Annotated in this window: 58 protein-coding genes and 1 tRNA gene (2 of these 59 running past the window's edge); 52 read left to right on the top strand and 7 right to left on the bottom strand. The window is 55.9% G+C overall.

Annotation, left to right across the window (positions count from 1 at the left end; translation table 11 throughout):
* From GYN08_RS14920 to dnaB, 28 genes are all read left to right on the top strand, one after another.
* Positions 1-507 carry the 3' portion of a YidC/Oxa1 family membrane protein insertase gene (locus tag GYN08_RS14920; RefSeq protein ID WP_166275539.1) on the top strand. It extends 387 nt beyond the left edge of the window, so only the last 507 of its 894 coding nucleotides appear in the window; its start codon lies off the left edge, out of view; its stop codon occupies positions 505-507.
* Positions 508-589: 82 nt separating this feature from the next.
* A complete protein-coding gene (jag, locus tag GYN08_RS14915; protein WP_166275537.1) occupies positions 590-1,486 on the top strand; it encodes an RNA-binding cell elongation regulator Jag/EloR in 897 nt (298 codons plus the stop codon).
* Between the two features lie 191 nt (positions 1,487-1,677).
* Positions 1,678-3,054 (top strand): tRNA uridine-5-carboxymethylaminomethyl(34) synthesis GTPase MnmE, encoded by a 1,377-nt coding sequence (mnmE, locus tag GYN08_RS14910; RefSeq protein ID WP_166275535.1) that lies wholly within the window; start codon positions 1,678-1,680, stop codon positions 3,052-3,054.
* Between the two features lie 355 nt (positions 3,055-3,409).
* Entirely contained in the window at positions 3,410-5,296 is a 1,887-nt protein-coding gene (gene mnmG / locus GYN08_RS14905; RefSeq protein WP_166275533.1) for a tRNA uridine-5-carboxymethylaminomethyl(34) synthesis enzyme MnmG, read from the top strand.
* A gap of 2 nt (positions 5,297-5,298) precedes the next feature.
* Positions 5,299-6,021: a 16S rRNA (guanine(527)-N(7))-methyltransferase RsmG gene (gene rsmG / locus GYN08_RS14900; RefSeq protein ID WP_166275531.1), complete on the top strand. Its 723-nt coding sequence runs from the start codon at positions 5,299-5,301 to the stop codon at positions 6,019-6,021.
* 422 nt (positions 6,022-6,443) lie between these two features.
* Positions 6,444-7,262: a nucleoid occlusion protein gene (gene noc / locus GYN08_RS14895; RefSeq protein ID WP_166275529.1), complete on the top strand. Its 819-nt coding sequence runs from the start codon at positions 6,444-6,446 to the stop codon at positions 7,260-7,262.
* A gap of 34 nt (positions 7,263-7,296) precedes the next feature.
* Positions 7,297-8,058 carry a ParA family protein gene (locus GYN08_RS14890; RefSeq protein ID WP_166275527.1) on the top strand — a complete coding sequence of 254 codons (762 nt, stop codon included), beginning with the start codon at positions 7,297-7,299 and terminating at the stop codon, positions 8,056-8,058.
* A gap of 4 nt (positions 8,059-8,062) precedes the next feature.
* A complete protein-coding gene (locus tag GYN08_RS14885; RefSeq protein WP_166275655.1) occupies positions 8,063-8,905 on the top strand; it encodes a ParB/RepB/Spo0J family partition protein in 843 nt (280 codons plus the stop codon).
* A 98-nt stretch (positions 8,906-9,003) separates the two neighbouring features.
* Entirely contained in the window at positions 9,004-10,173 is a 1,170-nt protein-coding gene (locus GYN08_RS14880) for an aminotransferase class V-fold PLP-dependent enzyme (RefSeq protein ID WP_166275525.1), read from the top strand.
* 205 nt (positions 10,174-10,378) lie between these two features.
* Positions 10,379-10,885 carry a DUF4446 family protein gene (locus GYN08_RS14875; protein WP_166275523.1) on the top strand — a complete coding sequence of 169 codons (507 nt, stop codon included), beginning with the start codon at positions 10,379-10,381 and terminating at the stop codon, positions 10,883-10,885.
* Entirely contained in the window at positions 10,882-11,127 is a 246-nt protein-coding gene (locus GYN08_RS14870) for a DUF3343 domain-containing protein (RefSeq protein WP_166275521.1), read from the top strand. The genes GYN08_RS14875 and GYN08_RS14870 overlap by 4 nt, the downstream gene beginning before the upstream one ends.
* Positions 11,128-11,217: 90 nt before the next feature.
* The gene (locus GYN08_RS14865; RefSeq protein ID WP_166275519.1) at positions 11,218-12,285 is read left to right on the top strand and encodes a mechanosensitive ion channel family protein; all 1,068 of its coding nucleotides are present in this window, start codon (positions 11,218-11,220) and stop codon (positions 12,283-12,285) included.
* Positions 12,286-12,304: 19 nt separating this feature from the next.
* Positions 12,305-12,517, top strand: a complete 213-nt coding sequence (locus tag GYN08_RS14860; protein ID WP_166275517.1) for a DUF951 domain-containing protein — start codon at positions 12,305-12,307, stop codon at positions 12,515-12,517.
* 166 nt (positions 12,518-12,683) lie between these two features.
* Positions 12,684-12,774: transfer RNA gene (locus GYN08_RS14855), tRNA-Ser, on the top strand.
* A gap of 167 nt (positions 12,775-12,941) precedes the next feature.
* Complete coding sequence (gene rpsF / locus GYN08_RS14850; protein WP_166275515.1) at positions 12,942-13,232, top strand: 30S ribosomal protein S6; 291 nt, start codon at positions 12,942-12,944, stop codon at positions 13,230-13,232.
* A 33-nt stretch (positions 13,233-13,265) separates the two neighbouring features.
* Positions 13,266-13,817: a single-stranded DNA-binding protein gene (gene ssb / locus GYN08_RS14845; protein ID WP_166275513.1), complete on the top strand. Its 552-nt coding sequence runs from the start codon at positions 13,266-13,268 to the stop codon at positions 13,815-13,817.
* 21 nt (positions 13,818-13,838) lie between these two features.
* Positions 13,839-14,114 carry a 30S ribosomal protein S18 gene (gene rpsR / locus GYN08_RS14840; RefSeq protein ID WP_018976953.1) on the top strand — a complete coding sequence of 92 codons (276 nt, stop codon included), beginning with the start codon at positions 13,839-13,841 and terminating at the stop codon, positions 14,112-14,114.
* Positions 14,115-14,801: 687 nt separating this feature from the next.
* Positions 14,802-16,574, top strand: a complete 1,773-nt coding sequence (locus GYN08_RS14835; protein WP_166275511.1) for an ABC transporter substrate-binding protein — start codon at positions 14,802-14,804, stop codon at positions 16,572-16,574.
* A gap of 88 nt (positions 16,575-16,662) precedes the next feature.
* Positions 16,663-17,625, top strand: a complete 963-nt coding sequence (locus GYN08_RS14830; RefSeq protein ID WP_166275509.1) for an ABC transporter permease — start codon at positions 16,663-16,665, stop codon at positions 17,623-17,625.
* A 43-nt stretch (positions 17,626-17,668) separates the two neighbouring features.
* On the top strand, positions 17,669-18,568 hold the full coding sequence (gene opp4C, locus GYN08_RS14825; protein ID WP_166275653.1) for an oligopeptide ABC transporter permease: 900 nt from the start codon (positions 17,669-17,671) through the stop codon (positions 18,566-18,568).
* A 43-nt stretch (positions 18,569-18,611) separates the two neighbouring features.
* Positions 18,612-19,598, top strand: a complete 987-nt coding sequence (locus tag GYN08_RS14820; RefSeq protein ID WP_166275507.1) for an ABC transporter ATP-binding protein — start codon at positions 18,612-18,614, stop codon at positions 19,596-19,598.
* Positions 19,595-20,605 (top strand): ABC transporter ATP-binding protein, encoded by a 1,011-nt coding sequence (locus tag GYN08_RS14815; protein WP_166275505.1) that lies wholly within the window; start codon positions 19,595-19,597, stop codon positions 20,603-20,605. The genes GYN08_RS14820 and GYN08_RS14815 overlap by 4 nt, the downstream gene beginning before the upstream one ends.
* Before the next feature lie 170 nt (positions 20,606-20,775).
* A complete protein-coding gene (locus GYN08_RS14810) occupies positions 20,776-21,717 on the top strand; it encodes a D-alanyl-D-alanine carboxypeptidase family protein (RefSeq protein ID WP_166275503.1) in 942 nt (313 codons plus the stop codon).
* A gap of 171 nt (positions 21,718-21,888) precedes the next feature.
* On the top strand, positions 21,889-22,320 hold the full coding sequence (locus tag GYN08_RS14805; RefSeq protein ID WP_166275501.1) for a CBS domain-containing protein: 432 nt from the start codon (positions 21,889-21,891) through the stop codon (positions 22,318-22,320).
* Between the two features lie 84 nt (positions 22,321-22,404).
* On the top strand, positions 22,405-23,331 hold the full coding sequence (locus tag GYN08_RS14800; protein ID WP_166275499.1) for a DUF2232 domain-containing protein: 927 nt from the start codon (positions 22,405-22,407) through the stop codon (positions 23,329-23,331).
* A gap of 12 nt (positions 23,332-23,343) precedes the next feature.
* Positions 23,344-25,335, top strand: coding sequence for a DHH family phosphoesterase (locus tag GYN08_RS14795; protein WP_166275497.1), 1,992 nt, complete (start codon positions 23,344-23,346; stop codon positions 25,333-25,335).
* On the top strand, positions 25,332-25,775 hold the full coding sequence (gene rplI / locus GYN08_RS14790) for a 50S ribosomal protein L9 (protein WP_166275495.1): 444 nt from the start codon (positions 25,332-25,334) through the stop codon (positions 25,773-25,775). The genes GYN08_RS14795 and rplI overlap by 4 nt, the downstream gene beginning before the upstream one ends.
* Position 25,776: 1 nt before the next feature.
* A complete protein-coding gene (dnaB, locus tag GYN08_RS14785; RefSeq protein ID WP_166275493.1) occupies positions 25,777-27,141 on the top strand; it encodes a replicative DNA helicase in 1,365 nt (454 codons plus the stop codon).
* A gap of 137 nt (positions 27,142-27,278) precedes the next feature.
* Here the strand turns inward: dnaB and GYN08_RS14780 are convergent, their stop codons facing one another.
* Positions 27,279-27,656, bottom strand: coding sequence for a DUF2512 family protein (locus tag GYN08_RS14780; RefSeq protein ID WP_166275491.1), 378 nt, complete (start codon positions 27,654-27,656; stop codon positions 27,279-27,281).
* 496 nt (positions 27,657-28,152) lie between these two features.
* Here GYN08_RS14780 and GYN08_RS14775 point away from each other — a divergent pair, with 496 nt between their 5' ends.
* The 11 genes from GYN08_RS14775 to greA all read left to right on the top strand — a co-directional run bounded on the left by GYN08_RS14775 (position 28,153) and on the right by greA (position 40,401).
* Positions 28,153-29,439, top strand: coding sequence for an adenylosuccinate synthase (locus GYN08_RS14775; protein WP_166275489.1), 1,287 nt, complete (start codon positions 28,153-28,155; stop codon positions 29,437-29,439).
* A 194-nt stretch (positions 29,440-29,633) separates the two neighbouring features.
* Positions 29,634-31,295 (top strand): M23 family metallopeptidase, encoded by a 1,662-nt coding sequence (locus GYN08_RS14770; RefSeq protein ID WP_166275487.1) that lies wholly within the window; start codon positions 29,634-29,636, stop codon positions 31,293-31,295.
* 191 nt (positions 31,296-31,486) lie between these two features.
* The gene (gene yycF / locus GYN08_RS14765) at positions 31,487-32,215 is read left to right on the top strand and encodes a response regulator YycF (RefSeq protein ID WP_166275485.1); all 729 of its coding nucleotides are present in this window, start codon (positions 31,487-31,489) and stop codon (positions 32,213-32,215) included.
* A gap of 3 nt (positions 32,216-32,218) precedes the next feature.
* Positions 32,219-34,084 carry a cell wall metabolism sensor histidine kinase WalK gene (gene walK / locus GYN08_RS14760; RefSeq protein ID WP_408015070.1) on the top strand — a complete coding sequence of 622 codons (1,866 nt, stop codon included), beginning with the start codon at positions 32,219-32,221 and terminating at the stop codon, positions 34,082-34,084.
* Positions 34,081-35,382 carry a YycH family regulatory protein gene (locus GYN08_RS14755; RefSeq protein ID WP_166275483.1) on the top strand — a complete coding sequence of 434 codons (1,302 nt, stop codon included), beginning with the start codon at positions 34,081-34,083 and terminating at the stop codon, positions 35,380-35,382. Before walK ends, GYN08_RS14755 begins: the two co-directional genes overlap by 4 nt.
* A gap of 45 nt (positions 35,383-35,427) precedes the next feature.
* Positions 35,428-36,168, top strand: coding sequence for a two-component system regulatory protein YycI (yycI, locus tag GYN08_RS14750; protein ID WP_166275481.1), 741 nt, complete (start codon positions 35,428-35,430; stop codon positions 36,166-36,168).
* 32 nt (positions 36,169-36,200) lie between these two features.
* Positions 36,201-37,016, top strand: coding sequence for an MBL fold metallo-hydrolase (locus GYN08_RS14745; RefSeq protein ID WP_166275649.1), 816 nt, complete (start codon positions 36,201-36,203; stop codon positions 37,014-37,016).
* Positions 37,017-37,215: 199 nt separating this feature from the next.
* Positions 37,216-38,454: a S1C family serine protease gene (locus GYN08_RS14740; protein ID WP_166275479.1), complete on the top strand. Its 1,239-nt coding sequence runs from the start codon at positions 37,216-37,218 to the stop codon at positions 38,452-38,454.
* A 24-nt stretch (positions 38,455-38,478) separates the two neighbouring features.
* Positions 38,479-38,646 carry a CxxH/CxxC protein gene (locus GYN08_RS14735; RefSeq protein WP_166275477.1) on the top strand — a complete coding sequence of 56 codons (168 nt, stop codon included), beginning with the start codon at positions 38,479-38,481 and terminating at the stop codon, positions 38,644-38,646.
* Positions 38,647-38,765: 119 nt separating this feature from the next.
* Complete coding sequence (locus GYN08_RS14730) at positions 38,766-39,845, top strand: YdcF family protein (RefSeq protein ID WP_166275475.1); 1,080 nt, start codon at positions 38,766-38,768, stop codon at positions 39,843-39,845.
* 76 nt (positions 39,846-39,921) lie between these two features.
* Positions 39,922-40,401: a transcription elongation factor GreA gene (gene greA, locus GYN08_RS14725; protein WP_166275473.1), complete on the top strand. Its 480-nt coding sequence runs from the start codon at positions 39,922-39,924 to the stop codon at positions 40,399-40,401.
* A gap of 97 nt (positions 40,402-40,498) precedes the next feature.
* On the opposite strand, the gene GYN08_RS14720 is transcribed toward greA, so the two are convergent.
* A complete protein-coding gene (locus tag GYN08_RS14720) occupies positions 40,499-41,110 on the bottom strand; it encodes an isochorismatase family protein (protein ID WP_166275471.1) in 612 nt (203 codons plus the stop codon).
* 132 nt (positions 41,111-41,242) lie between these two features.
* On the opposite strand from GYN08_RS14720, the gene GYN08_RS14715 reads away from it, so the two are divergent.
* Entirely contained in the window at positions 41,243-42,082 is an 840-nt protein-coding gene (locus tag GYN08_RS14715; RefSeq protein WP_166275469.1) for a helix-turn-helix transcriptional regulator, read from the top strand.
* Between the two features lie 120 nt (positions 42,083-42,202).
* On the opposite strand, the gene GYN08_RS14710 is transcribed toward GYN08_RS14715, so the two are convergent.
* Entirely contained in the window at positions 42,203-43,387 is a 1,185-nt protein-coding gene (locus GYN08_RS14710; RefSeq protein WP_166275467.1) for a hypothetical protein, read from the bottom strand.
* Between the two features lie 162 nt (positions 43,388-43,549).
* Between GYN08_RS14710 and rlmH the strand changes: the two genes are divergently transcribed.
* From rlmH to csaA, 6 genes are all read left to right on the top strand, one after another.
* Positions 43,550-44,029: a 23S rRNA (pseudouridine(1915)-N(3))-methyltransferase RlmH gene (gene rlmH, locus GYN08_RS14705; RefSeq protein WP_166275465.1), complete on the top strand. Its 480-nt coding sequence runs from the start codon at positions 43,550-43,552 to the stop codon at positions 44,027-44,029.
* 254 nt (positions 44,030-44,283) lie between these two features.
* Complete coding sequence (locus GYN08_RS14700) at positions 44,284-44,859, top strand: TetR/AcrR family transcriptional regulator (RefSeq protein WP_166275463.1); 576 nt, start codon at positions 44,284-44,286, stop codon at positions 44,857-44,859.
* A 335-nt stretch (positions 44,860-45,194) separates the two neighbouring features.
* The gene (locus GYN08_RS14695; protein WP_166275461.1) at positions 45,195-46,046 is read left to right on the top strand and encodes an SDR family oxidoreductase; all 852 of its coding nucleotides are present in this window, start codon (positions 45,195-45,197) and stop codon (positions 46,044-46,046) included.
* 11 nt (positions 46,047-46,057) lie between these two features.
* A complete protein-coding gene (locus tag GYN08_RS14690) occupies positions 46,058-47,158 on the top strand; it encodes an FAD-dependent monooxygenase (protein ID WP_166275459.1) in 1,101 nt (366 codons plus the stop codon).
* Positions 47,159-47,182: 24 nt separating this feature from the next.
* Positions 47,183-47,506: a putative quinol monooxygenase gene (locus GYN08_RS14685; RefSeq protein ID WP_166275457.1), complete on the top strand. Its 324-nt coding sequence runs from the start codon at positions 47,183-47,185 to the stop codon at positions 47,504-47,506.
* A 95-nt stretch (positions 47,507-47,601) separates the two neighbouring features.
* Positions 47,602-47,934 (top strand): chaperone CsaA, encoded by a 333-nt coding sequence (gene csaA, locus GYN08_RS14680; protein ID WP_166275455.1) that lies wholly within the window; start codon positions 47,602-47,604, stop codon positions 47,932-47,934.
* Between the two features lie 774 nt (positions 47,935-48,708).
* On the opposite strand, the gene GYN08_RS14675 is transcribed toward csaA, so the two are convergent.
* The 3 genes from GYN08_RS14675 to GYN08_RS14665 all read right to left on the bottom strand — a co-directional run bounded on the left by GYN08_RS14675 (position 48,709) and on the right by GYN08_RS14665 (position 51,419).
* Positions 48,709-49,536, bottom strand: coding sequence for a CPBP family intramembrane glutamic endopeptidase (locus tag GYN08_RS14675; protein WP_166275453.1), 828 nt, complete (start codon positions 49,534-49,536; stop codon positions 48,709-48,711).
* Positions 49,537-49,624: 88 nt separating this feature from the next.
* Positions 49,625-50,278 (bottom strand): response regulator transcription factor, encoded by a 654-nt coding sequence (locus GYN08_RS14670; RefSeq protein WP_166275451.1) that lies wholly within the window; start codon positions 50,276-50,278, stop codon positions 49,625-49,627.
* Complete coding sequence (locus GYN08_RS14665; RefSeq protein ID WP_235946260.1) at positions 50,265-51,419, bottom strand: sensor histidine kinase; 1,155 nt, start codon at positions 51,417-51,419, stop codon at positions 50,265-50,267. Before GYN08_RS14665 ends, GYN08_RS14670 begins: the two co-directional genes overlap by 14 nt.
* Positions 51,420-51,561: 142 nt before the next feature.
* On the opposite strand from GYN08_RS14665, the gene GYN08_RS14660 reads away from it, so the two are divergent.
* Positions 51,562-51,990, top strand: a complete 429-nt coding sequence (locus GYN08_RS14660; RefSeq protein WP_166275447.1) for a MerR family transcriptional regulator — start codon at positions 51,562-51,564, stop codon at positions 51,988-51,990.
* Positions 51,987-52,343 carry a DUF4260 domain-containing protein gene (locus tag GYN08_RS14655; RefSeq protein ID WP_166275445.1) on the top strand — a complete coding sequence of 119 codons (357 nt, stop codon included), beginning with the start codon at positions 51,987-51,989 and terminating at the stop codon, positions 52,341-52,343. The genes GYN08_RS14660 and GYN08_RS14655 overlap by 4 nt, the downstream gene beginning before the upstream one ends.
* A 194-nt stretch (positions 52,344-52,537) precedes the next feature.
* Here GYN08_RS14655 and GYN08_RS14650 read toward each other — a convergent pair whose 3' ends face one another.
* Positions 52,538-53,449, bottom strand: a complete 912-nt coding sequence (locus GYN08_RS14650) for a helix-turn-helix transcriptional regulator (RefSeq protein ID WP_166275443.1) — start codon at positions 53,447-53,449, stop codon at positions 52,538-52,540.
* A 98-nt stretch (positions 53,450-53,547) separates the two neighbouring features.
* On the opposite strand from GYN08_RS14650, the gene GYN08_RS14645 reads away from it, so the two are divergent.
* The 4 genes from GYN08_RS14645 to GYN08_RS14630 form a co-directional block, all read left to right on the top strand.
* Positions 53,548-54,012 (top strand): VOC family protein, encoded by a 465-nt coding sequence (locus tag GYN08_RS14645; protein WP_166275441.1) that lies wholly within the window; start codon positions 53,548-53,550, stop codon positions 54,010-54,012.
* Positions 54,013-54,077: 65 nt separating this feature from the next.
* Positions 54,078-55,247 carry an MFS transporter gene (locus GYN08_RS14640; protein WP_166275439.1) on the top strand — a complete coding sequence of 390 codons (1,170 nt, stop codon included), beginning with the start codon at positions 54,078-54,080 and terminating at the stop codon, positions 55,245-55,247.
* A 112-nt stretch (positions 55,248-55,359) separates the two neighbouring features.
* On the top strand, positions 55,360-56,445 hold the full coding sequence (locus GYN08_RS14635) for a 5-methyltetrahydropteroyltriglutamate--homocysteine S-methyltransferase (RefSeq protein WP_166275437.1): 1,086 nt from the start codon (positions 55,360-55,362) through the stop codon (positions 56,443-56,445).
* Positions 56,446-56,474: 29 nt separating this feature from the next.
* Positions 56,475-57,671 carry the 5' portion of an aldehyde dehydrogenase family protein gene (locus GYN08_RS14630; protein ID WP_166275435.1) on the top strand. It continues 294 nt past the right edge of the window, so only the first 1,197 of its 1,491 coding nucleotides appear in the window; the start codon lies at positions 56,475-56,477; the stop codon falls past the right edge of the window.

The following is a 57,671-nucleotide window of genomic DNA, read 5'->3' as shown; positions in this document are numbered from 1 at the left end:
GAAAACAAAGTCAATCCGGCAGCAGGCTGTCTGCCTCTTATCGTTCAGATGCCGATTTTCATCGCGCTTTATAACGCTATCATCTATAACAGCGAACTGGCGCAGCATTCCTTCCTGTGGATGCAGCTCGGGAAGCCGGACATTCCGCTTACGCTGTTCGCGGCGGCGACCACGTTCCTGCAGACCTGGTTGATGATGCGCCAGAACCCGGCGCAGCAGCAGGGCCCGATGCAGTTCATGCTGTTCGTGTATCCGATCCTGATCTTCTTCATGGGTTATCAGTTCCCATCCGCCCTCCCGCTGTACTGGGCAATGAGTAACGTCTACACGATCGTGCAGAACTTCTTCCTGTACCGCAACAATGACACGAAAGCCGCGGCTGCGGTTATCGCCCAGCAGGGCGGAACGAAGCCGGCAGGCAAAAACGGCACTTCCGGCGGCGGCGTAAGCCTGGCGAAGGGCGCAGGCCCGGTCGCGAGCCGCAAAAAGAAAAAGAAAAAGCGTTGATGTTGAAATAAAGATCCAAGGGATAGCTGAATAACGAGCATGTGCAAAAGACGAAGCGTGAACACAAGGGGGCGCGGATCCGATGACGAGCAAAGTGACGGCTGTGGGAAAGACGGTGGACGAAGCGATAGCGCAGGGACTGGCGCAGCTTGGCGTGACCAGGGACCGTGTCGAGGTCAATGTGCTGGAGCATCCTTCGAAAGGGTTTCTCGGCCTGTTCGGCAGCCGGAAAGCCAAAGTCGAACTCACGCTGATCCGATCGAGCCGGATCCCGGACGCGCCTGTCCCGCCTTCCGCCGAAAGTGAAGAAGCGGGAGTACCGATAGCGGTTCCCTCGGAGGCCGAGTTCGAAGACCAGCCGCCGAGGAGAGAACGTCCGAACCCGGCGGCGCCTGCTCCGTCCGCTCCGAAATCTGCGGGCGGGGAGAACGCGCCTCGCCGAGAACGGCCCAACCCGGCCGCTCCCGCTCCGATGGAAGCGGAGCCTTCGGAGACGGCGGAAGTTTCGCCTGAATCTTCCGGTATCCGTCCGGACGAACGCTATCGCGAAGCGGCGGACTTTATCCGCGACGTTGCCGCAGCGATGGGGCTCGAAGTCGAGGTCGATATTCGCAAAAACCGCGACGGCGGGCTGCTCGACATTTCCGGGCCCGAGCTCGGCATGCTGATCGGCCGCCGGGGTCAGACGCTCGACGCGCTGCAGCTGCTCGCCGGCGTCGTCGCCAACCGGGATTCGGACAAATTCGTTCGCCTGACGCTGGATGCGGAGAACTTCCGCCGGCGCCGCGCGAAGACGCTGGAAGAATTGGCCGACAGGCTGGCCGAGCGCGTCGTCCGTACGCGCAAGGAAGTCGTGCTGGAGCCCATGCCTCCGCAGGAGCGGAAAGTCATTCATGCCCGGCTTCAGAATCATCCCAAAGTCGAGACGGGCAGCCGGGGCGAAGAGCCCAACCGGCGCGTCGTCATCACGCTCAAATAAGCCGAAAGCTTTCGGCAGGCGAGCGCCCTCTTTGCCCATGCGGCGAAGGGGGCCTCTGCCGTTTGCGGAGCCGGCAGAACATCGAATTCGAAGGAAACGGGCACCGGTCGGGCTGAAGCCCCCGGTGCTGCCGTTTCTTCTTGTATATAGGAACGCAAATCCGCGCTCCGAGGAAAGCGAGGAAGAACTTCATGATTAGCGATACGATTGCGGCCATTTCCACGGCCGTGGGCGAAGGCGGTATTGCCGTTATTCGCGTCAGCGGCCCCGAAGCCGTCACCGAAGTAAGCCGGTTGTTCCGCAGCGGGACTCCGCTGACCGAAGCGGCGACCCATACGGTGCATTACGGATTCATTGTCGATCCCGATACAGCGGAAAAGCTTGAAGAGGTGTTGGTAACCTTGATGCGCGCGCCGAAGTCGTTTACGACGGAAGACGTCGTGGAAATCAGCGCCCACGGCGGCGTCGTATCGGTGCGGCGCATCATGGAGCTGCTGCTGAAGCAGCGCATTCGTCTGGCCGAGCCGGGCGAGTTCACGAAACGCGCCTTCCTGAACGGCCGGATCGATCTGTCTCAGGCGGAAGGAGTCATCGACTTGATCCGTTCCAAGTCGGACAAAGCGTTCTCCGTCGCGTTCAAACAGGTCGAAGGCGACCTGTCCAAGCGCATCGGGCAGCTGCGGCAGACGCTGATCGAGACGCTGGCGCATATCGAGGTCAATATCGACTACCCCGAGCATGACGTGGAATCGCTGACTTCGCTGTTCATTCAGGAAAAATGCGGCGCCGTGCTCGAGGAAGTCGAGCGTCTGCTGAAGACGTCGAACCAGGGCAAAATCCTGCGCGAAGGCATCACCACGGCGATCGTCGGCCGTCCGAACGTGGGCAAGTCGTCGCTGCTCAATGCTTTGTCCGGCCAGAACCGGGCAATCGTCACCGATATTCCGGGCACGACCCGCGACGTGATCGAAGAATTCATTACGATCAACAATATTCCGCTGAAGCTGCTCGATACCGCAGGTATCCGCGAGACGCTCGACGTGGTCGAAAAGATCGGAGTCGAGCGTTCCCGCACCGCGCTGAACGAAGCGGACCTGATTCTGCTCGTATTGAACGGCGGCGAAGAACTGAACGAAGAAGAACTGCAGCTGATGGAGCAGATCCGCGGTAGACAATCGATCGTCATTATGAATAAAATGGACCTGCCGCAAAAAATCGAGTCGGAAAAAGTGCGGCAGTTCTACAAAGAAGAGCTGATCGTGCCGATGACCGTTAAAGAGGGCGAAGGCGTCGACCGGCTCGAAGCGGCGATCTCGTCGCTGTTCTTCGAAGGCAAGCTCGAAAGCGCCGACTTGACCTACGTGTCGAACGTGCGCCACATCGCGCTGCTGCATCAGACGAAGCGCTCGCTGAACGACGCGATCGAAGCCGCGCAGATGATGGTGCCGATCGACATGATCCAGATCGACGTAAGACTGGCGTGGGAGCAGCTCGGCGAGATCGTCGGCGATACCGCCCAGGACTCGCTGATCGACCAGATCTTCTCGCAGTTTTGCCTCGGCAAATAAACCGGCGCAGAGTCCCGGCTCCTGCCGGCAGCGAAATGTTTGGCGGAATGAAAAGCGAATCGAGCATTTTCAGCTTCATATTCGCCCTATATAGATGAAGGGATTTTTTCGAATCCCGATATTTACGTCGTTAAGCTGCGTTCCCCGTGAAACGCGGCATCCTTTTTCTTTTACACACCAAGCGAAGCAAATGAGCGAAGGGGCAAAAGGATTCCGGAAAAGCGAAGCGTTCGCGCCTGTCTTCGGAATGCTTCCTTACAAGAGTCCAATCCGGCATTCCAAAGGCAGAAAGCGATTGAAGGAACCTTTTGCGCCCGGAGCCTCTTATGCGAGCCACCCCAAGGAGGGAAACCACATGACATATACAGGCGGAGAATTCGACGTTATCGTCGTCGGCGCCGGACATGCCGGCGTCGAATCGGCGCTCGCCGCGGCCCGTATGGGCTGCAAGACGCTGATGGTGACGATCAACCTCGACATGGTCGCGTTCATGCCGTGCAACCCGTCGATCGGCGGACCGGCAAAAGGTCACGTCGTGCGCGAAATCGATGCGCTCGGCGGCGAAATGGGACGCAACATCGATAAGACGTTTATCCAGATGCGCATGCTGAACACCGGTAAAGGACCGGCCGTCCATGCGCTGCGCGCGCAGGCGGACAAGTTCTCCTATCAGCATACGATGAAGGAAACGATGGAGAAAGAACCGAATCTGACCATGCGTCAGGGCATGGTGGAAGAGCTGATCGTCGAAGACGGCAAGTGCGTCGGCGTCGTCACCAAAACGGGAACGCGCTATATGGCCAAGTCGGTCGTGCTGACGACCGGAACCTACCTGCGCGGCAAGATCATCATGGGCGAACTGATGTACGAAAGCGGTCCGAACAACCAGCAGCCGTCCGTTCGTTTGTCCGAACATCTGCGCGAGCTGGGCTTTAACCTTGTTCGTTTCAAGACAGGTACGCCGCCGCGGGTGCATAAGGATACGATCGATTTTTCCAAAACCGAAATTCAGCCCGGCGACGACAAGCCGAAGTTTTTCTCCTATGAAACGAAAGGTTCGACCAACGAACAGCTGCCGTGCTGGCTGACGTATACGTCGCCGGAAACGCATCAGATTATCAACGACAACCTGCACCGCGCGCCGATGTTCTCCGGTCTGATCGAAGGAACCGGCCCGCGCTACTGTCCGTCCATCGAGGACAAGGTTGTGCGCTTCAGCGACAAATCGAAGCATCAGATTTTCCTCGAGCCTGAAGGCAAAAATACGTCCGAATATTACGTGCAGGGTCTGTCGACCAGCCTGCCGGAAGACGTGCAGCTGCGCATGCTGCGCACGATCGCGGGCATGGAAAAAGTCGAAATCATGCGCAACGGCTACGCGATCGAATACGACGCGATGGTGCCGACGCAGCTGTGGCCGACGCTGGAGACGAAAAACCTGCCGGGGCTGTTCACCGCCGGACAGATCAACGGAACGTCGGGCTACGAAGAAGCCGCGGGTCAAGGCATTATGGCCGGCATCAACGCCGCGCGCAAAGCGCAGGGCAAGGAAGGCGTCGTACTGGACCGTTCGCAGGGCTATATCGGCGTGCTGATCGACGACCTTGTCACCAAGGGCACCAACGAGCCTTACCGGCTGCTGACTTCCCGCGCCGAATACCGGCTGCTGCTCCGTCACGATAACGCGGATCTGCGTCTGACGCCGATCGGTCACGAAATCGGGCTGATCTCCGAAGAGCGCTACGCGGCATTCCTCGACAAGAAAGCCAAAGTCGAGGCGGAAATCGAGCGCCTGCGCAAAGCCAAGGTGCACCCGGACCAGGTGAATCCGATGCTGGAGCGCGTCGAGTCGGCGACCATTAACAACGGATCGGACCTGCTTACCGTGCTGCGCCGTCCCGAAGTCACGTACGCCGACATCGAAGATATCATTCCGACGGATATCGAGTTGGACGAAGAAATGAAGGAACAAGTCGAGATCCAGGTGAAATATGCCGGGTACATCGAGAAGCAGCTGGCGCACGTGGAAAGGCTGAAGAAAATGGAACAAAAGAAGCTTCCGGAAGATCTGGCGTACGACGAAGTGCGCGGTCTGGCGATGGAAGCGAAGCAGAAGCTCGCCTCCATTCGGCCGCTGTCGATCGGACAAGCTTCGCGTATTTCCGGCGTAACGCCCGCCGATATTTCGATTCTGCTCGTTTACCTGGAACAGGTTAACCGGGTAGCGGCGGCACGGGGGTAAGCATGGACGATATCCAACGGCGTTTCACGGACCGGCTGAAGAAGCACGGCATCGAATTGGACGGGCGCCAGCTCGAACAGTTCGAGACCTACTACAAGCTGCTGGTCGAATGGAACGAGAAGATGAACCTGACCGGCATTACCGAGCGGGAGCAGGTGTACGAAAAGCACTTTTACGATTCGCTGACGCTGGCCTTTTACGTGGATATGAAAAAGGTGGGCAATCTCGCGGACATCGGATCGGGCGCCGGTTTTCCCGGGGTGCCGCTGAAGATCGCTTTCCCGCATCTTCGGCTGTGCATCATCGATTCGCTGAACAAGCGGATTAATTTCCTTAAAGCCGTGGCCGAAGGTTTGGGGCTCGAAGGCGCCGAGTTCCTGCATGGCCGCGCCGAAGAATGGGGACACAAGCGCGGATATCGCGATTCGTTCGACCTGGTGACGGCGCGTGCCGTGGCGCGTCTCGCCGTGCTGAACGAATTCTGCCTGCCTTTCGTCAAGCCGGAAGGCGTCTTCGCGGCCATGAAGGGGACGGATCCTGCCGAGGAGATCGCGGAATCCCAGAAGAGTCTGCGCGAACTGCGCGGCGAGATTGTCGGAGTCGAGGCGTTCCGGCTGCCGTTCGACGACTCCGACCGTCATGTTGTTCGTGTCGCCAAGACGGCCATCACGCCGTACAAGTATCCGCGCAATCCCGGACTACCTCTGAAAAAGCCGCTGATTTAATCTTTCTGTTTCACGTGGAACAGGGGGGAGCGCACCGATACCGGACGAAAAAAGCGCCGCCCAAGGGCGGCGCTTTTTTGCTGCTCTGGATAAGGGAGTGAAGGCCGGGGAGCCGATTTCAGGATAGGATTCGCGGGGGAAAAGTGATAAACTGAAATTGTCTGCCCGCAGACTTTTTTTGGGTTTACGGGCACGGACGAATGAGCTTACACGAAAACAGAGACACGCTGCATAGGGCTGCAAGAACAGGCTTGGCAGGCGATGGTCGCAGGCAAAAAAGAACAGACGCCGAAAACGCGGGGGGAATGCAGCGGCGGCGGGAGTTTGCCGAGTCGGCACGCCGGGCAAAGCCGGGAGTTGAAATTTCTCGAGAAGGACGGCGCTGCCTTGCCTCCTTCCCGGAATAGGTGGTCATGTTCGGAATGAAAGAGCAATTTTCGAAATTATTCGGGCTGACGGAACGCTCGACCGGCGACGAAGTCAAACAGATTCCGGTCGACGAAGTGGTCGGCAGCCCCTATCAGCCGAGAACGATCTTCGATGAAGAAAAAATCGAGGAATTGTGCCAGACGATCCGGACGCACGGCGTCATTCAGCCGATCGTGGTCCGCGTGCGCGGCGGAAAGTACGAGATCATCGCCGGCGAGCGCCGTTGGCGCGCCGTACGCAAACTGGGCATGACAGCGGTGCCTGCCATCGTGCGCGAGTTTAACGATTCTCAGGCGGCTTCGATCGCCCTGATCGAAAATCTGCAGCGCGAAGGGCTGACGGCGATCGAAGAGGCGGCGGCTTACGCAAAACTGCTTGAGCTGCATCAGCTGACCCAGGAAAGCCTGGCTCAGCGGCTTGGCAAAAGCCAGTCGACAATCGCCAACAAACTGCGCCTGCTTCAGCTTCCCGAGGAAGTGAAGCGGGGGCTGATGGAGCGGAAGATCACCGAACGCCATGCAAGGGCACTGCTCTCGCTGAACGGCGAAGAACTTCAACTTAAGGTGATGAAAGAGATCATCGACAAAGAGCTGAACGTGAAGCAGACGGAAGCGAGAGTCGCCTTTTACAAGGAAGCGGTGCAGGTGAAAAAGTCGAAGCGCGTTTCGTACACGAAAGACGTCCGGCTGGCATTGAACACGATCCGTCACTCCATCGATATGGTGTCGGGATCGGGAATGGATATCCAAACGACGGAAGCCGACCAGGGGGATCACTACGAAATCGTGATTCGGATTCCAAAGAAGTCCTGACAGGCCCAACCTATGCCAACCGAGGTGAATCCGATTGTCCAAAATCATTGCAATCGCCAACCAGAAAGGCGGCGTCGGAAAGACGACGACATCCGTTAACCTGAGCGCCGGTCTGGCCAAGCTCGGCAAGCGCGTACTGCTGATCGACATCGATCCGCAGGGCAACACGACGAGCGGCGTCGGCATCAATAAAGCCGATGTGGAGCACTGCATTTACGACATTCTCATTAATGAAGTCCACCCGAAGGAAGCGATCGTGCCGACGCATATCGAAGGACTGGACGTTATCCCCGCCACCATTCAATTGGCCGGAGCGGAGATCGAGCTGGTGCCGGTCGTTTCCCGGGAACTTCGGCTTAAGAAAAATATTCACCTGGTCAAGAAAGACTACGATTATATCCTCATCGATTGCCCGCCTTCCCTGGGCATTCTGACCATCAACTCGCTGACGGCCGCCGACTCGGTGATTATCCCGATTCAGTGCGAATATTACGCGCTGGAAGGGCTGAGCCAACTTCTTAATACGGTACGCCTTGTTCAAAAGCACTTGAATACGGAGCTCCAGATCGAAGGCGTTCTGCTAACGATGTTGGACGCGCGGACGAATCTCGGTATTCAAGTGATCGAAGAAGTGAAGAAGTACTTTCAGGATAAAGTGTACGGCACCATTATTCCGCGAAACGTGCGTTTAAGCGAAGCGCCTTCGCACGGCCAGACGATTATGACGTACGATCCCCGATCCAAGGGAGCGGAAGTTTATATGGAGCTGGCAAAGGAAGTGATCATCGATGAATAAAAAAATGGGCAAGGGGCTCGGCAAAGGGTTGGATGCGCTCATTCCTTCTCTGTCGGTAGGAGAAAACGACAAGGTGGTCGAGATTCCGCTCAATCAGCTTCGTGCCAATCCGTATCAGCCCCGGCACTCATTTGACGAAGATGGATTGCGGGAGCTGGCGGATTCGATTCGCCAACACGGCGTCATTCAGCCGATCATCGTTCGAAGCGTACTGAAAGGCTACGAAATTATTGCCGGCGAGCGACGGAGCCGTGCTTCGGCTCTCGCCGGCAAGACGGAAATACCGGCCGTCATCCGCGAATTTACCGATCAGCAGGTAATGGAAATCGCTTTGATCGAAAATGTGCAGCGGGAAAATCTTAACGCGATGGAGATCGCGGTCGCCTATCAATCGTTGATGGACGAGTTCAAAATGACTCAGGAAGAGCTGTCCCTCAAAGTCGGAAAATCGCGCTCCCATATCGCCAACTTTTTGCGCTTGCTGACGCTGCCCGAAGAGGTGAAAGATCATGTTTCACGTGGAACGCTATCGATGGGTCATGCCAAGGCGATCGTGGGTCTGAAGAATCCCGAGCTGCAGCTGGAGCTGGCGGAGAAGGCGATCCGCGAAGCATGGAGCGTTCGGGAACTCGAGGAAGCCGTCCAGCAGGCGGGAACCAAGGGACGGAATAAAGCCAAGCCTAAAGCCGGAAAACGCGACCCTTACATCGAACACGTGGAAGAGTCGCTGCGCGAGCACTTCAAAACGACGGTCAAGATCAAGCCGGGCAGCAAAGAAAAGGGAAAAATCGAATTGAATTATTACAATCAACAAGATTTGCAGCGGCTGCTCGATTTGCTGCAATAAGCTTGTCTTTCAGGCATTTGCAGAGCTCTTGCGAAAGTTTTCCCTCATTATAATGGTATTCCGAATCCGTGTCCGAAGGACAGAAGGGAGGGGCGGATATGAACCGACCGGATGACAAAGCGGTGATCTATCTGGATCACGCGGCGACTTCCTGGCCGAAGCCGGAAGCGGTATTGGAAGCGATGACTCGTTCCATGCAGGAAGAAGCCGCCAATCCCGGCCGAGGCGCTCATCGCATGGCTGTATCGGCGGGTCGGGTGCTGATGCGTACGCGCATGTCGCTCGGTCGTTTGTTCGGCGTGTCCAATCCGAACGACATCGCTTTTATGCCCAATACGACCGCGGCTCTCAATCAGGCGATCAAGGGACTGCTGCTGCCCGGCGACCACGTCGTCGCGACCATGATCGAACACAATTCGGTGCGTCGGCCGCTTGAGTATATGCGGCGCCGGCACGGCGTACAGGTCGATTATGTACAAGCGGACGAATCGGGGACGATCGATACGGCCGAACTGTCATCGCTGTGCAGGGCGAATACCCGGCTGATCGTTTGCAACCACAGTTCGAATCTGCTGGGCAGCATTCTTCCTGTGGCGGACATCGCCCAGATCGCGCGCAGCCATGGAGCCTATCTGCTGGTCGATGCCGCGCAGAGCGCGGGCACGATGGAAATCGACGTCGAACGTCTCGGCATCGACCTGCTGGCTTTTCCGGGACACAAGGGACTTCTCGGTCCGCAGGGCACGGGCGGATTGTATATTCGGCCGGCGATCGATTTGACGCCGCTGATGCACGGCGGAACAGGCAGCCAGTCCGAAGAAGCCGAACAGCCTTCCGTGCGTCCCGACCGATACGAAGCCGGCACTCCGAATACGGTCGGCATTGCCGGGCTTGGTGCCGGCGTACGGCATGTGCTGGAAGAAGGAGCCGCCGTTATCGGACGCAGAGAATGGGAGCTGACGCAGCTGCTCATGGAACAGCTGTCCTCGGTGGACGGACTCAACCTGCTCGGCCCGAAGTTGGGGGAACCTCGAACAGGGATCGTTTCGTTCACGCTGGACGGCATGGATGCGGCCGAGATCGCTTTTCGTTTGGATCGCCATTACGGAATCGCCGTGCGAGCCGGTTATCACTGCACGCCGCTTGCGCATCGTACGGCCGGCACGACGGCCGGCGGAGCCGTCCGGAGCAGCGTCGGTTACGATACGACAAGGGCGGAGACGGAAGCTTTGACGGAAGCGATGCGGGAAATCGCGCGCTCCGTGTAGCGGGGAGGCAAACCGGGTAAATATCGGAGATGCACCCGCCAATCGGATACACATACAGCTTGGGCGTTCAGGATGTGTCTTCAAAGCCTAGGGCTTACGGAGTACGGAAGCCTTTTCCGGGGGAATGTGCCGTTCCAGCAGGCCCCGGAGGTCGGAAGATACGGCCTGCGCCGCAGATCCGCAACAGAAGGGAAAGAGTCGAAGCATGGCAGAATTGAATGAATTGATTTCCGAACAGTTATTTGCGGTTGTCGCCGTTTTGGCGGTGTTGGTGTTCCTCCTTCTCATTATCGTTTTGACGCAGTCCGTGAAGCTGGGCCGTCTGCGCAAACGATATGAACGCATGATGGCGGGTGCGGGAGTCGAAGACCTGGAATCGCTGCTGCTGAACCTGAAGATGCAGACCGATTCCGTGGAAGACGAGCAGGAGAAGCAGCGGCGTACCATGATGATGATCGAGCAGCGCCAGCGAATGGCCAAATCGAAACTCGGGATCAAGCGCTATAATGCATTTTCCGATCAGGGGAGCGATTTGAGTTTTTCGCTGGCGCTGCTCGACGACATGGATAACGGAATCGTGATGAGCGGCCTGCATAACCGGGACAGCTCTTACGTCTACGCGAAGCCGGTAGAGCAGGGCGATTCGAAGTACGCGCTGTCGCCGGAGGAGAAAGAAGCGATCGAGCAGGCACGCCGGGAGGGCCGGGGATGAACGAACTGGTCATGGCGTTCGACTCGTCCCAGCAGGCTCTCCGGACGGAAATGCTGCTCGAAGACGCCGCGGTCGAATTCGAACTGGTTCCTACGCCTGCGGAAATCACGGCCGGCTGCGCGCTCTGCGTCGCTTTCGGCGAAGATTCGCTTGAGCGGGTTATGACGATCGTCGGCGAGGAAAGCATCGAGATCCGGGGCGTCTTCCGGAAAAACGGATCGGCTTACGATCAAACGGTTTGAACCGACTCGAAACGAATTTCCCGCGCCCGGCCCTAGTGAGCTTCCGTCAGGAAAGCCGACCCGGGCGCGGCGCAGGAGAGGAGAGCTGGGATGGTTTACGGAATTTTGAATGAAAAGACGGGAGAGCCCGGCGAGACAGCCAAAGAAACCGTATCTTTTCTTGCGGGCATCTGGAACAAGTTGACGGATGCCGCGACATGGATCGCGCTGGCCGATACGGCGCTGCGCATCGCGTTGATCATCGTATTGGCGCAGATCGCCATCCGGATCGTCTACAAGATTATCGATCGGGCGCTGCTGCGTCAGACCAAAGAAAGCGGCGAGAATAAGTTCCGCGTCAAGCCGAGACGGTTCGTCACGGTCGGCCGGCTGCTGAAAAACATGGTAAGCATCGTGCTGAACTTCGTGATGCTGCTGCTGATCATTTCGGAGCTCGGCTACAATCTCGCTCCGCTGATCGCCAGCGCCGGAGTCGTCGGGCTCGCGATCGGCTTCGGGGCTCAAAGTTTGGTTAAAGACGTCATTACGGGCTTTTTCATCGTGTTCGAAGATCAGTTCGCCGTAGGCGACGTCGTGCAGATCGCCACCTATAAAGGGACGGTCGAAGTCATCGGACTGCGTACCACCCGACTGCGCAACTGGAACGGAGAAGTCTATGCGATTCCGAACGGCACGATCACCAACGTGACCAACTTCTCCCTGGCGGACGCCAAAGCCGTCATCGACATTCCGATGGCTGCGGCCCGGCCGCTCGACGAAGCGATGCACCTGATCGGCGGCGCGCTGGTAAAAGTTCGCGACAACAGCGAAAAAGTGCTCACCGTTCCGGAAATTCTGGGCGTACAGGCCATCACGACCGGCGAATATACGCTGCGTATCGCGGTCAGCTGTTCGCCGAATGCGCAGGCGGAAGTCGAGAGCCTCATCCGGGGCGAGATCAAACGCGCGCTGGAGCGGGACGATGCCTTGAAGCAGGCGCTGGCCGAAGAAGCGGAACGAAAAGCGCAGGCGAAAGAAGAAGCAAACTCGCGCGAATCCGAGCAGTCTGCGGAGCCGAAGTCGGAAGGAAAGCCCGAGGGGCCGGGCAAGCCGGAATCCGAGAAGACCGATGCGGAGAAGACGCCGAATACGGAGGACAAGCCGCATTCGGCGCAGTGAGGAAAAAGGGGTGGTCCGTTTGGAACGAAAAGTATTCGGTCTGGGGGACATTGTCCAGATGAAAAAACCGCATCCGTGCGGCAGCAACGAGATGGAGGTCATTCGCATGGGTATGGATATCCGGATCAAATGCGTCGGATGCCAGCACAGCGTTTTGATCCCAAGAGCGAAGTTCGAAAAGAATATGAAAAAAGTGCTGAAGTCCGCGGCAGCGGAACAACAGCAGGATTAAACGCAGCTGAGGTTTGTCCGGAAAGCTTGTGCCGCCGCAGAGCGGCCGTTTTCCGGCGGCCCCAGCCGCTTTTTGCCTCGATAAATATTTTTGCGAATTTCCAATAAAGCGCTTGATATTTTCTTGAGCCTGCTATATAATAAATCTTGTTGTGAAACTTGTTTGTGGAGAGGTACCCAAGAGGCCCAAGGGGGCTGACTCGAAATCAGTTAGGCGTGTCAAAGCGTGCGTGGGTTCGAATCCCACCCTCTCCGCCATATTGTTACTCAGACAAACGACCGAGGGTCGTTTTTTTGTTTTGTACGGCTGGAAAAAATTATTGATGCCGAGAGCAAAGTCTGATATAATAATACGGTCCGGGCTTATAGCCCGTTCCTTGCTCCTATCTTGAGTAGGGGCCTTAGTCCAAAAGGAGGTGAAACATATGCGCAACTATGAAGTGATGTACATCATTCGTCCAGACGTTGAACAAGAAGCGGTAGACGCTGCTATCAATAGATTCTCGGGCATCATCACTGACGGTAACGGCGAAATTACCAAGCACGATGCAATGGGTAAACGCCGCCTCGCGTATGAGATCAAGAAATTCCGTGACGGATTCTACGTTCTGACTAACTTCACAGCTGAACCGGCTGTCGTTACAGAACTCGAGCGCGTCATGAAAATTTCCGATGATGTCATCCGCTACCTGATTACCGCAGTACCAACGAAGTAATCGTCGAACTTATCGGCAAAGGAGGGGATCGAGATGTTGAACCGAGTCATTCTGATCGGCCGGCTGACACGTGACCCTGAGCTGCGGTATACGCCTGCGGGCGTGGCCGTAACCCAGTTTACGATTGCAGTCGACCGTCCGTTTACGAGCCAGGGTGGGGAACGCGAAGCGGACTTCATTCCGGTAGTTACCTGGCGCCAGCTGGCGGAGACCTGCGCGAACTACTTGCGTAAGGGACGCTTGACGGCGGTGGAAGGCCGTATTCAAGTACGGAACTACGACAATAACGAAGGCAAGCGTGTATACGTGACCGAAGTTATTGCCGATAACGTCCGTTTCCTGGAATCGCCGAACCGCGATGGCGGCGGCGGATCGGGCCGCGACGAGTCGTCTTCTTACGGAGGCGGCAATAACGGCGGAGGCAACAGCGGCGGCGGAAATCGTCCCGAACCATCTTATGGTGGCGGTGGCGGCGGAAATCGCGGCGGTGGCCAATCTCCTCGCGGAGGCGGCAGCAATAATCAGGATCCTTTTTCCGATGACGGAAGACCGATCGATATTTCGGATGACGACCTGCCATTCTAATTATAGAAAGGAATGAATCGAATGAGCTTTAGACAACGTGATGCCGGAGACGGCGAAAGACGTCCGAGCGGCGGCCGTCGTGGTCGCAACAAGCGTCGTAAAGTGTGCTATTTCACGGTAAATAAAATCACTTTCATCGACTATAAAGATACGGACCTGCTCCGTAAATTTATCAGCGAGCGCGGTAAAATCCTGCCTCGTCGCGTAACGGGCACAAGCGCGAAGTACCAGCGCATGCTGACCGTTGCCATCAAACGTTCGCGTCAGGTAGCCCTGCTGCCTTACACAACGGAATAAGAGAACGAACCCAGAGACGATCGGCTGCTGCCGGTCGTCTTTTTTGCGTTTCCGGAAAAATCGGATAAAGCGATAAAAAAAAGCTGTACAAATATGAAAACGTTCTTATAATATAAGGAAAATAAAAAGCCTCCAAGGTAACAAAAAAGACTCTTCTTCCGCAGCGAATATGCTAGAATGAAAAAACTCCCTATTTTACGCCTAACTTCCTCCCTTTAATCTCTCTTAATCCGGCGCGTCTATTTGTCATGTATCCTCACACGGCGGACACTGCCTTTACGCGACTTTTACAAAATAGTTTTATTAAGGTTGATATTTCTGTTTTTTTATACATAAAAGAGATATAAAATACACGTTTTTGAGCGAAACGAATCATGAAAAGGTGTTTTTTCTCAAAAAAAGGTATTGACGTGAATATAATTTACACGTATTATTGACATTAAATTTACCGCTGGTTCATTAAGCCGACGCGCTAAAGTAAGCAGCAGTGCGGCATCGAATCGACCAAAGGTTAAATGTAAAGGTCCGCAGATGCTTTATGCATTTATGCTTTTCAAAAAGAGAGAGAAGCATTTGCAGTCCTCTTGTCGGCCGCCGTCAGAGTTTGTTTAAAATAATCAGAACGCTTTTTCATTTCCGATTATTTTTATAGCTTTTTAGCTCAATAACTTGATTAGGGGGATCTACATGAAAAAGAGATTGTCTTTAATGCTCGTGACGCTGATGGCATTCGGTTCAATTCTGGCCGCTTGCGGTGGTGGCGAAGAAGCCGCTCCTGCCGATAACGGTACAGACAGCGCAGTAACGACTCCTGCTGAATCCGGCGAGGACGCCGCAGGCGAAACTCCTGCCGAAGGAGCCGATTCGGAAAGCGCGATCGGGCTGACGGAAGCGACGGATATGACCATGAACCCTCCAGGCGCGGTAAATCGCACCGATTCGATGATCATCGGTACGGTAGCTCCTCAAGGCGTGTTCAACCCGCTGTTCCACCAAACGGCATACGATTTCGCGATCGACGACAACCTCTTTTCTTCGCTGATCAAAGTTAAGGCCGACGGCACGTACGAAAACGACATGGCCGACAAGATCGACATTTCCGACGATAACAAAACGTATACGTTCCATATCCGCGACGACGCGAAATTCAGCGACGGTACGCCGGTTACGGCCAACGATTACCTGTTCACCATGAAACTGTACATGGACGCAAGCTACGACGGCCAGTCCGATCCGCTGAGCTGGAACGTCGTGGGCGCTAACGAATACAACAAAGGCACGGCTAAAGATATTTCCGGCATTAAAGTCGTCGACGACAAAACGGTCGAAATCACAGTGAGCGATTACGACGCGATGACGCAGGTCAACCTGGGCGCCGTCGCTCCGCTGCCGGAAGCTTATTACGGCAAAGGCTACAAGCAGGGCGACCTGACAAGCGTCAAGCAGCTGAACGCGAAGCCGGTAGGCTCGGGTCCTTACAAGCTGAAAAGCTACTCGGCCGGCCAAGAAGTCGACCTGGTCGCCAACGAACACTACTACGGCGGAGTGGCCAAAATCCCGAACGTGATTTTCAAAGTTACGACAGACACAACCAACATGGCAATGCTGCAGTCCGGCGAAACGGACCTCGACAACGTTACCGTTAACGAAGATAACGTGGAAGAGCTGAAAAGCATGGGCTTCCTGGACGTAAACGTTCTGAAAAACAACGGTTACGGTTACGTGGCGATGAACAACAAAAATCCTCTGTTCAGCGACGTAAAAGTTCGTCAGGCGCTCACTTACGGCCTGAACCGCGCCGAAGTGGTCGAAGCGGCTTACGGTCCTTACGCCGAAGTCATCAATATTCCGCAGTCCGACGTATCGTGGGCTTACACGGCCGACAAGATCAATACTTACGACTACAATCCGGATGAAGCGAAGAAGCTGCTGGACGAAGCCGGCTGGACAGTAGGCTCCGACGGCATCCGCGAAAAAGACGGCAAGAAGTTCGAAATCAACTTCTCGGCTACGGCCGACAACCCGGTCGTCGACGCGCTGATCCCGATCATGACGGAAAACTATCAGGAATTGGGCATCAAGCTCGTGACCGAAACGCTCGACTTCAACGCGATCATGGAGAAAAAGGACAGAGGCGATTATGACATGTTCTTCGCCGCATGGGGCCTGACTCCGGATCCGGACACGACCGTCTACATCACGGACGGCGCTCAGAACAACTCCGGCTACTCGAACCCTAAAGTGGACGAGCTGTACGCGAAAGGCAAGAAAGAGCTGGATCTGGACAAGCGTAAAGAAATTTACGCCGAAGCTTACCAACAAATCAACGCCGACGCTCCTGAAATCCTGATGTACCAAAGAACGAACATGCTGGCGATCAACGGCAGACTCGACGGCTGGGATATTTCGCCTTACAAGGAATACCAGCACAGCTTGAGCCAAGTGCAAGCCGCTCAATAATCGCCGCATCGAATAAGAATTGGTCATCCGATATGCTCAGCTCGAGAGAGCTGGGCATATCGATTTATATCCAGGAGGAGACGTGTAAATGAGTCAGTATATCATCCGGCGGCTGCTGCAGATGATCCCGACTTTGATCGGCATTTCGATCATCGTTTTTGCCATTTCTCAGATGGTTCCGGGAGACTACATCACCGCATCGCAGAATCCGAACATGACTGCCGAGAGAGCGGACCAGCTGCGGGCCATCTATGGGCTCGACAAACCTCCCGTTCAGCAGTACTTCATTTGGGTGAAAAATATGTTGACCGGCAACCTGGGCGATTCGTTCCAACATAAAATGCCGGTTACCGAAGTTATCAATACTTACGTATGGAACTCCTTTATCATCGCATTCGTCACCATGATTTTGAGCTGGACGATCGCCGCGTTCGTGGGCGTTTTTTCCGCACAGTTTCAATATTCCTTTTTCGATAAAGTCGTGACTCTGCTCGTCTTCCTGCTGATGTCGCTGCCTTCGTTCTTTATCGGGCTGCTCGCCATCAAATATATTGCCCTCGATTTGAAATTGTTTCCGACCGGCGGGATGACCACGGCCGGATTAAACGCCGGCGGCTTCGCTTATATCAAAGACGTCGTCGAGCATATGTTCCTTCCGGTAGTCGTCATGACTACATTGACCGTCGGCGGCCTTACCCGTTACTTCCGGACCGGCATGCTGGAGGTAATCCGGCAGGATTATATCCGCACCGCCCGAGCCAAGGGCCTTCAGGAGCGTACGGTCATTTTCAAGCATGCTTTCCGCAATGCGCTGCTTCCGGCTATCACGCTGCTCGGTTTCGAGCTGCCGGGCTTGTTCGGCGGCGCGATGATTCTCGAACGCGTCTTCGCTTGGCCGGGTATCGGTCAAATCTATCTGGCTTCGATCAACATGCGGGATTATCCGCTGATGCTCGGATTTACGATGTTCCTGGCGGTACTGACGCTTCTCGGGAACCTGATTTCCGATATCCTGTACGGGGTTGCAGACCCGAGAATTCGTCTTAAGTAGGAGGAGATTGAGAGTGGATCAGCCGGTAAACCGAACCGAGCAGCTGCAGGAGCAGCTGAAAATTGTTAAAGCCGAATCTCCGTGGAAGATCGCGATTCGACGTTTCGCCCGCAATCGACTGGCCGTCATCGGTCTGGTCATTCTGGTTATCATGTCCTTGATCTGTGTGTTCGGGCCTCTTTTTTCGCCTTACACGATTAACGAAACGGATGTCTCCAATAAGAACCAGGCACCGAATGCCGATTACTGGCTCGGAACCGATAAGCTCGGCCGCGATATTTTGCTGCGCGTTATGCTTGCCGGCCGCATCTCGCTGACGGTAGGACTTGTGGCGACGGCCATCTCGGTTGCCATCGGGGCTACGCTGGGTGCCGTGGCCGGATTTTACCGGAAATACGCGGATACGATCATCATGCGGATTGCCGATATCTTCCTGGCGCTGCCTACCCTGCCGATCCTGATCACGCTGGGCGCCATCCTGTCCGACTTGAAAGTCGAGCCGGGTAAACGCATTTATTTCCTCATGCTGATTATCGGCCTCCTCGGATGGGTGTCGCTGGCGCGTCTCGTGCGAAGCCAGATTCTGACGCTGCGCGAACAGGAATTCATGCAGGCGACCGAAGCGCTCGGCCTGCGCGATAACCGTAAGATTTTCCGTCATCTGATGCCGAATACCATCCCGATCATTATCGTTTCCGCGACGCTTGGCGTAGCCGGAGCGATCATTACGGAATCGACACTGAGCTTCCTGGGTCTGGGCGTCGTACCCCCGACTCCGTCGTGGGGCAACATGATCACGGCCGCAAACAATCTGATCGATTTCCGCAAGCGGCCTTGGCTCTGGATTCCGCCGGGCCTGTGCATCCTGATTACCGTAACGGCGATCAACCTGATCGGCGACGGTCTGCGCGACGCGCTCGATCCGAAAATGAAGAACAGATAAGTCGGTATAAGGCCCTAAATCATGAAGAAGTAGGAGAGACGAAATGGCAAAAGAATTGGTCGAATTCCGAAACCTCGAGACCCACTTTAAAACGTCTGCCGGTACGGTCAAGGCGGTTAACGACGTCAGCTTTTCCATTCGTGAAGGCGAAACGCTGTGCGTGGTCGGCGAGTCCGGCTGCGGGAAGAGCGTAACGGCGATGTCGCTGATGCAGCTGATCGAATCTCCTCCGGGCAAGATCGTCGGCGGCGAGATCATATTTGAAGGCAAAGATCTGTTGAAGCTGAACAAAAAGGAAATGAGCCGACTGCGCGGCAACGAGATCGCGATGATCTTTCAGGAGCCGATGTCTTCCCTGAACCCGGTATTCACGATCGGCAAGCAAATTACCGAGCCGCTGCTGTATCATCTGGGCATGAGCCAGAAAGAGGCAAAAGCGCGTGCGATCGAACTTATTACCCTGGTCGGCATTCCGCGTCCGGAGAAAATTTTCGATTCCTATCCGCACGAGCTGAGCGGAGGCATGCGCCAGCGGATCATGATCGCCATCGCGCTGAGCTGCAATCCGAAGCTGCTGATCGCCGACGAACCGACGACGGCGCTCGACGTGACAATCCAGGCTCAAATTCTCGACCTGATGCGCGATATCAAGAGCAAAATGAATACCGCCATCATGATGATTACCCACGACCTCGGGGTCGTGGCGGAAATGGCCGACTTCGTCGTCGTCATGTATGCCGGCAAAGTGATCGAAGAAGCGCCGGTGCTGGAACTGTTCCGCAATCCCCAGCATCCTTACACGCAGGGCCTGCTGAAGGCAAAACCGGTTATCAATCAGCGTCAGGAGCGGCTGTACTCCATTCCCGGCCAGGTTCCGAATCCGGTCGATCTGGGAGACAACTGCCATTTCCACGATCGCTGCGAGTTCTGCATGGAAATCTGCAAAGCCAAGACGCCGCCTCTGCGCACGCATGCGGACGGACATAAGACGGCCTGCTGGCTGTACGAAGAGGAGGGGCAAGCGCAATGAGCGAATCGGTAGTCCAACTGGACAAACAACAAAACGGCGCAGGCGGAGAGCCCCTCATCCAAGTCGATAATCTGAAAAAGTACTTCCCGATCACCGGCGGGGTATTCCAGCGCAAAGTCGGCGACGTCAAAGCGGTGGACGGCGTTTCGTTTACCATCAATAAAGGCGAGTCGTTCGGACTGGTCGGCGAATCGGGCTGCGGCAAAAGCACGATCGGGCGAACGTTGCTGCGGTTGAACGACAAGACCGAAGGGACCGTTACGTTCGAAGGCCAAGACCTTCACGAGCTGTCCAAAAGCGAACTGCGCAAGATGCGCACCAAGATGCAAATCGTGTTCCAGGACCCGTTCAGCTCGCTGAACCCGCGCATCAAGGTCGGTGAAGCGATCGGCGAGGCGCTGGTCGATCACGGCCTCGTCAGCCGCAAGGACGTGAAGCAGCGCGTGATCGAAACGATGAAGATTTGCGGATTGGCCGAGTATCATTACGATCGCTTCCCGCACGAATTTTCCGGGGGACAGCGTCAGCGGATCGGGATCGCCCGCGCGCTGATCATGAACCCGGAATTCATCGTGGCCGACGAGCCGGTATCGGCGCTCGACGTCTCGATCCAGGCGCAGATTATCAACCTGATGAGCGATCTGCAGCGGGAGAAGCAGCTCACGTACCTGTTTATCTCCCACGATCTCAGCGTTGTCGAGCATTTGTGCAACCGGGTAGGCGTCATGTATCTCGGTACGATGATGGAAATGGCACCGACGGAAGAGCTGTTCAGCAATCCGCTGCACCCTTATACGAAAGCGCTGATGTCCGCGATTCCGGTGCCGGATCCGACGCTGAAGCGCGAGCGGATCGTGCTGCAGGGCGACATTCCGAGCCCGGCGAACCCGCCGTCCGGCTGCAAGTTCCATACCCGCTGTCCGATGGCGTCCGACATTTGCAAGCAGCAGGTGCCCGAGTACCGCAACATGGGCAACGATCACTTCGTGGCGTGCCACTTCGCTTAAGACGTTTCGGATGCAAGAATCGCTTTTTTCTTCGGCCAGGTTTCGAACGCATCGTTCGAAGCCCGGCTTTTTTTCTTTTTTCCTTAAAAAAATGATTTTTTTTCGCTTTTTGCAGACCAAATCCCTTTTTCGCACGTCTATAAGAGTACAAAAGGGGGGCGGATCGAATCATGAACGGGAGCATATGGAAAAAAGGAATATTGATTCTGCTGGCGGTGCTGCTGCTGTTGATTCCCCAGCAGCTGCTGGCCGGGCGACCGAAAGTCGAAGCGGCCGCGGCCGTTCTGATCGATGCGCAAACGGGCGAGATTTTATGGCAGGCGGAAGGGGATCGGGTACTTCCCGCTTCCGGCATGACTCAGCTGATGACGGAATGGCTGGTACTCGATGCGATACGCGGCGGCCGGGTAGACTGGGAAGATTCGATCCGGATCGGCAGCGGGAAGAGCGGCGTGATCCAGGCCTCGCAGCCGAGCCCGGGACGGGGCGGCGACAGCATGCCGCTGCGGGCCGAAGATCGGATTCCGCTTAACGAGCTGTTTATGGGCATGACCGTCTCTTCCTCGGGCGAAGCGGAGAAGGCGCTCGCTTATTACGCGGGAGGTTCCGAAGCTTCTTTTGCCTGGATGATGAACGAGAGGGCGCGACGGATCGGACTCTCCGCTTCCACTTCGTTCAAGCCTGCCGTACCGCAGGATGAAGCCGGCGTCTCGGAAGAGAGCGGCGCAAGCCGGATAACCGCAAGGGATACCGCAATGCTGTGCCGGGCGCTGATCAAGGCGCATCCGGAGATTTTGCGGATGTCGTCGGTCACGCAGACGGAGATCAGCTCGCGAGGCCTTTATCTGACGAACAGCAACGCGATGCTGCCGGAGTTTGCCGGTCCTTACGCTTACCGGGGAATGGACGGCTTGAAAGCTTACGGATCGGAGAAAGACGGGTATTCGCTGGCAGGCACGGCGCAGCGCGACGGCCAGCGTTTGATTGTCGTTATTATGGGCGCCGAGAGCCGGGACAAAAGTTTCCAGGCGGCGGGACGCCTGCTCGACTACGGCTACGCGCGCTCCGGCTCTTTCGCCGAGAAGGCCACTTCCTGGCTGAAGCTGGTCTAAGCGCATCGGTACATAGGGCTTTTATCGAGCCAAATAGGCACACTTATGTCAGCGGTCGATTCTTCGGCCGCTGATTTTTACTTTCCGCACCCCGTTTACGTTATAATAGAAAAAGCGGGCCGGCCATCCTTGCCGCCGCCGAGTTCACCAACAGAGAAGGAGAAATCCGTTATGAATATTGCTTTTTTCCTGCTGCCCAAGCATGAAGTCGCCTTTGTTACGCTGGACGCCACGCTCCGTCAGGTGATCGAACGCATGGAACATCATCGTTACACCGCTATTCCGATCATCGATAAGGAAGGCCAATATGCAGGCACCGTCACCGAAGGCGACATCCTCTGGCATATGAAGAATTCGGAAGGCCGGATCACTTTTGAGAACGCTTCACGGTTTACGCTCAAAGAAGTCCCGCTGCGCATGAACAACAGGCCGGTATCGATCGAATCGGATATGGCGGACCTGATCAACTTATCGAAAACGCAGAACTTCGTTCCGGTCGTCGACGACCGAGGCCGATTTATCGGCATTGTGCGCCGCAGCCAAATTATCGAATACTGCGCGGGCTTCGTCACCCGGCAAAACGGAACGGCAAGCAATACGTGACGCCCGTCGCTCGGTATCGGCGCTCGTTCCGAATATGCTATAATGAATCTTAAACTTTCGTATTCGCACAAGAGGTGAATCTACTTGAAATTGCGTTTGTCTTCAGCGATGTGGGCGTTCCTTTATCTGCTGGTCCTGCTTTCGCTGCTAACGCCGCTGTCCGCGATCACGCTGCTGGTGATGATCGTTCCGGTAGCCGTGCTTTACGCCTCTTTGCGCGTAAACGTTTTTTGGCTGCATGTTCTGCCCGTATTGGCGATTCTTGCCGTCATATCCGGAACGCTTGCGCCGTACACGCTTATTCTGGCAGCCTATTTCCTGGTGCCGGGTATCGTGATGGGGCATCTGTACAAGAAACGCGCCCCCGCGCTGCAGACGATTATGTACGGAACGGGAACGCTTCTCGGCATGCTTCTGGTGCTGCTTGCGGGAGCGAGATTGCTTCTGGACTTCAATCTGTCCAATTACGTGAGCGATTTCGTTCACGATACGTTCGATCCGCTTTTGGCGGTGGCGGAAATGAATCCGATGTTGAGCCAGCAGTGGAGTCCGGATTTTATTTTTTCCCTGGCCAATCAGACCGTAATGATGATTCCGCTGGGTATGACGGTGGGGTCGTTCGTGCTGGCGGTCGTCACTCATTCCATTGTGCGTCCGACGCTGACCTCTATGGGGGTTGCGGCGCCGAAGCTTCGTCCCGCCCATGAATGGAAGCTTCCCCGCGCGCTGATCTTCTATTATTTCGTCGTGCTGATCATCGATATGGTCACCTTCAATCAGGGGGACGGTTTCTGGAAGGCGGCGGCGGTCAATCTGCTTCCGCTGCTGCAGTACTGTTTTATCGTGCAGGCGATCGGCTTCTGGTTTTTCATCGGACACGTCAAAAAATGGCATCGGGCGATTTGCATTTTGATGGCGATCGTCACGGTCGTCTTCCCGCCGATGCGGATCATCGGCATCATCGACCTGGCTTTCCCGCTGCGCGAGTTCATTACGAGACCTAGACGATAGGGTGAGGAAACCATGCCAAATTTTTTGTTGAAACGCTGGTACGGTTACCGGACCATTTGGGCGTTTCTGCTGCTGCTTGCGCTCACGGCGTTCGTTACGGCGTATAACTGGCCGATCGGCCTGATCTCGCTGTGTCTGGTCTTCATCGTCATATTCCTCATGCTGCGGGCGGAGATCCGGTTCAGGCGCGACCTTGCCGAGTATACGTCCACGCTTTCCTACCGGGTGGGCGGCATCGAGGGCGAGATTACGGGCCGGCTGCCGTTCGGCCTCCTGCTCTACGATGCCGAACGCACCGTGGAGTGGCATAATCGGCAGGTGGGGCAGCTGCTTGGAATCGACACCGCCGTCGGCATGCCGCTTTCCGAACTGCTGCCGGGACTGCCTCCGCTGACCCGGGACAAGAAGGACGGATCGAAGGAACCGCTGAGCACGGTCCGGGCGGAAATCGAAGTCGGCGCGGAGACCTACGACGTTCATATTTATCCCGAGGAGCGGCTGATCTATATCCAAAAGATGACCGAGATGGCCGAACTGCGGGAAAGGTACGAAAAGGAAAGCCTGGCGCTGGGCATCGTCTTGTTCGACAACCTGGACGAAGCGTTTCAGGGGATGGACGACCAGCAGCGAGCGCTGACGATTGCCCGCGCGACCAGCCTTATCAACGGCTGGGCGAGGCAGTACGAAGTTTACCTGCGGCGTCTGTCCAGCGAGCGGTACATGATGCTGCTTAATCAAGCGTCGCTGGAAAAGCTCGAGAACAGCCGCTTCGTCATTCTTGACGAAGTCAGGGAAGCGACGAGCGACCTGAAAGTGCCGATGACGCTGAGCATCGGTCTGGCCAGCGGCAGCGAGAAGATCAGCGAACTGGGCGCGCTGGCGCAGTCGAGTCTTGATATGGCGCTGGGCCGCGGCGGCGATCAGGCTGCCGTCAAGGTAGGGCAGCGGCTGTCGTTTTACGGCGGACGTTCCAATGCCGTCGAGAAGCGAACCCGCGTCCGGGCCCGCGTCATCGCGCATGCGCTCCGGGACCTGATGAAGCGCAGCGATAGGGTGCTGATTATGGGACACCAAAATCCCGATATGGACGTCATCGGAGCGGCGGTCGGCATGCTCAAGGCCGCGGACCGGCTCGAAGTCGAAGCCCACATCGTGCTGAACGGCGATAATCCGTCCATCGCGAAGATGATGGAACGCATTCGTGCCGATGTAAGCCTGGCGGACTGCTTCATGACGTCGGAAGAAGCACTGTCGCTCATGACCGAGCGTACGCTGCTCATCGTGGTCGATACGCATAAGCATTCGCTGACGATCGAGCCGAAGCTCGTGCAGCGGGCGAAGCAGGTCGTCGTGATCGACCATCATCGCCGCAGCGAAGAGTTTATCAACGATGCGGTAATCGTCTATCTCGAACCTTACGCTTCGTCCACGAGCGAATTGGTGACGGAACTGCTGCAGTATATTCACGACAACATGACGCTCACGCCGCTCGAGGCGACGGCGCTGCTCGCGGGGATTACGGTGGATACGAAGCATTTTTCGCTGCATACCGGTTCGCGCACGTTCGAGGCGGCGGGATTCCTTCGCCGCAGCGGCGCGGACACGATTCTCGTTCAGCGTATGCTGAAAGAGGATTTGGGAGAGTACATCTCGAAAGCGGAAATTATCAAGAATGCCCGCGTCGTGATGGGCGGGGTGGCGATCGCCGTAGGCGAAGAAGGCCGCCAGTTTCCGCAGCTGCTGATCGCGCAGGCCGCCGATACGCTGCTCAACATGACGGACGTGAACGCGTCGTTCGTCATCGGCAGCCGTCCCGACGGACTGACCGCCATCAGCGCCCGCTCGTTCGGCAAGATCAACGTCCAGGTCGTGATGGAACGGCTGGGCGGCGGCGGGCATTTAACCAATGCGGCGGTGCAGCTCGACATTTCTCCGCAGGAAGCGGAACGGAAGCTGCTCGCCGTGCTTGAAGATATCGAAAAGGAAGAGGGGCTATTCGAATGAAAGTTATTTTTCTGAAAGACGTTAAAGGACAGGGCAAAAAGGGAGACATCAAGGAAGTATCGGAAGGTTACGCGCAGAACTTCCTGTTCAAAAACGGCGTGGCGAAACCGGCTACGCAGGGCAACGTGAAGACGCTGGAGAACCAGCATGCCGCGGAAGAAAAACGCAAAGAAGACGAGAAGCAGGAAGCGGTCGAACTGGGCAAAAAGCTGGAAGAAGTGACGGTGCAGATCAAAGCCAAATCCGGCGAAGGCGGCCGTCTGTTCGGCGCCATCACGAGCAAGCAGATCGCCGAAGCGCTGGCCAAGCAGGGCTACAAGATCGACAAGCGCAAGATCGAGCTGGAAGAGCCGATCCGTACGCTGGGCGTTACCCAGGTGCCGGTCAAGCTGCATAAGGACGTCAAGTCGACGCTCAAGGTTCAGGTAACGGAGGAATAAGATGAGCGAGGATCTCTTTTTCGACCGGATTCCGCCGCAAAATCTGGAAGCGGAGCAGGCCGTGCTGGGCGCGGTACTGCTTCAGGCCGAGGCACTCATTACAGTCATGGAAAAAATTACGGCCGACGATTTCTACGACAAGTCGCACCAGATGATATTCGAGGCCATGGTCCAACTCGGGGAAGAGAGTCAGCCGATCGATCTCGTGACGCTGACCTCGCTGCTCAAAGATAAAGGTCAGCTGGAAGATATCGGCGGGGTCAGCTATCTGGCCAAACTGGCGCATGCCGTCCCGACGGCCGCCAACGTCGAGTATTACGCGCAGATGATCGAGGAAAAAGCGATGCTGCGCCGGCTGATCCGCACGGCGACGCAGATCGTGAGCGAAGGCTACACCGGCGGCGAAGACGTCGGACTGATGCTGAGCGATGCGGAGCGGAAAATCCTCGAGATTTCCAACCGCCGTTCCAGCGGCGGCTTTATCGCGATCCGCGACGTGCTGATGGAAGTGTTCGATCGGGTCGAAATGCTGCATCAGAATGCGGGCGGCGGCGGAACGACGGGGATTCCGTCCGGCTTCGTCGATCTCGACGGCATGACGGCCGGATTCCAGCGGAACGACTTGATCATTCTGGCGGCCCGTCCTTCCGTAGGCAAAACCGCGTTCGCGCTGAACGTCGCGCAGAACGTCTCGGTTCGCGCGGGCGAGACCGTGGCCATTTTCAGTCTCGAAATGTCGGCGGCGCAGCTCGTTCAGCGGATGATCTGCGCCGAAGCCAACCTGGACGCCAGCGTCATGCGGACGGGAGAATTCAAGAACGACGAAGATTGGACCAAGCTGACGATGGGCATCGCCTCGCTGTCCGAAGCCGAAATCTACATCGACGACACGCCGGGCATTACGGTGGCGGACATTCGTTCCAAATGCCGGCGGCTGAAGAAGGAAAAAGGCCTCGGCATGATCGTCATCGACTATTTGCAGCTGATTCAAGGCCGCGGCAAAGCGGGCGAGAACCGGCAGCAGGAAGTCTCCGAAATTTCGCGTACGCTGAAGCAAATCGCGCGGGAACTGGAAGTGCCGGTTATCGCGCTGTCCCAGCTCAGCCGGGGCGTCGAGCAGCGTCAGGACAAGCGTCCGATGATGTCCGACCTTCGGGAATCGGGTTCGATCGAGCAGGATGCCGACATCGTGGCCTTCTTGTATCGCGACGATTACTACAACGCGGATACGGAAAAGAAAAACATCATCGAGATCATCATCGCCAAGCAGCGTAACGGTCCGGTGGGAACCGTGGAGCTGGTGTTCTTGAAGAACTTCAATAAGTTCGTCAATTACGAACGGGCTCATGACTCGTTTGCGGGGTAGCGGAGGAGAGAGGCCGCCGGGGAGATCCGGCGGCCTCCAGGCAGGGAAATAAAAAGGCGCCGGACATCGACATGTCCGGCGCCTTTTTTGACTTTTTAAGAAAAAGGCTTAAAGCCTGATGGGCTTTCTACATGCTCTTAACGCTGAGCAGGAAGACGTTGGTGTCCGGCATTGTCTTTCCGGCCCGGAATGCCGCTCTGCAGCAGCCACACATGGAAGAAGAATTCGAAGATGCCGACGACCAGGGCGATCACGAACATTTCGAAAAACGAAAGGTTCCAGCCCAGCATCGAGGAAGCGCCCCACAGCACCAGATACGTAAGAGCGGCATCGCCGATCGTGGCGGCGGTATTGCCGGCTGCGGGCAGGATCAGCATATCGCCCAGTACATAAGCGATCGCGCCGAGGATAACGGTAACGATCAGAGCGCTTACGAAATCCGCTTCTCCGAACCACATGGTCAATCCGATAACGACGACTGCGTTGGCCAGCATTTTGACTGCGAGTTTAGCCATTCTTTTCACCCCTTAAAAGTATTGTCGTGATGATGGTTATGGGAAGGCATGATGCCCCTAATTTAAACTCGCTTTCATCGACTCAAACCCTTTTCATGGAAATAAAATGTAAATAAAGTTGCTTTTAAGGTAAGAAAATGAAAAGAGAAAATCGGAACCGGGACAGTCCGCCGCTCTGCAGATCGCCGAAGAAGGCGCCAAGCCCCTTACCTTCCTTTTTCCCGAACATTTAATTCACATCAATCATTATTCGTTCGTTATTTATTTGACTTTGAAAAATGAGGCTGGTACACTATGAGTGCTGCGTTAAAGCAGCATAAGGAGCGCTTTTCGGCCGCCAGGGACTGTCCGGCAGACTCTCGGCATCCGGCAAAAGCCGTCTCCGCTCGTCCGTTAGCACGCTTCTCAGCTGGCCTTTCCATTGACGAAATTCCTGCCGGGATAGAGGACGGACGACCAATACAAAGGTGCAAAGGCACCCACGGAGGAATGTACAATGTCAACGGTAGTCGTAGTGGGAACGCAGTGGGGAGACGAAGGCAAAGGCAAGATTACGGACTATTTGGCGGAAGGCGCCGACGTCGTCGCTCGCTATCAGGGCGGCAACAACGCGGGCCATACCATTTTGATCGAGGAAAAAAAGTATAAATTGACGATGATTCCTTCGGGCATTTTCTATCAGGACAAAGCCTGCGTCATCGGCAACGGGATGGTCATCAACCCGAAAGCGCTGATCGAGGAAATCAACTACATTCACGATAACGGATTCACCACGAAAAACCTGTCCATCAGCGACCGGGCGCATATCATCATGCCTTACCACATGGTGTTGGACGCGCTGGAAGAAGAACGCAAAGGACCGAACAAGATCGGCACGACGGGCAAAGGGATCGGTCCGTGCTACATGGACAAAGCGGCCCGCATCGGCATCCGCATGGCGGACCTGATGGACGCCGAAGAGTTCGAACTGAAGCTGCGCCATCTGGTCAAAGAGAAAAATCATATGATCGAGCAGGTATACGGCGGCACTCCGGTCGACGCGGAAGAAATTCTGAAAAATTATCTGGAATATGCCGAAGCGCTTCGTCCTTACGTTTGCGACACGTCGGTCGTGCTCAACGAATACATCGATGAAGATAAAAAAGTGCTGTTCGAAGGGGCGCAGGGCGTCATGCTGGACATCGACCAGGGCACGTACCCGTTCGTCACTTCGTCCAACCCGTCCGCGGGCGGCGTCTGCATCGGATCGGGCGTCGGCCCGGCGCGCATCAACCAGGTCATCGGCGTCGCCAAGGCTTACACGACGCGCGTCGGCGACGGACCGTTCCCGACCGAACTGCATGACGAGATCGGCGACACGATCCGCGAAACGGGCCACGAATACGGCACCGTGACGGGCCGTCCGCGCCGCGTCGGCTGGTTCGATACGGTCGTCGTGCGCCACGCGAGACGCGTCAGCGGCATCACGGGATTGTCACTGAACTCGCTGGACGTGCTGACGGGCCTCGAGACGGTTAAGATCTGCACCGGTTACAAATTGAACGGCGAGATCATTACCCACTACCCGGCAAGCTTGAAAATGCTGGCGCAGTGCGAAGCGGTCTACGAGGAAATGCCGGGCTGGAGCGAAGACATCACCGGCGCCAAGACGCTGGACGATCTCCCGGAAACGACACGCAATTACGTGAACCGCGTCAGCGAACTGACCGGCATTCCGATCGCCATCTTCTCCGTCGGCCGCAACCGCGAGCAGACGAATCCGGTTCTGCCGATCTACGTCTAAGCCCAAGCAGGCTTGACCGCGGTCGCCGACCGTTCGGAAAAAGTTAGCGACACACACCCAAACCCGCGCCCGGCGCGGGTTTTTTGCCGTTTTGCAAAGTTGAATTGTTCGCTTGGGCTGTGGTAAAGTAAACAAAGGTTTTGAAAAGGTTAAAATTTTGACACTATTTCGTCTGCCAGGCAAAGGAGAAGATCATGGAAAGTTTGGACAACAAGGGCCAGGGCGAAGCTGCCGTTTCCGAGCAGTCGGAAATGCAGCAGGGAAGCAGGATCGTTTTGGCGGGAGGAAGACCGAAGAAGATTCGCCGCTGGGCAGCGGGGATCGTGGGCGGCGTCGTGATCGCGGGCGGGCTGACCTTCGGCGGATTCAAATACGTAGAAGAGCATACTTATCCTTACTATACGGTCTACTCCGGCGACACCGTTATCGGCACGATCGCCGACAAGAAGCAGCTCGACGAGCTGATCGCGAAGAAGAAGCGGGAGTTCGCGAAAAAGTATCCCGGCGCGGACATGAAGCTGTATACGGCGAACATCCGCGCGGAAGAAGCCGAAGGCTATAAAGCCGTCCCGGATACCGAGGCGACGCTGAGCAAGCTGGACGGAAGCATCAAGGCTTATGCTACCGGCGTTGAACTGGTCGTGGGCGGCAAAGTCGTCGGTATCGTCAAGGACGAAGCCACCGCCAAGAAGCTGGTGCGCAAAGCCGAGAAGTCCTATATCCAAAAAGGGACGCAGACCGCGGGCCGGGCGACGAAGAAGCTGGCGTCGACGGGCAGCGCCGCTTCGAAAGACGGTTCGACCGCGAAGCTGGACTCCATCAAGATCAACGAAAAGATCGCCTACAACGAGACCAAGACGTCGCCGACGCGAATTCTGACCGAGGAGGAAGCGTACAAGCTGCTGACGGTCGGGGAAGAAGATCCGGTTACCTACACCGTCGCCGAAGGCGATACGGTGAGCTCCATCGCGGCCAAATTCGGCATCACGCAGGACGAATTGTACGCGAACAACACGGACATCGAAGAATTCACGCTGCAGATCGGTCAGGTGCTGCGCATCACGCTGCCGGATCCGGCCATGACGGTCACCACGGTCGAGTCGGTCTCCGAGCTCATTCCGACCGCGCCGGAGATGGTCATCCGCCGCAATCCCGACCTTGCCGCGGGCAAGCGGATCGTCGCTTCGCCGGGCAAGAGCGGATCGAAGCGGGTCGACTACCGCCTGACGAAGGAAAACGGCGAGATCGTGCGCGAGGAATGGATCGGCCAGGAAGTGGTTCGCCGTTCCGCTCCGATCATTATCGTCAAAGGAACGAAAGTGATCGTGGAAGAGAAGCCGGTTGCCGAGGAAAAGGTTGAAGCGGATCCGGCGCAGAAGGGCGAGGAACGGTCCTCCGGCAGTTCGTCCGAATCCGAATCCCAATCCTCCGAATCGTCTTCATCGCCGAGCAAATCCGGCGACGATAATCAGGAAGAAGTCACTTCGAGCGGCAGCGGCTTCAGCTGGCCGGTCAGCGGCGCTTCGATCTCCAGCACGTTCGGCACCCGCTGGGGCAAGCTGCATGCCGGCGTCGACTTGACGGGACCGTCCACCATTATGGCCTCCGCGCCGGGAACGGTAACCTACGCCGGTCAAATGAACGGCTACGGCAACATCGTCATCATCAGCCACGGCGACGGGTTCGAGACGCGCTACGGCCATTTGAGCAGTATCGGCGTCAGCGTCGGCCAGTCCGTATCCCGCGGCCAGTCGATCGGCGTCATGGGCAATACCGGACATTCCACCGGCACGCATCTGCACTTCGAGATCCGTCAGGGAGGAACGCCTCAAAATCCGCTGTCCTACCTGCCTTAACAGGCATGAAGCGGTCGAAAACGAAAGGCTGCAGCCAAACCGGCAGCCGAAGCAGGAGCTATCCTTTTTTTTAAAGCGCCGCCGGCATCTTCCGGCGGCGCTTTTTCCCGTCGCCTATGATAAAATAAGGGGGATATCCCCCGGCGCGATCTAAAGAAACTCGGGGAGTCGAAGCAGGGGGGCTGAAAGGAATGCAGGGCAAAATCCTGGTTGTGGACGACGAACAGCCGATTGCGGATATATTGAAGTTCAATCTTGAAAAAGAAGGCTACGAAGTCACCTGCGCGTTCGACGGCATTCAAGCGGTGGAACTCGCGCTGAGCGAGCCGCCGGACCTGATTCTGCTCGATTTGATGCTGCCGGGCAAGGACGGGATGGACGTCTGCCGCGAAGTCCGGGCCAAGCTGGCGGTGCCGATCATCATGCTGACCGCCAAAGACGGCGAGATCGACAAAGTGCTGGGCCTGGAGCTCGGCGCGGACGACTACGTGACGAAGCCGTTCAGCACGCGCGAGCTGCTGGCCCGGGTCAAGGCTCAGATGCGGAGGCATCAGCCGGGCGCGGCGCTGCATCTCGGAAGCGGCGCGCAGGAGCAGCGGCGGCAGGGATTGACGGTGGAAGCTCTCTTTATCGATACGGATATGTACACGGTGTACAAAAACGGGGAGCCGCTCGACCTGACGCACCGCGAATACGAACTCGTTTACTATATGGCGAAAAACGCCGGCAAAGTCATGACCCGCGAACATCTGCTGCAGGCGGTATGGGGCTTCGAATATTTCGGCGACGTGCGGACGGTCGACGTGACCGTTCGGCGACTGCGCGAAAAAATCGAGGACGACCCGAGCAAGCCGGAATACATTCTGACCCGGCGCGGACTGGGCTACATGATGCGATCGAACAAGCCGGGAGGATTTTAGAGGATGCTGCGCAAAGCGCCGTTTTTCCGTTCGGTGCAGGCCAAGCTGATCATCGTCTACATGCTGCTGATCCTGATCGCCATGCAGCTGATCGGCGTCTACTTCGTGAGCGCGATGAAGACGTCGCTGACGAACAACTTTACGAACGATCTGAAGGAACAGGCCGAACTGCTGTCCGTGCTGGCGGGTCAGAACTGGAGCGGCAGCGGGGAAGCGGCGGAAGACAAGACGGCGAGCCTGCGCACGCTGGTCGACAACTTCTCCAGCATGAGCAGCGGCGAGATCCAGGTGCTCGACGTCAGCGGCCGGGTGCTGATCACCTCGCTGTCGTCGCATGCGGACCTCGTCAACAGCAAGAACACGCAGACGGTCGTCAGCCGCGCGCTTCAGGGCATCGACGATAACGAGGAATACATCGTCGACGAAGACAATCTGCGCAAAAAGGTCGTCGCCAAGCCGGTATTCAGCGGGGGCAAGATCGTCGGCGCGATCTATATCGTCGCTTCGATGCAGAGCCTGTACGACACAATGCAGCGCATCAACAGCATTTTCATCTCCGGCGTGCTGATCGCGCTCGGCCTGACGGCCGTGCTCGGCGTCATTCTGGCGCATACGGTCACGCAGCCGATCAAGGAGATGACCAAGCGGGCGACGGCGGTCGCGGAAGGACGTTTCCACGTGCGGATGCCGGTATTCGGCGACGACGAGATCGGCCAGCTCGGCGAGGCGTTCAACCATATGACGAGCCGGCTGCAGGGCGTGCTGTCTCTGAACGAAGAGGAGAAGGAGAAGCTGTCCTCCATCCTGACCAACATGAGCGACGGCGTGATCGCCGCCGACGAATCCGGTTCGGTCATTCTGGTCAACCGGGTCGCGAGCGCCATGCTCGGCATGCGGGAAGCGGAGATCATCGGCCGCAGCATCTCGAAGCTGCTGGACCTGCCGGAAGAAGACGAGGAGCTGAACGCGGCCGGACTGCGCAGCATCATTCTGGGCGGCAGCGGAGGGACGCCGGATTCGCCCGGCGGACCGGGCGGGCTGGGAGACCTGACGATCAAGGCGACGCTCAGCCCTATCCACCGCCGCGAAGGCGGGACGGAGGTCGGCGTCAGCGGCACCATCGCCGTGCTGCAGGACATTACCGAGCAGGAGCGGCTCGATACGCTGCGGCGCGAATTCGTGGCCAACGTCTCGCACGAGCTGCGCACGCCGCTCACGACGATCAAGAGCTACACCGAGGCGCTGGAGGACGGAGCGCTCGACGACCGCGCAGTGGCCGGCCGCTTCGTCGGCGTCATTCAGAACGAGACGGAACGGATGATCCGGCTCGTGACGGACCTGCTGCAGCTGTCGCGAATGGATTCCAAGGAAACGGCGGTACGCCGCAAAAAGACCGATCTGTTCGAGATGATCGAGGAGGTCGCCGAACGTTTCACTTTCCCGCTGCGGGATAAGGGAATCGGAATTTCGCTCAAGGCGCTGCCCAGCCTGGGGGCGGTCGACGTCGACCGCGACCAGATCGACCAAGTGCTGGACAATGTCGTATCCAACGCGATGAAGTACACGGCCGAAGGAGGCTTGGTAACGCTGGATGCCCGCCGTCTCGAGGACGGTAAGCGTTACGCGATCATCGTGTCCGATACCGGCATCGGTATTCCGAAGGAAGAACTGGGCCGAATCTTCGAGCGCTTCTACCGGGTCGACAAAGCGCGTTCGCGCGGCATGGGCGGCACCGGGCTCGGATTGGCCATCGCGCGCGAGATCGTGGAAGCGCACGGAGGCGAGATTGCCATCGAGTCGGAGTACGGGCAGGGAACGCGCGTGACGTTCACGCTTCCCGCCTATGCGGAAGGGGGCGGCGGCAAGTGAAAGAGCGATTCAAAACGGTGCTGCTCACGCTGCTTGTCGCCGCCAGCCTCGCGCAGAGCTATCTGCTGATCTATCGGCTGCCCGGTACGGGTTCGACGGCGGTGTCGTCGGCCGGTTATGTACGGACCGACGAGATGGGCGAGCAGCACAGCGTGGAAGACACGCTGTATCCCGATCGGATGATCATTCATATGGGCGAGGACCGGCATACGATTTTTTATCCGGACTCCGCTTTTTACAAGCTGATTTACGCGCGCGTTCAGGCGCGCGATTTCGCGGCCTTCCAGGTGCAGCCGGTATCCGGCGAGGACTGGGGGAAGATCGCGGCCGAAAATCCGGGCATCGAGCTCTCGTTCGGAACCGGCCTGCCGGTGCCGCTGCTGCAGAAAAAGATGCGGCTGTCGGCCGACGCGGCGTTCGAGACGGCGGATATCGACCGCATCTGGATTTATACCGGAAGCGGCGAAGAGAAGCCGCGCGCGTTCTTCTTCAGCTCGAACGGGAAGGACGTGTACGAAGCCAAGCAGCTGGACCTGACCGTGCAGGATGTCCTGCAGCATGTGGCGTTCGGGGAAGATTGGACGCCTTATACGCCGCTGAAAAAGCATACGCTGTACGTGCCGTCCAAGCCGATCGTGCTGGCGGAGGCGGTGCTGGAGACGGATGCTTTCACCAGCGACCAGATGCAGCGCAATCTGTTTGCCGATCCGGCCGTGACGCGCAATATTCACGAGCAGGACGGATCGGAGATCTATACCGACAGCAAGCGCAGCCTCCAGATCGAGGACGACGGACGCTGGATGACGTATACCGATCCGGCGGCCGTGCCGGCCGTTCGGGCGGATGCCACGGAGAGCGTGCTATCGGCGGTCGATTTCGTCAACCAGCACGGAGGCTGGAACGGCACCTACCGTGCCGAACTGCCGATCCGCGAGAAGAAATCGAATGCCGATTCGGACATCGGCGTTCGCTTTCAGCAGTATTACGGTTCCCTGCCGATTCTGGGCAGCGGCACCGTCCGCTACGGTTACATGAGTCTCATTCTTCAGCAGGGAACGGTCTCGTTCTACGAACGCTCGCTGCTGGAGACGCCGGAAGCGGCGCAGCCGGGGCCGCAGTATACGCTGTCCGGCGGCCAGGATCTGATCGACCGGATAACGAAAGTCGAAGAAGTGCACGGCCTGAAGGTAACGAATCTGTACCCGGCCTACACGCCGCGCATGAACGGCACTACGCTGCGGCTCGTGCCCGGCTGGGTGGCGGTGCTGTCGGACGATTCGGCCGTGACATTCAATTGACGGACCGCCGGGAAGCGGCGGCAGGGCGAAAGGAGGGGACGAAGCTTGGATTGGGGAAGAGCCAAAAACGTCTTGATCTATGCGTTTTTGCTGCTGAATCTCGTGCTGGGTTACCAGCTCTGGAACGATGTGCGCGAGCAGCAGGGCGCAAGCCTCGGCTTCGACTCGCTGAGCGAAAGCACGCAGCGCGCGATGGAAGAGAAGAACATCCAGGTGCTGACCTCCGTGCCCGCCGATACGCCGAGCCTGCCGAAAATTTCGTACCGGTATACGCATAAGACTCCGGACGGTCCCGTCCGGCTTGCCGCTCCGGCCGACAGCAAGCTGATCTTCGCTCCCGGCGATCTCGCGGCGGCGCTGCGGTCCGAAATTCCGGACATCGGGGATTACAGTTACGACGCGTTCGCCGCGGGAGGCAGCGGAGACGGATCGTTCACGCTGCACCCGCTGTTCGAAGATCAATGGCCGCTGTTTAACGCGAGCCTGGAACTTTTTTATACCGACCAAAAGATCACCGCCTATCTCGGAGCTCCCGTGGAAATTCAAGAAGCGGGAGCGGCGACGGAGGTGCTGCCGGCGCAGAAGGCGCTCGGCACGCTGGTCGAGAATTACCTGCCCGAAGGGGCGGTCGTCAAGGAAATCGTGCTCGGCTTCTACGGCCAGACATTCGATTCCGAGACGCAGGTGGCGGCGCCGGTCTGGCGCTTCACCGTCGAGAACGGCGATTCGTCCTCGTACAGCGTCTACTACGTGCAGGGCGCAAGCGGCGACGTTATCAGTCCCTGAAGCAGCAGGAGAGAAGGAGAACACAAATGGGTATGGGAATGCGTTTTACCGTATTGTCGAGCGGATCGACGGGCAATGCCACGGTCATCGAACTGGGCGGCACGTCGCTGCTGGTCGATGCGGGCCTGAGCGCAAAAAGACTGGAGGAGCTGTTTCGCGAGCGCGACGTGTCGCCGGAGCATCTCAGCGGCATCCTGATCACGCACGAGCACTCGGATCATATCAAGGGACTCGGCGCGATCGCGCGCAAATACAATCTTCCCGTGTACGCCAACGCGAGCACGTGGGAAGCGATGGAGAAGCATGTCGGGAAGATCGAGCCCGAGCAGCGCAAAATCATGGAAACGGGCGCCGCGATGGACTTCGGTTCGCTGCGGGCCGTCTCGTTCGGCATCTCGCACGATGCGGCGGAACCGGTCGGCTATACGTTCGACGACGGCATGCATAAGCTTAGTCTGGCGACGGACCTCGGATACATGAGCGATAAGGTCAAGGAATCGATCTACGATTCGGACGTGCTGGTGCTTGAATCGAATCACGACATCGAGATGCTGCGCATGGGCCGCTATCCGTGGAACATCAAGCGCCGTATTCTGAGCGACATCGGTCACCTGTCCAACAACGCGGCGGGAGAAGCGCTCAGCGAGCTGCTCAACGGCCGCTTGAAACGCACGTATCTGGCCCACCTCAGCCGCGACCACAACATGATGGACATCGCCAAGATGACGGTCAGATGCTCGATGGAAGACTGCGGCGTGTTTTTTAAGGACAGCGAGTTCCAGCTGCGCGATACGCACTGGAACATGCCGACTCCTTGGGACGAAGTGGGGAGCAAGACCGGGGAATGAAGGCGGAATGCCGGCCAGGTCCGGCTCTGCCCCGCAGGCGGGGCCGTTCCGAACGGACGGCGTCGGCGGCCGGGCAATCGGTTTAATGAATAGAGGATAACTAGGGCAAAAAGAAAGCGTCCGAAGCCGCCGCTCGGGACGGTCGGCATCGAAGCCGATCCCGCAGCGAGCGGATGCACGGATAGAAGGATGGGTGCATATGGGGCTGTTTGATGACGAATACTACGGCGGAAGCGGACGCCGGCGCGGGTTCAGCGAGACAAGTCCTCGCCGCGGAAGAAGACGCGGCGCTTACGGCGGCTACGAACGCCGCTCGGGCGGCGCCTGGACCGCCGCGGTCAGCGCGGTGCTCGCTTCGCTGTTGACCGTGCTGCTGCTGGTCGGCCTGTTCACGGCCGTGGTGCTGCCGCGGCTGAACGCTGCCGCGCTCGGTTCGGCTTCCGCTTCGGGCGATCCGTACGACCGGATCGTGCAGGCCGCGGCCGCCGTGCGGCCCTCGGTCGTCAGCATCGTCAACCACCGGACGGCGGGCGACACTTCGCTGGAGAACGCGGCGCTCGGTTCGGGCGTCGTCTTCGAGAAGCAGGGCGGCAAAGCTTATGTCATCACGAATCAGCATGTGATCGCCGGGGCGGGGCAGCTGGAGGCGGTGCTGACCGACGGCACCCGCCTGAAAGCGAAGCTGCTCGGTTCCGATATCATCACCGACGTAGCGGTGCTGGAGATCGACGGCGGCAAAGTCAAAGCCGTCGCGCAGATCGGCGATTCCGACCGCCTGGACCTCGGCGAGACGGTCATCGCGCTCGGCAATCCGCTCGGGCTCGGCGATACGCTGACTTCGGGCATTGTCAGCTACCCCCAGAGAGTGATGCCCGTCTCGCTGAACGAAGACGGCGTCTATGACTGGGAACAGCAGGTGATTCAGACCGACGCGGCCATCAACGAAGGCAACAGCGGCGGCGCACTGGTCGATCTCGACGGCCGCCTGATCGGCATCAACACGATGAAGATCGCCAGCGCGGGGGTCGAAGGAATCGGCTTCGCCATTCCGATCAACCAGGTCATGGCGACGGCCGACGAACTGCTGAAGAGCGGCAAGATCAGCCGGCCGTACCTAGGCGTCTACTCGCTCGATCTGAACAATCCGTACGCGCCTATGGCCGAAGATCAGGTCGACGAGCTGAAGCTTCCGAGCAGCATCGAGAAAGGCGTCGTCGTGCTGGAATCGCTCGGCCCCGCCAAAGATGCCGGCATCCGATTGAACGACGTCATCGTCGGTTTCGACAACCAGTCGATCGACTCTACCCTGATGCTGCGCAAATATCTGTATCAGCGCAAGCACATCGGCGACAAGATGAAGATCAGCTACTATCGCGAAGGCAAAAAGAACACGGTCACCGTCACGCTGGGGGAGCGGCCCGAGGCGGGGAATCAATAAAACTAACATTCGGGAGTGTCATTCATGTACTGTGTATGCAAACAACATATCGAGACCGCGCTTGAACAATTTTTGGACGAATACGAAGACGCGCCGGACCTGGTGAACCTGAAGGAGACCGAGTTCTCCGATTGGGACCCGCCGGTCAAGTGCGCGCACTGCGAAGAACCGGCGGAAGTGCTGGTCGTCTAGCGCAGCCCGCGCCGGAGAACGATTATACGCGACCGGCCGAAGGGCCGCCCGCCTGATCCCGCGCAGCGGGACTTGCGGACGGTCTCTTTGGTCGGCGACGAAAGGGAGCTTTTAAACCGATGGACTTCCTTTTTATTAACGTGTTCAGCTACGGATTGACCGCTTTGGTTCTGTTTGCTTTTATGATCAGCTACCTGCGCGACAAGCGCCGGATCCGCGTCGGCATGCTGCTGACGCTCGGTCTGCTGATGCTCGCCTTCTCGCTCATGATCAGCGTGATTCGGGCTGCCGACGAGATCGACACGGTGCGCTATGCGACCGTGTTCGGAGCGCTGATCTTTATCGTGCTGGTGCCGCTGCTCGTTATCGGTACCGGCGCGGGGCTGATCTACAACGCGCGCATTTTATGGAGGAAAGAAGGCTTTAAACCGAAAAACCTGCTGACGCTGGGACTCGGCTTATTGATCTTCCTTTACCTGGGCCTGCTGATTCTGGCGCCTTTTTGGACCGGTCACGAAGAGTTGGCGCTGCCCGTAGTCTTGATCGCGACGATCACCGCGTATCTGGGATTCGTATTCCTCTGCTACCTCGTGTCGTGCATCCTGTACAATCTGGTGCGTCCGAAGCCGCCGCGGGATTACATCGTCGTGCTCGGCGCCGGACTGAAGGGAGACAAAGTCACGCCGCTGCTCGCCGGGCGGCTGAAGCGCGCCATCGCCTTTTACCGGAAGCAGGAAGCGATGCCGTACGTGCCTCCGAAATTCGTCGTCTCCGGCGGCAAAGGTTCCGACGAGATGATCTCCGAAGCCGCCGCCATGCGCAATTATTTGCTGGAGCAGGGGATTCCGGACGAATGGATCATCCTGGAAGACCGTTCGGTGAATACGCTGCAGAACATGGCTTTTTCCAAAAAGATCATGGACGAGGAAAGCGGCGAAGGACGGTACACCTGCGTATTCGCGACCAACAACTTCCATCTGTTCCGAGCCGGCGTGTATGCGCGCAAAGCGGGGCTTAAAGCGGACGGCATCGGGTCGAAGACCGCTTTTTACTATCTGCCGAACGCGTTTATCCGCGAATATATCGCCATTTTGTCCATGTACCGTAAATGGCATATCGCGGTGATCGGGCTGATCGTGCTGATGTTCGCCCTGATTGCGCTGGCGCTCTGGTGGGTAAATCGCTCGGTCGGCGTCTAAAACGCGAAATATTCGATTGTTGGGCGGAAAAGGAGTACACTTAAAAGGAAGAAACTCGAGTGGGGTGAGCAAAAGCATGGCAGACGAAGAAGTAGTATTGACGCAGGAAGGGTTCGACAAGCTCCAGGCGGAGCTCGACGACCTCAAATACGTGAAGCGCAAAGAGCTGGCCGCGCGCATCAAGCTGGCGATCAGCTACGGCGACCTGAAGGAGAACAGCGAGTACCATTCGGCCAAGGACGAGCAGGCGTTTATGGAGACCCGCATTCTGCAGCTTGAGAAAATGCTGACCAAAGCGCGCATCGTGGATGCGAGACATATGGATTCCAATACGGTGCACGTCGGCTCGACGGTCGTCCTGAACGACGTCGAATTCGGCGAGCAGCTGGAGTACCAGATGGTCGGCCCGGCCGAAGCGGACGTGGCGAACAACAAGATCTCCTACGAGAGCCCGCTCGGCAAAGCGCTGATGGGCAAAGCGGTCGGCGACAAGATCAGCGTGGAAGCGCCGATGGGCACGATCGCGTACGAGCTGTTGGAGATCAAGGGACTGTAAAGCAGATCCGAGAGAAAAACGAAAAAGACGGCGCTTCTGCCTTTGCGGGCGAAGGAGCCGTCTTTTTGCATGACGTTCGGAAACGGTTGGAGCGCAATTATTTCACCTGCAGAATCTCTTCCGTCGTGCGGATCCGTCCGATTCTCGGGAAAATGAAATCGCGCACGTGTTCGTGCTCGGCCAGGGTAAATCCGGTCATGGCGTCGATCGCGAAAATGATCCGGTAGCCGTGATGAAAAGCTTCCCTGGCCGTCGTGTCGACGCCGATGCCCGAAGCGATGCCGCAGAGGACGATCGTATCGAGCCCGCGGCGGCGCAGCTGCAGATCGAGATCCGTCCCGTGAAAAGCGCCCCACTGCTTTTTGACGACGACGTGATCGCTCTCGGCCCGGCCGAGTCCGGGAAGGAAATCGTCCCAGCCTTCTTCCAGGTTCATGGGCGGAGGCGAGGCGTCGAGCCGGGGCTTGGGAATGTCCCGAAAATCCCGGCTGGATACATGCACAAGAGCGACAAAAGCGCCTTTTTCGCGGAAGCGTTCGGCCAGCTCGGCGGCACGCGCGACGACCGTCTCGGAAGAATAAGGGGCATACTCTACGCCTTTCGTCCAACCCTGCAGATCGATAACGACCAGGGCGGTCTTGTTCCATTCGAGCAGCGGTTCCTGTTCCTGAGTAGAGGAAGGGGCGGCGCTTTGCGTGTTCGTTTTCATTCGTGTTCCTCCTCGTAATCCGGGTATAATGATGACGATATCAGTATAGAACCGGAAAAGCGGGGCAGCGAGGGAGGAAGTTAACCTAGGAGCGGCACTCCCGGGATATTCGGATCGAGGAGGGTTGAAGAGATGCGGGAAGAATCGAAAAAAACCAAACCGCTGGCGGAATTCCTTCGCACCCGGCGGGCCCGTCTGACTCCGGAGCAGGTCGGTCTGCCCGTCGGCGGAAGACGAAGAACCCAGGGGCTGCGCAGGGAAGAAGTCGCCGTGCTCGCGGGAATCAGCGTGGACTGGTACACCTGGCTGGAGCAGGGAAGGGATATTCAAGTCTCCGCCCAGGTGCTGGACAGCTTGTCGCGCACGCTGAGGCTGGACCCGCAGGAGCGCCGGCATTTGTTTCTGCTGGCCGCGGGACATCCGCCGGCGGAGCGGCACGAGCCCCAGCTTGAAGTCAGCCCGCTTCTGCAGATGTTTTTGGACAGGCAGGGGGACAGCCCCGCATTCGCGGTGAACGCGCGCTGGGACATCGTCGGCTGGAACCGCGCGGCCGCTCTGGTGTTCGGCGATTACGAAGCGATGTCGGCCAGGGAAAGAAACACGATCTGGCGCTTGTTCACGACCGAATACGCGCGTCGGCTGCTCGGCGAGCAGTGGGAGCAAAACGCGCGGCATCGTCTGGCCCAGTTTCGCGCCAATTACGCGCACGCGGCGGGAGATCCGTGGTGGGAAGAGATGATCGCAGATTTGCAGGCATGCAGCGGAGAGTTTCGGGAATGGTGGCCTCTGCATCAGGTGCTGCATGCGCCGGAGGGAGAAAAGCGCCTGATGCATCCGACGGCGGGCATCCTGCGCTTCGGCCATTTGTCGCTTCAAGCGATCGACTCCGCCGATCTTCAAGTAACCGTCAATCTTCCGCTGGACGCGGAGACGCGGGAGAGAATGAAGAGGCTGCTGGAGACGGGCGGATAATTGACGGGAAGTTAAGCGGAAACGAAAAAGACGGCGCTGCCGCCCTGAGGGGGGAGCGGCCGTCTTTTTTGGCGCGGAAACAAAAATTAGGTTGGGAGGAAACAAGCGCAGCATTTTGCGTTATCGCTGTACGCCCCACATGCGCCGGGCGTTTTCGTCGAAGCAGGCGGTAACCTCCGGGTAATCCGAAACAAGGTCGATCCCCTGCTGCCGCAGCCTTTTCTGAAGAAAGATCGTATCGGCGAACAGACTGCTGACGATCTTCGTGCGCAGCGCCGGTGCAGGCTCGAAATGGGCGATCAGCCGGAAGATTTCGTCGAAATCGACATGCAGCACGCAGCAGATATAATCGTCCAGCAGCATGCCGGCGATATAATCGTGGTAGGAAGACCGGGCGGGGGCCGCGCCGTCGTTCGCGATAGAGGAGGTCTCTTTTACCATATCGTCTGTCGAAGGGGAAGTCTCAAACAGCCTGCCCATGACCTCGAATACGGCGCTTCGGCCCCGGGTATACTCGGACAGCAGCCCGCCGGGCGAATGGATCAGCGAGATCGCCGCGTCCAGCTCCGGATGTCCGGGAAGCGTCGGCAGCATAGGCATATCCGTCTCCGTCGACGGACGTCCTTCGAGGGCATCCAGCAGCAGAAGCGTCAAGTTCCCGCAGGCGCGGATCTCCTCCGGTCCCAGCGTCAGCCGTTCTTCGAACGCTTCATGACGCTCGGCATAATAATCGTGGTAAGCCCGGAAGTAGTCCCGTACAGAGACGCCGGATTCCGTATGGATCAGTTCGGCCTGCCCGGAAGCGGAGGCGCCGCGGAACGAGAAAGCTTCCAACGTATCGCCGTTCACCGGATGGGCGTACAGATAGAACCAGAACAAGAAGTCCCGCAGGGAGTCTTTTCGCTCGGCATTCTCCGGAGAGAGAGCGGACAAACGGGCCAACCGGAAAAAAGCGTACTGCTTCATCCGCTCGTTCATGGCGTGATAAGGCGAGAGCGGCGGAAGAGACAGCGTCGCGTTCAGCGTGTACAGCAGAAAGTTCAGCACCTGCTCGTCGTAGACGCCGAGCTGCGGGAACGTGCGGTGCAGAATAGGCCGACGATCTCCGGGATCCCCGTAGCGCGGATCGGGCGGCCACAGCTCGGTCATCCAGTTGGCGAAAAAATCGCCGTCGCCGCCGACGGGAAACAGCTCGATGCTGCCGTCGTCGCAGCTCGCGTATTCGAAGGCGCCCATATCGCGGTGCGGCAGGCCGAGATCGAATTTGAAGTTAAGCCGTTCGGCATAGAGATGCTGTAGGTTCATGATATCGCTCCGTTTCTCGGGAAATAGAGTGAACATTCTATCTCTTTCAGTATAAAACGGAAGCTGGCGAAACGGCCGCCTTTTTTTGCCGCATCGGAGATTCGGGGCAGACGATATCGTATAATGGAGGCACCACACCACGAACGGAAACCGGGAGGATTTATGTTTATTCAAATTATCGGAGTCGGCAAGTTGAAAGAGAAATATCTGGTGCAGGGCATCGCGGAGTACAGCAAGCGGCTGACGCCGTACGTGAAACTGCAGATCGTGGAAGTGCCGGACGAGAAAGCGCCGGATACGCTCAGCGACGCGGAAGTGAAGATCGTGAAGGACAAGGAAGGGGAGCGGATTCTGAGCCATATCAAGCCGGACGCCCACGTCATCGCGTTGACGCTGGACGGGAAGATGTGGAGTTCCGAAGATTTGGCCTCGGAGCTGGATCGGTTGGCGACATACGGAAGCAGCCATGTGGTGTTTGTGATCGGCGGGAGCCATGGAATTGGGGATGAAGTGCTGAAGCGGGCGCAGCAGAAGCTGTGCTTCGGGCGGATGACGCTGCCGCATCAGTTGATGAGGCTGGTGTTGGTGGAGCAGGTGTATCGGGCGGTGAAGATTAATCGGGGGGAACCTTACCACAAATGACACAAATTTTTTGACGAAGAAAAGAAATTGAAGTTTATACCAGCATTTTAAAAGACTATGCAGATCGGGAAAATTCCCTTCTTGTGCGAACCGACGCGAAGAATATCGGAAGTTCTATCACAACTTGCCGGATCGGCACCTTGAACGACAGGGTTCGTACTCTCGCAAGGTCTTCAGAATCCTACAGGTATTATAATCACAGAAGTACGACCTCTTTAATAGACATACGCGTATAGCACTGCTATAATAGACGTATGAACACATACGATAAAATATTGGCAGCTGCTCTTAAGGTACTCGAAGAGGAGGGCGGAGCCCAATTTTCGACGCGAGCCGTAACTTCGATCGCGCAGGTTACGGCTCCTACCCTCTACCATCATTTCGGTAATGCCGATGGACTCCTGAGTGCAGCTATAGTGGAAGCGTTCAAGCAGTTATTTGAAAGCAAGGTTGCCGCTGTGGAGTCCACCATTCCCGAAATAGCTCTTCGTCAAGGATGGGATGACTATGTTCGCTTCGCGGCAGCCCGTCCTCGGATTTATGCGGCGATGATGGGGCGGTTGCTCGAGGGTGCCCATATCGAGGCAGCAGACCAGTCGCACCAAGCATTGGTGAAAAATATTCAGAGAGCCGCCGACGAAGGCAAACTGGCTGTGTCCGCCGAGGCTGCAGCAGATCTGGTCTGGGCTTCCGCCAATACGGCCTCTTGGCTGTATGTGACAGCCCAGATTCGTAAGTCTCCTCCACCCCAACCCGACGTCGTTGATCTCATTCGGGAGAGCGTCATGCAGATCATTTTGATCCCGAGGACGGACGCCGATTCGGAATGAGCGATTCGGGTGACAGAGCCTGGAGACTCCAGGCAAATATTCAATTTAGAAGACGCATAAAAAAAGATCGCCTATCCAACCTGGACTCCAGGAGGATGGCGATCTTTTTTTATGTTTGGAGGATGTGAGCATTAGTTTTCTTGTGTTTGTGTTGGGTGACAGATGAAAGGCACGCCAAGTGCATCGCGCAGCACCCGTCAAAGCCATGTTCGGACCGCAGGACACTTCGAAAAAAATATAGCACTGCTATAGACAGCTCTATATAGCGGTGCTATAATGGCCCTATAACAGTGCTATACAGGGATCCATATCTTATCAAACTTAGGAGGTTTACTATGTCATTCCAAACTCAAGAAATGGTCGTCGTAACAGGTACGTCCAGCGGCATCGGCAGGGCTACCGCGGAGCAGCTCGCCGCTGACGGATTTCACGTTTTGGCAGGGGTTCGCCGTCAGGAAGACGCCGACAAAATCAAAAGCAACAATATCGAGCCGGTGATCGTCGATGTTACCGATGTCGAGACACTGAAGGCGCTGGCAGAACGGGTAGTGAAGGATCCGCTTGGTCGCCCCTTGCGGGCAGTGGTCAACAATGCCGGAATCGCCGTTAATGCACCTCTCGAGATGGTTCCGCTTGATGAGTTACGCCGTCAGATCGAAGTCAGCGTGATCGGACAGGTTGCGGTTATTCAGGCGCTTACTCCGGCATTGCTGAGCAGCGGCGGACGCGTAGTCAATGTGGGCTCGCTTGGCGGAAAGGTCTCCATGCCCGGTTTCGGAATCTATTCGGCAGCAAAGTTTGCCATGGAAGCAATCAATGACAGTCTTCGGAGGGAGATGGCCTCGTTCGGGCTTAAAGTCATCATGATCACTCCGGGTGGCGTCAGCACGGGACTGTCGGAGCAAGGGATTACGACGGCGGAGCGGCTATCCAAGTTGATGACGCCGGATCAGCACAGACGTCATGACCGTCTCTTTGATGCCGTGAAGGCTCAGGCAGAATCATGGGCCACGGACGGTATCCGCCCTGAAAAAGTGGCAGCAGTTATTTCACGCGCAATCCATGAAAGCAAGCCGCGCACCCGCTATACGGCAGGCCGCGATTCGGCACTGCTGACCCGACTGGTCCGTATTCTCCCGGACAAACTCCTCGATCGGATGCTCCGCAGTCAGATGAAGCTGCAGTAGGAGAATGCATCATGTCACAACAACAGGTTGAACATGCCATTATTGTAGGTGGATCTTTGGGTGGTCTAATGATGGGGCTTGCGTTATCCCGTTCTGGTTATGCAGTGACCATTCTTGAACGTGCAGATTCATCATTAAGAAACGGTGCTTTTATTCGCTTACACACGAAGCCCTATCGTAACAGTGAAATTGAACGAGAACTAAGGCACTTGGCATCCAATGGCAACAACCATGTTGAAGCCTGGTCAGCCATTCAACAACGTCTGCGCAACGCGGTCGCTAAAGAACCCGGCATTACCCTTCAGCACCATACACGAATTGTTAGCGTTGGGCAAAATGAATCGTCCGCTTGGGCTACCAGTGAAGAGGAGCAGACGTTTAAAGGAGACTTCTTGATTGGCGCAGATGGATATCGCAGTATTGTCCGCCGTTATTTAAGCCCTGACAAACCATTTGCAGATTATGCTGGCTATCTGGCTTGGGTAGGGAAAGTGGACGAAAATTTGCTGCCAAAGAAAGACTGGAAAAAACGGCAGCTTTCGAGCGCTTATTTCAGCGATAGTGCCGCCGGTAAATTGACAACTGCGGTGATGCCAGGGAAAGAGGGGGGAACCCATCCCGGCCAGCGATGGATAGGTTTTTGCTGGTTTGATCATTCGCATAATCCGCTGCTGTCTGAATTAGGCGTGTTAAAGGACGGGATTATCCAGCATTCCTTATACGGCGAAGCTGTTCCGGATTCGCTGCTGAAAGAACTATCACAAACCAGCCAAGCTAACTGGAGCAAAGAAGAGGATGTCGTTTTGCAAATCGCGATTAAGGATCGCAGTTTAATCGGGGCTCCTGTTAATGAATACCTCCCTAATGTATTGTCAAAAGGAAGAATAGCCATGATCGGCGACGCAGCCCATACCATGTCGCCGATGACGGGCGCAGGCTTTAATGACTCGCTTGACGATACGGTTGCCATTATGGATGCCATTAAAAAGCATCCGAATTCGATAATAAATGCTTTGAGTGAATACCAAACACGCCGTTTAGATATAGTTCGTCAAGATGTTCTTGCCGGCCAAGGCTTTAATCGTACTTTTGGACGCTCATTACAGCTTTGAACTAAGGTATTAGGAGGAATTAGAATGAACGACACAAAGAACCGTTACGTTACTGTACTCTGGGAGGCGAGAGCCAAAGCAGGGAAAGAAGCCGAGATGAAGGCATTCATGACTGCTGCTGTCACTCCGTCGCGCAACGACCCGGGCAACATTGACTACGAGGCCCACGAGGTAGAAGGCCAGCCCGGTACATTCATCATCTATGAGCGCTGGGAAAACCGGGATGCTCTCGATCGGCACCTGAACGCCCCGCGGATGCAGGAACTGGTGCCTCAGCTCTTAGAACTGATGGAGGGATCTATCGAGGAAGGGATTCGACTCTTGCAGCCGTTCCGCCCGGCGCAGTAAAATGCAGCACCGAGCGGAACTCATTAAGTTCTGTCCGTAAAGCGTGAGAGATATTTTCGTGAGCGCTTAAAGACTTTGGCGGAGGAGGCAAAACGTTGGCAACGATCGAGGATTTTGCAGCACTAGATATTCGTGTCGGAACGATTAAGGAGGCGGAGTTTTTTGAAGAAGCAAAGGTCCCTGCGATAAAGCTTAAGATTGATTTTGGACCGGAGATCGGGATGAAATCTTCAAGTGCACAAATAACTAAGCGTTATAAGATTGAGGAAATTGTAGGGAAGCAAATTATAGGAATCGTCAATTTTCCTCCTCGGCGCATTGCGGGATTCAAATCGGAGGTATTAGTTTTGGGAGGTGTCCCGGAAAAAGGAGATGTTATTCTATTAAAGCCGGATGCTGAAATGCCTAATGGTACTGCTATTTCGTAAAAAGGATCTACGGCGATGCTTTTTTAAGTCTCCAGTAATAACTGGAGACTTATTGGTATGTACGATGTAAAACTTCCCACTCTAACCTTCTGTCTAAACAAAGTTTCTGACACATTGTTAACCTATGTTGACAGACAGCAATCCCCGATTCGTTGTCCGAAACACTCGCCGATCTACCAAATAGGCAGAGAGCCGAGGGAAGGATAAAAGCTGTCAAAATTAACGAACTTGAGTTTGAAAGATGCCTCAACAATAAGCTTGTCTTTTGGTAGTCGTACTGCCATTCCACGCAGACAATTTAAATGATAAAGAGCAAAGTTAAGGCCTAGGAAGATTTCGCCCTATTTATGATACGGGTGGACCGTATCATAAATAGGGCGAATTCACGTCTGATATTACCCACGTGCCCCCTTAATAAGCCGCTGCAAGGCTCTACCGTTCAAATCTTCAATCTCTTCTCCCAAAACTCCAGATACTTTTGGAAAGAAGTATCAACTTACCGCCATACATCGGAACATTCGTTTCTGCTTTACCTACTAACGTATGGAAGCAAGTTGAGCCGCATATGGCGAATATGTTGTCGAAAAAGAGGAGGGACTTCGCGGTTGGTGCGAAGTCCCTCCTCTTTTTCACTCACCCCACCTGCGCTGCCGCGCTGACTTCCACCCACTGCTCCGGAAACGCCAGATGCGTCACGCCGATCATGCTGCCCGTCGGCCGATGCTGGAGCAGCTGTGCGATCTGGGAGCGGAGAACCGTTAGCGCCGAGACGAATTACGGCTGCTTCCGCGCAGCGCCGATCAGCATCGGAATGGCAATCACAAGTCCCAGAATCACCGTGACGATGGAGCCTTCCAAGCCGAAATCTCCGCCGGTGAGCCAAGTCGAGCCGTTTGCCGTTACGGTGAACAATCCCGCCGCAGGCAGTCCGGACACAGGGATGCCGAGCGCGCCTTCGAGCGCGTTCCAAGCAAAGTGCAGCCCCATGGCGAACCATAAATTGCGCCGCCACAAGAACGCGGCTCCGAGCAGAACCCCCGCTTCGAGGGTAATGGCGAGCGCGCTCCACAGCGTTGCTCCCGGATTGGCAAGATGGAAAGCCCCGAAGGTAAGCGAGGTGATCGCGAGCGCTATCCAGCTGCCCGTTAATTTCTGTATGGCTTGAAGCATCAATCCGCGAAATACCAGTTCCTCGAAGATAGCTGCGCCCAACGCGGCTTCGATTGCCGTCATAACAATAGAACCCGGATCTGCGACCGCCGCCCATTGAAAAGAGTAGCCGCCGAGCATGACGATCATAAGCGTGGACACCGCGATAAAAATCGCCCCCGTGAGGATGCCCCCCAAAGCTTCCTTCCATGCGCGCTTGCCGGATAGCTCCGGAGTGGGCCGCAGAGCCAAGTGCTTCATAATCAGCTTATACACCAGGATGGCTGCTGCGCTCAACAGAAGGGTTAAGGCGAGAGAAGCGGCGCCATCCACCTGCTCGGTCAGCATAAGGAGCAGCCCCTGTACAGCAATAATGGCGACCGCACCCAACAGCATCCAGGTGATCGGAAAGCGAATCAGCTTATTTATGCGGTTGGCGCTTGTTTTCTTCATGTCTGTTCTCAGCTCCTATAACGTTTGATGGTTATAAGTTTAGGCTGAAAAAGTCATATCGGCACAGTGCGCTTTGGTCATGATCCGGTTACTTCTGATTCAATATGCCTGAATCTCGGGCGATGCGGGTGGCTTCTCGCCTTCCCTTGACTTGAAGCTTCGAATAGATCGTGGAGATGTAATTCTTAACGGTCCCTTCACTGAGAAAAAGCGCCTCGGCAATGTCTTGATTGCGCAGGCCGGAAGCCAGCTTATGCAGCACTTCAAGTTCGCGGGCGCTGAGCCCGTATTCATTGTTTTTTACGGCCGATGCGGAGTTCGTGTTCAGGCTTTTAATCATTTTGCCCGCCATCTCCTGCGTGATTAACGTGCCTCCCGTATGAACGACGCGTATGCCCGCAGCCAGATCTTTGGGATGAATGGCTTTGAGCAGATAACCTTCCGCGCCATGACCCAACGCCGCAAGCACATATTCCACTTCCTTATACGAAGTCAGCATAATGATCTTGATGTCGGGGAATCGCTTCTTGATCAGGGCCGTTGCGGCTACGCCGTCCATGACGGGCATGTTGATATCCATCAGCACGATGTCGGGCCGAAATTGCTCGCAGCCTTGAATGGCCTCTTCCCCGTTTTTGGCCAATGCGGCGATTTCGATATCTTCCTCCATGGACAGCACGATATGTAAGCTTTCCAAAATCAATTCCTGGTCGTCGGCAATCAGTACCTTAATGTTCGACATGCGGGAGCACTCCCTTCAGCGGTATTTCGCATCTAACTTCGGTCATCGCCTCGGCTTCTTCCTTGGCATTCACGGACAAGCTGCCTCCCAATCGCTCAATGCGATGCTTCATCGTGGTTAGGCCAAAGCCGTAATCCGTGTTTTTGATCGGTATGCCGTTATTTCGGACTGCCAACTGCAGTAGGCTCGCGGCAAAGTCCAACTCCAAAGACAAATGGGAAGCTTTTCCGTGTTTGAGCGCATTCGTGAAGGCTTCCTGAATAACGCGGAGGACCGTCTGCCGTACTTCAAAAGGCAGCCTGGGCTCTGTCCCCATCAGCTTGACTACGAGTACGGTTCCCGTGTGCTCTTGGAAACGGGAAACAAGGTTCTCTACCTGCTCGGTAAGGCTCTCTCCTTCTTCCTCCGCCATTTCGTGCACAATGTTTCGCATATCGTCCAAATTTTGCTCGGCAAGCAACCTTAAGCGGATCAATCGGTCTTTGACCTCCTCGGGCTTCCGATCCAGTAGAGCAATCGAAGCGTCCAAGCTCATAATAAGGGAGATAAAGGAGTGCCCTAACGTGTCATGAAGCTCTTTCGACATGCGAGTGCGCTCTTCCTGAAGCGTAAGGGTCTCGACTTCCGCAGAATAGAGGGTGAGCAGCTTATTTTGCCGTTCCACTTCCAGCGCCAGTTTGTTCTTCTCTTCATAAGCCCTGGCTACGGAGCTCGCCCATATGCCGATGAAGCAGAACAATAAATTGTCTGCTGCGAAGCTGAATGCGTGCTCCCAAGGCAAATGCAAATAAGTCTGCGACAAAAAAGGAATGAAAGCCACCACGGGAATCACCCAGATCGTCTTCTTCGTCATTAAGTATCCCATGATCAGGCTGAGCAGCAAGTAGTCCGCCCTTGAAGTCAGATCCGGATGGATATCGGAATTCACATAGTAAGAACCGCCCAGCAGCAGCTCCGTAATGCAGAACCAAGTCTTGTTATTTCGAATCCCAGGAAACCAGAACAGCATAGGGACGACGAGCGCCAGCATCAGCCAAACCATATTCGCTACCGTCAGGATCGAAAATTCGCTTACTTGCAGCAGCCGATACCCCAGCAAAATATAGTGATAGGAACGAAGAGCAAATAGACCCCATTCCATAAAAGACGATATTTTCTTCATAGTATCCATTATAACGAAAAAATAGGGGGGGGGTCGGCACTTTTGTCGTTCCTGCCGCCAAATGAAGGGTTGACCTTGGACTTTACTCCAATGTTATGCTCTCGGTAGAAAGGAGGCCGTCATGAAAATCAAAGATTTTGCAAGCAAATACCAAATTCAGCCGGACACCGTTCGTTATTACGAGAAAGTGAGCTTATTGAATCCCGTTAGACAAGAAAACAATTATCGGGACTTTGACGAAGACTGTGAAAAGCAAATCCAACTGATCATCGTATTGAAACAGTTGGGTTTTACGATCAAGGAGATTCAGCAGTTGCTCATCCTGCGAGAAGACCCGGCTCTATCAGCGGAATGCAAGGATAAGACCGTATCGTTATTGGATCGGAAAATAATGAATCTTGAGGAAAGAATCCGGTTTTACCAACAGGCGCTGAAGGTCGTGCAGGCCATTAAAGAGCTTGCGAGTGAAGTGAAGTATTCGGAGAACATAGAGGACATAGAAAGGCTAGTACTTAGTTTATTTCAAGAAGATTTAGGAGGAGCGAAATGACGAATAAACAGATCGTTCACGTTGAATATGCGCTTGCTTTTGTCCTTTCTTTTTTTGTTTACATTCAGCTGCAATTTCCCGTATGGTTGTTCTTTGTTCTGTTGTTTGTCCCCGATCTTACCATGCTCGGGTATGCGGTAAATAAGAAAATCGGCGCGATCGTGTATAACTTGGGACACACTTTTATTTTCCCTCTGCTTGCCGCGTGCGCTTACTTATTCTTTGCAAGCGATTATCTGCTGTTGGGATCGATCATCTGGATCGCTCACATCTGTATGGATCGAGCGATCGGCGCAGGGTTGAAATATCCGGATTCTTCATTTAGGCATACCCATCTGCAAAGGCTGACTTAATAAGTTGGGCAGGAGTTCCTTGGATCTGTCTTCCCGTCTATTCGCGCTTCTATCATCTGGAAAGTACTTCTTCGGAATATCGGACGTTGCGGGGGCAGACGCCGAGCGGATATCTTCGCAAAATAAGGCCTGCTCTACGCATTGAACCCCGTTATAGATAGGGTTAATCTGGGGAACGGCAGGCCTCACCCCATTCACCCATACTTCCCCATCATCTTACCTAAAAACCTCCGAAAACCTTCAATGTAGCTGCTGGGCTCTACAATTTCTAAATTCGTCCCGAAACTCGCCAAAAATTGAAATCCCGCGCTGTTTTGAGGGACATGAAGGGTAGCCAATAAATACTCGGAATTATAGTTTTCGATGCTCTTCCGCCCGTACCTTTCAATAAACTGATCTTTCACGCTGGGGGAGATCAAGGCTTTGACTTCAACGAGTTCCGCTCGGTAATCGGACTCCCGCTCTTGCTCCAAGAAATCTTCTCTCGGGCTAAACGTCTGATCGGTCATCGCAAGATCATCCATCCGAAATAGTTTAAACGTCCGATATCCCCTACGCTCCAAGCAGAATCCTTTCAGATACCAACTCGTTTCGCTGAAATGAAGCCGATAAGGCTCGACCGTTCTTTTCGTGGCCGTGTCGTTTTTATCGATATAATCGAAGGTCACCAATCGGCTTTTCCCTATGGCTTGTTGGCAGGTTCTCAGCGTTTGGCGAATCTCGGATCGACCTTTCCAATCATAAAAAGACAGATGAATCGAAGCTTTGGGAGCCGACGGGCTCACCATGGCTTCGATTTTTTTGATCGTCACTTCGACTTCTTCGCTAACCAGAATTTGTTCCAAACCGCTGAGCGCCGTCAAGGTATTCTCCAAGTCGGCGCTGCTCAGCAGACGTTTATCCACTTTGTATTCATCCATGATGCCGTAGCCGCCGTTAACTCCGATGACCGAATAGATCGGAATGTTCGATACGCTCAGCGTTTCCATATCGCGCAGAATCGTTCTTTTGGACACGTTGAACAACTGGGCGAATTCGGTGGTCGAGACGATGTCTTTTTTCAGCAGAATCATAATGATCGAGATTAATCGTTCAACTTTGTCCATGGGTTCGCCTCTTTTTCTGAAGAGTATAAAACGATGACATATAGTCGTCACCGTTCGCCAATTATACTACAACCATAACAAAAAGGAGGCTGCATCTTATGTCGGCTATCGCGTATTTGAACTTTGACGGAAACGCAGAACAAGCGATTGAGTTTTATTCGGAGGCTTTCCACGCAACCGAGGTGAAACAGGTAAGATTCGGGGATATCCCGCAGGATCCGAATTACCCGATGCCCGAAAACGAGTTGAAGATGATCATGGAGTCTTCGATCGAGTTCGCGGGCGGGAAGATCATGATGTCCGACATTTTGCCTTCGATGAAAGCCGTAACGGGCGAAGTGATTAAAGGGAACAACATTCTGATCAGCCTCGTGATGGACGATAAGTCGAAACTGGAGCAATATTTCAAAAGTTTGTCCGTCGGCGGTCATGTCACCATGCCGTTATCCGCTTATCCGTGGTCTTCGTGCTTCGGAACGCTGATCGATCAGTTCGGCGTGAATTGGAAATTCAACAGCGACGCGGATCAGTTTCTGGACAACGTCATCTCGAACCGATCGTAAGTAATTCCGAAAAATGGTCTTCTCGCCGAAGGCCATTTTTTTATATGCCAAAGGAGGCACAAGTGATGAAAAACAGCTATTCTTCGCTTATCTTTTTTATGGCTTTAGGGATATTCGGCATCATCACGACGGAAATGGGCATGATCGGCGTTCTTCCCCAAATCGCTGAAAAGTTTCACGTCACTCCCGCGCAGGCCGGCTATCTGGTGAGCGCGTTTGCTTTGATCGTCGCCGTGTCAGGCCCGTTCCTTACGCTGCTCGCTTCCGGCATGAATCGCAAAACGATCCTGCTTGCCTCGATCCTGATGTTTGCACTGTCGAATATCGTGTACGCGTATACGTCGAGCTTCGAAGTGATGGTGGCTTTTCGGATTATTCCGGCGTTTTTTCATCCGATCTTTTTTTCGATTGCGCTTGCGACCGCAGCCAGTCTGGTGTCTCCCGAAAAGATCGGCAGAGCGATCACTCAGGTGATGGCCGGAGTCACCGTGGGATTTGCTTTCGGCGTTCCGATCACGTCTTTTCTCTCCGCGAACCTTTCGCTGGAAGCGGCGTTCCTGTTCGGAGCTGTCGTGAGCCTCATTGCTTTTGTAGGGATACTGGTCCTGTTTCCTTCAATGCCTGTTAAAGAAAGGATATCTTTCGGCAGGCAGCTCGGCGTATTGCGCAGCCCTCAATTGTGGCTGACGATCTTGATCGTGGTCTTGATTTTTACGGCGATGAGTTCGGTTTATAGTTACTTTGCCGAGTATCTGGGAGAAGTCACGCATATGGACGGCACTTGGATCAGCCTGATGTTAATGATCTTCGGGATCACGATGATCGCGGGGAACTTCTTGTTCGGTTTTTGGCTGAACAAAAGCAGGACCCGAACGGTGATCCTGTTTCCTCTCGCGTATGCGGTCACTTATTTATTCGTTTATTACGGGGGTTCTTATTTTTGGCCGATGGCGGTCATCGTATTCGTGTGGGGCGCTGTGCATGCCGGAGGACTGATTATAAGCCAATCCTTGTTGATGAATGATGCGAACGAAGCTCCGGAATTCGGCAATAGTTTATTCGTTTCTTTTTCCAATATCGGCATTACGGCAGGAACAGGGATCGGAGGCTGGTTTATTTCTCGATTAGGTGTGCAGCAGCTGGTGTGGAGCGGTGTCCTGTTTTGCGCGCTGGCGTTCCTGCTGATCCTGATTAAACTATTCGTTTTTAAATCGAATGTTGCAAATGCGAAATGAATATCCCGGCTATCGCCCACCCCTATGACTAGACATGCTTTTTTCGTATGACCGGACTCCTCCTCCCCCATGCTATACTCATAGGAACCAAAAGGCAGAAGGAGCAAGCGATATGATCCCATTCCGACACGACCATGTAGGCAGTTTTTTACGTCCGGCGAACTTAACGCAGGCGCGCGAACAATATAAATCGGGCAGCATCACGCATGAACAATTAAGAGCGGTGGAAGATCAAGAAATTATCCGCATCATCGAAAAACAAAAGGAAAACGGCGTGCTCGCGGTGACGGACGGCGAGCTGCGCAGAAGCTGGTGGCATTTCGATTTCTTGGGCGGTCTGGACGGCGTGGAGCTGTACGAGCAGATCGACGGGCCGCAGTTCCACAATATGCAGACGCGCAAAGGCGGCATTCGCGTGGTCGGCAAAGTCGATTTCTCGAATCATCCTTTCTTAGAAGACTTCAAGTTCGTGCAGCAGCATGCAGGCGAGACGATAGCGAAACAGACCGTTCCGAGTCCGAACATGCTGCTGTATCGCTTGGAGAACGGCGCCAACGTTTATACGGACCGTGAGGCGTTCCTGCAGGACACGATCGCGGCGTATCAGAAAGCGATTCAAGCTTTCTATGATGCGGGATGCCGATACCTGCAGCTGGACGACACCGCTTGGGCGGACCTCTTCTCGGAAGCGGGCCACGACAAGCTGCGCGCCAAAGGCCTGGAACCGGCGGAAGAGTTAAAAACGATGCAGCGCATGATCAACGAATCGTTGGCGAACAAACCGGCCGACCTCGTGGTCACGATGCATATCTGCCGCGGCAACTATAAATCGAACTATTTCTCGACCGGCGGCTATGATTATGCTTCGGAAGTGATCTTCGGCGGCCTGGACGTGGACGGATTGTTCCTGGAGTTCGACGATGAGCGTTCGGGCAGTTTCGAGTCGTTAAAGCACGTCAACCGCAAAGACCTGAAAATTGTGCTCGGTCTGCTCACATCCAAGACCGGCGAGTTGGAAGATAAAGAACAAATCAAAGCCCGAATCGCGGAGGCGGCGACCTATGTTCCTCTGGAGCAGCTGTGCCTCAGCCCGCAGTGCGGATTCTCGTCCACGGAAGAAGGCAATATTTTGACGGAAGACGAGCAGTGGCGCAAGCTGCGTTACGTGAAGGAAATCGCGGACGAAGTGTGGGCGTAATCCATCTAAATCACGAAGGGGATATGAAGATGACCATTCAAGCCGGCCAAGAAGCCGTTATTGTTGAAGCGTTGATTAACGGACAGAACACGAAGTCCCTTTCCCAGTCAGCCAAAGAGAATCCGGCCAATCCGAGCGAAATCGTGGGCTACTTCCCGGTCACGACGAAGGAACAAGCGGTCGAAGCGATCGAAGCGGCGGCGGAAGCTTTTAAAACGTGGAAAAAAACCGATATCGCGGAACGCGTGACCAGAATGCGCAAAGCGATCGAGAAGATCCGTGCGGCCGAAAGCGAGATCGTGAATCTGCTGTCCCGAGAGCACGGCAAGCCGCTGTATGACGCGCACGGCGAGATTTACGTATCGTTGATGTGGATGGAGTTCGCCTGCAATGAAGCGGCAGCGGCTCTCCAAGCCGAAGTTCAGGAGCACGATCACGGGAAAACGATTCTGTCTTACGATCCGATCGGCGTGGTCGCGGCGATTAGCCCGTGGAACTATCCGATTGCGCTGTCGACGATCAAGATCGCTCCGGCTCTGCTGGCGGGCAACGCGATCGTGCTGAAGCCGAGTCCGTACGCGCCGCTTGCGGCAGCGAAGGTGGCGGAGATTATCGCGAGCGAGTTCCCGGCCGGCGTGATCAACGTGGTGCATGGCGGGGCGGATGTGGGTGTTGAACTGACGACGAATCCCCGCGTCACGAAGATCGCTTTTACCGGCGGAACCGAAACGGCCAAGCATATTATCAAAGCGGCTTCGGACACGATCAAAGATATGACGCTGGAGCTTGGCGGCAACGACGCGGCGATCTTCTTGGAAAGCTTCGACGTGAACGACGAGCGCGCGATGCGCCGGATCGTCGTGTCCAACTTCTTGACGACCGGTCAGATCTGCATGATCGCCAAGCGCGTGTACGTCCACCGTTCGATCTATGATCAATTCGTGGAAAAATATATCGAGGCGGCCAATCGTTGGATTCGGATCGGCGATCCGTTCAATCCCGAGACGACGGTAGGCCCGGTCAACAACGTGAAGCAGAAAGAGTACGTGACCGGTCTGGTCGAAGACGCGAAGCAGCGCGGCGCTAAAGTCATTCCGCTCGGAAGAATTCTGGATCAGCAGCAGTTCGACCAAGGCTATTACCTCCAGCCTACGCTAGTTCTGGGCTGCGACGAGCATGATCGGATCGTCGTGGAAGAACAGTTCGGCCCTACGGTTCCGATTCTG

Source organism: Saccharibacillus alkalitolerans, assembly GCF_011090185.1.
GTDB lineage: Bacteria > Bacillota > Bacilli > Paenibacillales > Paenibacillaceae > Saccharibacillus > Saccharibacillus alkalitolerans.
This window is presented reverse-complemented; position numbering and strand designations above follow the sequence as displayed.

Coding starts and splice junctions, on each gene's coding strand:
- rpsR (WP_018976953.1), top strand. CDS start 13,839: ATGAGCTTTAGACAACGTGATGCCGGAGACGGCGAAAGACGTCCGAGC.
- GYN08_RS14795 (WP_166275497.1), top strand. CDS start 23,344: ATGCCAAATTTTTTGTTGAAACGCTGGTACGGTTACCGGACCATTTGG.
- GYN08_RS14720 (WP_166275471.1), bottom strand. CDS start 41,110: ATGAAAACGAACACGCAAAGCGCCGCCCCTTCCTCTACTCAGGAACAG.
- mnmG (WP_166275533.1), top strand. CDS start 3,410: ATGACATATACAGGCGGAGAATTCGACGTTATCGTCGTCGGCGCCGGA.
- GYN08_RS14745 (WP_166275649.1), top strand. CDS start 36,201: ATGGGAATGCGTTTTACCGTATTGTCGAGCGGATCGACGGGCAATGCC.
- GYN08_RS14810 (WP_166275503.1), top strand. CDS start 20,776: ATGAACGGGAGCATATGGAAAAAAGGAATATTGATTCTGCTGGCGGTG.
- GYN08_RS14865 (WP_166275519.1), top strand. CDS start 11,218: ATGGTTTACGGAATTTTGAATGAAAAGACGGGAGAGCCCGGCGAGACA.
- GYN08_RS14730 (WP_166275475.1), top strand. CDS start 38,766: ATGGACTTCCTTTTTATTAACGTGTTCAGCTACGGATTGACCGCTTTG.
- GYN08_RS14700 (WP_166275463.1), top strand. CDS start 44,284: ATGAACACATACGATAAAATATTGGCAGCTGCTCTTAAGGTACTCGAA.
- GYN08_RS14710 (WP_166275467.1), bottom strand. CDS start 43,387: ATGAACCTACAGCATCTCTATGCCGAACGGCTTAACTTCAAATTCGAT.
- GYN08_RS14635 (WP_166275437.1), top strand. CDS start 55,360: ATGATCCCATTCCGACACGACCATGTAGGCAGTTTTTTACGTCCGGCG.
- GYN08_RS14665 (WP_235946260.1), bottom strand. CDS start 51,419: ATGGAATGGGGTCTATTTGCTCTTCGTTCCTATCACTATATTTTGCTG.
- ssb (WP_166275513.1), top strand. CDS start 13,266: ATGTTGAACCGAGTCATTCTGATCGGCCGGCTGACACGTGACCCTGAG.
- GYN08_RS14660 (WP_166275447.1), top strand. CDS start 51,562: ATGAAAATCAAAGATTTTGCAAGCAAATACCAAATTCAGCCGGACACC.
- GYN08_RS14715 (WP_166275469.1), top strand. CDS start 41,243: ATGCGGGAAGAATCGAAAAAAACCAAACCGCTGGCGGAATTCCTTCGC.
- GYN08_RS14770 (WP_166275487.1), top strand. CDS start 29,634: ATGGAAAGTTTGGACAACAAGGGCCAGGGCGAAGCTGCCGTTTCCGAG.
- mnmE (WP_166275535.1), top strand. CDS start 1,678: ATGATTAGCGATACGATTGCGGCCATTTCCACGGCCGTGGGCGAAGGC.
- GYN08_RS14740 (WP_166275479.1), top strand. CDS start 37,216: ATGGGGCTGTTTGATGACGAATACTACGGCGGAAGCGGACGCCGGCGC.
- GYN08_RS14815 (WP_166275505.1), top strand. CDS start 19,595: ATGAGCGAATCGGTAGTCCAACTGGACAAACAACAAAACGGCGCAGGC.
- walK (WP_408015070.1), top strand. CDS start 32,219: ATGCTGCGCAAAGCGCCGTTTTTCCGTTCGGTGCAGGCCAAGCTGATC.
- GYN08_RS14645 (WP_166275441.1), top strand. CDS start 53,548: ATGTCGGCTATCGCGTATTTGAACTTTGACGGAAACGCAGAACAAGCG.
- GYN08_RS14880 (WP_166275525.1), top strand. CDS start 9,004: ATGAACCGACCGGATGACAAAGCGGTGATCTATCTGGATCACGCGGCG.
- GYN08_RS14775 (WP_166275489.1), top strand. CDS start 28,153: ATGTCAACGGTAGTCGTAGTGGGAACGCAGTGGGGAGACGAAGGCAAA.
- GYN08_RS14695 (WP_166275461.1), top strand. CDS start 45,195: ATGTCATTCCAAACTCAAGAAATGGTCGTCGTAACAGGTACGTCCAGC.
- GYN08_RS14820 (WP_166275507.1), top strand. CDS start 18,612: ATGGCAAAAGAATTGGTCGAATTCCGAAACCTCGAGACCCACTTTAAA.
- GYN08_RS14875 (WP_166275523.1), top strand. CDS start 10,379: ATGGCAGAATTGAATGAATTGATTTCCGAACAGTTATTTGCGGTTGTC.
- GYN08_RS14650 (WP_166275443.1), bottom strand. CDS start 53,449: ATGGACAAAGTTGAACGATTAATCTCGATCATTATGATTCTGCTGAAA.
- GYN08_RS14675 (WP_166275453.1), bottom strand. CDS start 49,536: ATGAAGAAAACAAGCGCCAACCGCATAAATAAGCTGATTCGCTTTCCG.
- GYN08_RS14690 (WP_166275459.1), top strand. CDS start 46,058: ATGTCACAACAACAGGTTGAACATGCCATTATTGTAGGTGGATCTTTG.
- greA (WP_166275473.1), top strand. CDS start 39,922: ATGGCAGACGAAGAAGTAGTATTGACGCAGGAAGGGTTCGACAAGCTC.
- GYN08_RS14670 (WP_166275451.1), bottom strand. CDS start 50,278: ATGTCGAACATTAAGGTACTGATTGCCGACGACCAGGAATTGATTTTG.
- GYN08_RS14780 (WP_166275491.1), bottom strand. CDS start 27,656: ATGGCTAAACTCGCAGTCAAAATGCTGGCCAACGCAGTCGTCGTTATC.
- GYN08_RS14640 (WP_166275439.1), top strand. CDS start 54,078: ATGAAAAACAGCTATTCTTCGCTTATCTTTTTTATGGCTTTAGGGATA.
- dnaB (WP_166275493.1), top strand. CDS start 25,777: ATGAGCGAGGATCTCTTTTTCGACCGGATTCCGCCGCAAAATCTGGAA.
- GYN08_RS14655 (WP_166275445.1), top strand. CDS start 51,987: ATGACGAATAAACAGATCGTTCACGTTGAATATGCGCTTGCTTTTGTC.
- GYN08_RS14835 (WP_166275511.1), top strand. CDS start 14,802: ATGAAAAAGAGATTGTCTTTAATGCTCGTGACGCTGATGGCATTCGGT.
- GYN08_RS14685 (WP_166275457.1), top strand. CDS start 47,183: ATGAACGACACAAAGAACCGTTACGTTACTGTACTCTGGGAGGCGAGA.
- GYN08_RS14830 (WP_166275509.1), top strand. CDS start 16,663: ATGAGTCAGTATATCATCCGGCGGCTGCTGCAGATGATCCCGACTTTG.
- rplI (WP_166275495.1), top strand. CDS start 25,332: ATGAAAGTTATTTTTCTGAAAGACGTTAAAGGACAGGGCAAAAAGGGA.
- GYN08_RS14885 (WP_166275655.1), top strand. CDS start 8,063: ATGGGCAAGGGGCTCGGCAAAGGGTTGGATGCGCTCATTCCTTCTCTG.
- rpsF (WP_166275515.1), top strand. CDS start 12,942: ATGCGCAACTATGAAGTGATGTACATCATTCGTCCAGACGTTGAACAA.
- yycF (WP_166275485.1), top strand. CDS start 31,487: ATGCAGGGCAAAATCCTGGTTGTGGACGACGAACAGCCGATTGCGGAT.
- GYN08_RS14735 (WP_166275477.1), top strand. CDS start 38,479: ATGTACTGTGTATGCAAACAACATATCGAGACCGCGCTTGAACAATTT.
- GYN08_RS14870 (WP_166275521.1), top strand. CDS start 10,882: ATGAACGAACTGGTCATGGCGTTCGACTCGTCCCAGCAGGCTCTCCGG.
- jag (WP_166275537.1), top strand. CDS start 590: ATGACGAGCAAAGTGACGGCTGTGGGAAAGACGGTGGACGAAGCGATA.
- noc (WP_166275529.1), top strand. CDS start 6,444: ATGAAAGAGCAATTTTCGAAATTATTCGGGCTGACGGAACGCTCGACC.
- rsmG (WP_166275531.1), top strand. CDS start 5,299: ATGGACGATATCCAACGGCGTTTCACGGACCGGCTGAAGAAGCACGGC.
- GYN08_RS14805 (WP_166275501.1), top strand. CDS start 21,889: ATGAATATTGCTTTTTTCCTGCTGCCCAAGCATGAAGTCGCCTTTGTT.
- rlmH (WP_166275465.1), top strand. CDS start 43,550: ATGTTTATTCAAATTATCGGAGTCGGCAAGTTGAAAGAGAAATATCTG.